Source organism: Flavobacterium frigidum (genome assembly GCF_048286795.2).
Window position 1 is genome coordinate 230,686 of the sequence record NZ_JBLVPT020000002.1, and the last position, 57,671, is coordinate 288,356.

A 57,671-nucleotide genomic window follows, 5' to 3' on the forward strand; every position below is an offset into this window, starting at 1 on the left:
GGTAAGCCAGAATATACTACGACTTATCATAAAAGGCTTTCCAGTGATAGTGAATTGAGTACAAAAGAAGTCTTTACCTATTCGCCACAAGGCAGGTTGTTGTCTCAAACCCATCAAATTGGCACAGCAGTCCCTGAGTTGATAGTTAGCAATGTATACGACGAATTGGGGCAACTCAAAGCAAAAGAAGTAGGAGCAAAAACCCAAAGAATAGACTATAGTTATAACATCCGTGGATGGTTGACAGAGATCAACAAGGTTGCGGCCTTGCAGCAAGGAACTGATCCGAAAGATTTATTTGCTCTTAAGATCAATTACAATACCCTATCCAGCGGAATTGCCGGGGTAAGTGCACTTTATAACGGAAACATAGCCGAAACCCATTGGACTACAAGTACTGATCACGTATTGAGAACTTACGGATATAAATACGACGCTATTAACCGTTTGAGCGAAGCTTTGTATAATAAAGGGAGTGTGTTGAATGCTTATGACGAAAAGCTTACCTATGATGCCAATGGCAATATAAAAACACTTTTACGTTATGGAAGTTTAAATGATGCTAAAGCAGTTTTAATTGATGACCTTACCTATGCATATAAGTCTACTTCAAGTAATCAATTGATGAAAGTTACAGACGTACAAGTGAACAATGGTAGTTTTATAAATGAGTTTAAAGACAGTGCTTCAAATACTGTAGATGATTATGACTATGATGCCAATGGTAATATGATCAAGGACAACAATAAAAACATAACAGCAATAACCTACAACCACCTGAACTTACCAACCAAAATTACATTTAGCACTACTGGTTCTCCAAATATTAATTACATTTACAATTCAATTGGAAAAAAATTACAAAAAACAATACGCACTTATAATTCAAAAAATCAAACCACAACAACTGTAGATACTTATTATCTAGATGGCTTTCAATATAAGACTACAAGTTCAACTTCACCACTTATAAGAACTATTCCTTTGACAGTTTTAGAGTTTTTTCCAACCGCTGAAGGCTATGTAGAACCCGTTGGAAGTTCTTACAAATATGTGTACCAGTACAAGGATCACCTTGGTAATGTTCGCCTGAGCTATGACAAAACCTTAGCCATACAAGAGGAAAATAATTATTATCCTTTTGGATTAAAGCACGCAGGCTATGCTAATACAATATCTTCTACTAATAGTGCGTTAAAGTATAAGTACAACGGCAAAGAATATCAGGATGAGTTGGGGCTGAACTTTTACGACTATGGGGCGAGGAATTACGACCCAGCTTTGGGGCGTTGGATGAATATGGATCCACTAGCAGAAAAAATGCGTAGATTTTCTCCTTACAATTATTGTTTTAATAATCCGTTGAGATTTACTGACCCTGATGGAATGGAAGGAAAAAGCGTTATACCTCCAGATGAGTATGTTTTTAGACAAAACGGAACATTTAAAGAGAAAATAGTAAAACCAGGAGAAGATTATATTACAATTGAAGGAAGTAGTATGAAGATTAAATTTGCAGACCCTGTGAATGATCCAAAGGCAATAGATGATAAAACGATAACAAATTTAAAAGTTATTCCCAACTATGTTATAAATAATGAATTAAAAAAATCAGGAGTTTATGATGAGAAAAATCAGGATAACAAATATACTTATATAAAGAATGAAAGTAATGCGTCTTCAATGGAAGGAACAGGTAAAATGGATTATGTAACACATGATTTGGATTTAATGACAAATATGGATAAAAGGAAAAATTTAATTTCACCAATGAGTCCTTCAACTTTATTTGTAACCATGACAGAATATGGAAATGTTGCACATAATAATTATAATTTCGGCAATTTTTTATGGGGAGCAGGAGCAAATGCTTTAGGAATCCCTGAAACTATAGGTAGGGCCGGTGCTCATTATAATAATTTTTTCAATGACCAGAATCACAAGCATACATTCGATTCAAAAGATGATCAATTTTCAATCCATTTAGGATATCAATGGAAAAAATAAAGCAAAATGAGAATTAAATCAAAAATATTTTTTTTGTTATTATTAGGTCTGATAATTGGCTGTAGAGATATGTCATTATCGCAAGAAACACAATTTGAAAAAGCTAAAGAATTTTCTAAAAAATTCAATAACTTGCCATATGATAAATTTATAAATTGGGATATTTCTCAACGACAGGACTCGCTGTTTATTTTGGATTATTATAAAGAAAATAAATATATCGGAGGATTTTTAATCAAAGAGGAAAATGGTCATTTGATAAAGAGGAAGTCTAGTGAATCGAATGCTGATGTTTTTGTCAAATTTGAAGATTATCCTGAAATCAAGTTTTCTGAAATAGGAATAACTAAAAATGAAGTTTTAGAAATCGTTAATCTTTTAAAAAAAATAAAAGCTTCAAGGGTTTCATATGTCAATTCTTTTGACGGTGTGTTAATTGAAAAACAAAATTTTAGTATAATATATCTTCTTTCGAATAAATTGTCAAATAAACTTCCGAAATCTTATAAGTATATTGGTATGAATTGGTACTATTTATCTTCCTACTAACCCTGATGGCTCGGATATGTCGGCAACGATAGCGCATTCTATGATAAAAAACAAGTGATAATCTAAAAATTAACAGGCAAATTTATATGTGTTTATGTTTGGAGTTTGTCTGTTAATTACAGAAAAAACGCGACCAATAATTTTACATTTTTCTTTGTTTAAAACTAGCATCGCATTTTTACCTTCTCCTTTTTTTCGTTCATAATACCTCCGCTACCCGAAGTGTTTTTATTTAAAAATAAATTTCTTGTGTGTGCTGCTCGAACGTCTCTGACTTCGAGCTATTTTAGACCGTGTTGTAAGCTGTAAACGAGATAAAAGTACGCTATTTTTTTGTTCAAAAATATTTTAAGATTACAAATTACCTCCCAAAGAATATTATTTAAAGGATCTTAGAAGCAACTAAAAGCAAGCGGTTATAGATGTTAAAAATGAAGGTTATCTTCAAGTAGATGAAACTAAAATAAAAGCAAGTTTTGGCATTGCAACTGCCTTATAGTGCTTTACAGAATGGGCATACTAACATAATTTACAGAGAAAGTTAAGAGTTAAATTTAATATTTTTTAAATTTTATAATATTTAAAATACATCACTCAAAAGTTTCAAATCCTCTAATAAAAGGTTCGAATTTTGTACCATAAGGTTCACCTGTTGGGACTGTAGTTACAGTCTGGTTAAAAGATATATTTTATAAGTAGAAATAAGGCCGGTGTGTTTAGTATTTAACTAAATTTATACAGTTTTGAAGATTTAATTTTGTTAATCCTATTGACTTCTTCTACAAACATTTTGGCTTTATCTAACATATCTCTCCTGTCATAAATGTGTACACTTGAAGAACTGCTTTTTTTCGCTGGATGTGTAACATAGCTTATGACATTCTCCGAGAGTCTTAGTAATGATAGATTACTAACAAAAGAACTTCGTAAGTTATGAGTGCTGAACAAATGGCTATTTTCAATTTCAACTGATTTTAGTACTTTTCTGATGTTATTATTGAGATTGGTTAATGCAATATTGGAAAAATCAGGAAAAGTATCGTCGTTTTTTTGAATAATTTTTAATGCTGTTGAGAATAAAGGGGTATAGCATTCCGTTCCGGTTTTAGCTTGTATAGTATGTATGTAGTTAAATTTTTTTTTGTTCTCATTACATATTTGAAACGTTCGACCTTTCGCTTCTTGCATTGACTGTAGACGCATGCCAGTTTGGCTAGCTATGAGTATATAGTTTTTTGCTAATTCTAAATATTTTGAAGTAGGTACATATTCTATTATTTTAAGAATATCATTTTCTTTGAGAAATGCTTCCGTTTTTTCAGACTTGTTTTTTTCTGCTACATTAATTAGATTGGTGTCTGTCAAATCCAATGGAATTTTAATGCCCTGTTTTTTAGCAATTTTGCAAAGTTTAATAAAATATGTTTGGTATGCTTTTAGGGTGTTTGTTGCAAATGCTTTTTTTGGATTTTGGTGGTAGCTTTCTATTTTAATTTTACCAATCCTAATATCATTTATTACTTCCCAAATTTCTCGATAAAGTTCTTCACTGAGTTTTTCAAATGTTAATTTAATTTTTTTTGCTTCTTGATATCGTTTTATTATTGGAATTAGATTTCGATAAGAGTTGATCGTAGTGTCTTTAACTTCATCTTTACGACTACTGCCTATAAGATTTTCCAGATGGGTAATATGACTATTTATAAAATTTATGACTGCAAAAGTTTCCTCTGGTTTTCTTTTATCTCTACCGCTAATAGAAAGTAAATAGTTTTTAACTTCTTCAGCTGTTGGTTCTTGATTTTTAAAATGTGTTGCAGCTGTTTCTATATTCGATTCAAAATCGGTTATTTTATTTCTAAATAATTTATTATACTTTTCATTTGCTTTAACTGTGGCTGCATCATAAACAAAATTAAATACACCTCTTTTTTCGTGTACAATTCCGAAGTATTTTGGTAAAACTGATACTTCTAAAGAGTACTGAAATTTTTTGTATTTGACTATACCATCTACTTTATTAGCAAATGCTCCGCTGATTTCTGCCAATACCAATTCTGCGCTAGTGCGTACATCCAAAGATTTACTTTTAGCTTTGAGTTTATATCTGTAGGTCAGTGCTTTCATAATAGCAAAGTTACAAATTTAAATTCAATGGGTCTCTAATTAGGTCTCTAATTTTATGATAAAAGATGAAATATACTGATAAATAATGATTGATTTATTTTTTTATTTTTAACCTTACGCCTTGTTTTTCAGTGGTTAAGGCTGTTTTTAGTGAGTTTGCAGAGTATGAGATATATTTTCTACAGAAAGGTAATTCACTTTGTAAGATATGAGTTATAAATTGAAAGCTATGCATGCGTTACGAAACATAACTTTTTTGCAAAAGTAATTCATTTACATCAAGTTTCAAGTTTTTGTAGTTTAAGTAATGTCAAAACTAAAAAAGGAGTCTGTTTTTTTGGAGCGAAAGAGTTGGTTTTGGCTATTTTTCCTACTGTCATTCCAAATGAAATTCACTTAACTTCGATATAAATAGTAACTGTCTTAAGTGTTTTTTTTATTTTTAAAGAAAGAACATAAAGGTTGTTCCCTTAATCGGGGCACAGGAGAAGTAGGTTTTTGTGTTTTTAAACTTTGAACCTTTGCGTCTTTAAATCTTAAAATATATCTTTGAAAAATGCAACTATCCGTCATTATCCTCAATTACAACGTCCGATATTTTCTGGAACAATGTGTTTTAAGTGTTCAAAACGCATTAGAAACTATTGACGGCGAAATCATTGTAATTGATAATAATTCTCCCGATGACAGTTGCGCAATGATGGAAAAGCGTTTTCCAAACGTTAAACTCATCCGAAACCAGGATAATGTTGGTTTTCCAAAAGGAAATAATATCGGAGTTGGGCAGGCAAAAGGAGAATATATTTGCATCCTCAACCCTGATACCGTCGTTGCCGAAGATACGTTCATTAAAATTTTAAATTTTGTCACTTCAGAGGCAGTCGAGAAGAATGGTTTAGGAATCGTGGGATGCAAACTCATTGATGGAACTGGAAATTTTCTTCCAGAAAGTAAGCGTGGCGTTCCAACTCCTTGGGTTGCATTTACAAAAGTTGTAGGTCTTTATAAAGTACCACTTAAATCTAGATTAGTTGGAAAATATTATGCCCAACATATAAGCGATAATCAAACAGGAAAAGTCGATATTTTGGTAGGTGCATTTATGTTTATGAAAAGAGATTTGTACCTTGACGTAGGCGGTTTTGATGAAGCTTGTTTCATGTATTCAGATGATATTGATTTGTCGTATCGTATTTTGAAACTAGGGAAATCCAATTATTATTTTCATGAAACGACTGTAATTCATTATAAAGGAGAAAGTACCATTAAGGATGAAACATACATGCAACATTTTCAAGAGGCGATGAATTTCTTTTATAAAAAGCATTTTAGCGTGCCATTTGTATTTTCGATTTTTATGAAAATAGGAATTGTCATTTTCTCATTAATAAAAATGATTCAAGGAAAATCAAGAATTAAAATCGCTCCAAAATCATATCTATTGTATTCCGGTAACGAAAAATTAGTTGAAAAACTCCATTTAGTTTTGCAAAAAAAAATCCTGTTTCATGATTTGAAAACAGAAAAAATGGTAAATTCGTCATCTATTAATGATAAACTAGGAACTGAAATCATTTTGGACAATGAATTCATTTCTTTTAAGAACTGTATTGCATTTCTGGAGTCTTCAATAAATAAAGGCTTTACATTTAAAATCATTCCCAGTAAAGCTAATTTCTTAATAGGAAGTAACAATAGTAATGAGAGAGGTGACGTTATAAAAATAGAGTAAAAAATTACATTTAATGTAATTTATATTTGAAATATTTAGTAATTTCGCAAACTGAAAATCAAAATCACCTTTTAGGTTAATAATATGGCAAGATTTGAATTAAAACTTCCAAAAATGGGAGAAAGCGTTGCAGAAGCAACCATTACAAATTGGTTAAAAGAAGTTGGAGACAAAATTGAAGCCGACGAAGCTGTACTTGAAATTGCTACTGATAAAGTAGACAGTGAAGTGCCAAGTGAGGTTTCGGGAATCTTGGTAGAACAATTGTTCGGTAAAGACGACCTAGTTCAAGTGGGTCAGACTATAGCGATTATTGAAACCGAAGGTGGAGAGCTTGTATCAATTGTTAAAGAAGCAGTGGCTCCTGAGGTTATTGCTGAAGTGACAAAAACAGTGGATGCCGCAAAAGAAGCGGTTGCTGCTCCAGTTGATTTTTCTGATTCTGAAAAATTCTTATCGCCTTTGGTAAAAAATATTGCCAAAGAAGAAGGTGTTTCTGTAGCTGAATTAGCATCGATTTCTGGAACAGGAAAAGAAGGTAGAGTTACTAAAAATGATATTCTAGAGTATGTAAAAAATAGACCAAATCAACCAGTAGTTTCGGCTCCAGTTGTACCTGTTCAAAAACCAGTTGCAGCTCCAGTAGCTCAAAAAGCAGCTCCGGTATCTGTAAGTGGTGGCGATGAAATCATAGAAATGGACAGAATGCGCAAGTTAATTGCGGGTTATATGGTCGCTTCGGTACAAACATCAGCTCACGTGCAATCGTTCATCGAAGTAGATGTAACGAATATTGTAAAATGGAGAGAGAAAAATAAAAATACGTTTGAAAAGAGAGAAGGGGAGAAATTAACCTACACACCTATTTTCATGGAAGCGGTCGCCAAAGCGCTGAAAGATTTTCCTGGAATGAATATTTCTGTTGATGGTGATTACATCATCAAAAAGAAAAACATCAACCTAGGAATGGCGGCTTCGTTACCCAACGGAAATTTGATTGTTCCTGTTATTAAAAATGCAGATCAATTGAATTTAGTAGGAATGGCAAAAGCAGTTAACGACTTAGGAGGTCGCGCAAAAGCAGGCAAACTAAAACCAGACGACACGCAAGGAGGAACCTACACTGTTACCAATGTAGGTACTTTTGGAAGTGTTTTTGGTACGCCAATTATCAATCAGCCACAAGTGGGAATTTTAGCCCTTGGAGCCATCCGTAAAATGCCAGCAGTGATTGAAACTCCCGAAGGAGACTTTATTGGAATTCGCCAGAAAATGTTTTTATCTCACAGCTATGACCACAGGGTAGTTGATGGAGCATTAGGAGGTAGTTTTGTAAAAAGAGTCGCTGAATACTTAGAGGCATTTGATGTAAACAGAGATGTTTAGACCTATATAATTGCAATTTAGACCCGACCGATTTTTAAAAATCAGTCGGGTTTTTATTTTATTGTACGATTTGTAACTCAAAATTAGACAAGAATTCTTGAAGAAATTACTTGAGGATAATGCGTTAAATTCGGGTTTAACCTATATATTTGTAACCACACAAAAATTAAAAATGGAACTCAAACTCAATAAACCAATTTGCTTTTTCGATCTTGAAACCACAGGAATCGACATTGGAAAAGATAGAATTGTAGAAATATCAATTTTGAAAGTTTTTCCGAATGGAAATAAAGAAAGTAAAACTTGGTTGGTCAATCCAACAATCCCAATTCCGCCACAAACAACTGCTGTACATGGTATCACAGATGATAAAGTGGCAAATGAACCTACATTCAAAGAATTGGCTGCGCAAGTGTATAATATGATCAAAGACAGTGATTTGGCTGGATTTAACTCTGATCGTTTTGATATACCGTTATTAGCAGAGGAAATGTTGCGTGCTGGAGTAGATTTTGACATGAAAAATAGGGTTTCTGTAGATGTGCAAACAGTTTTTCATAAAATGGAAGAGCGAACTTTAAGTGCGGCTCACAAGTTTTATTGCGGGAAAATACTCGAAAATGCACATTCAGCAGAAGCGGATACCATAGCGACTTACGAAATATTAAAAGCGCAATTAGACCGTTATCCAGAACTAGAAAACGATATGAAATCACTATCAGAATTTACTACAAGAAAGAAAATTGCTGATTTTGCAGGAATGATCGCTTTTGATAAGGATGATGAAGAGATTTTTACTTTTGGAAAACACAAAGGAGTAAAAGTGGATAAAATTTTGGAAACAGAACCGGGTTATTTCAGTTGGATTCAAAATGCAGATTTCCCGTTGTACACAAAGAAAGTTTTGACGGCCATTAAACTCAGAAAACTAAATAATAAATTGAGCTAATTTTTGAATCTTTCAATCATAAATTTTTTAATCAATAAGAAATGAAAATCATCTGTATCGGTAGAAATTACACCAATCACATAGAGGAGCTAAAGAACGAAAGACCCACAGAACCCGTTGTTTTTATGAAGCCGGATTCGGCCGTTTTATTGAAACAGCATCCATTTGTTATTCCAGAATTTTCGGAAGATGTACATCATGAAATTGAAATTATTGTCAAAATTAGCAAAGTAGGTAAATACATAGAGCCTAAATTTGCACATAAATATTATGATGAAATTAGTGTAGGAATAGATTTTACAGCCCGTGATTTACAAGAAAAATTAAAAGCAAAAGGCTTGCCATGGGAAAAAGCAAAAGCATTTGATGGCTCTGCGGTAGTAGGTGAATTTTTGCCAAAAAGTAAGTTTGGTTCACTAGAAAATATTACTTTTGAATTAACGAATAATAACAAAACGGTTCAAAAGGGGAATTCCAGTCACATGCTCTGGAAAATTGACGAACTCATTTTCTATGTTTCTCAATTTTTTACCTTAAAAATTGGAGATATTATTTTTACAGGAACTCCAGAAGGAGTAGCTGCTGTAAACCCAGATGACGTTTTAGAAGGATTTTTAGAAGGACAACAACTATTTAGAATACAAGTAAAATAATGGCTATAAACTACAACCTTTCAAAAGTGTACGCACTTTCAGATAACGATGCAGAATTCGTAAACGAAATTTTGACCTTATTTGTCACCGAAGTTCCAGATGATTTAATGCAAATTAAAGAAGGAATAAAAAAGAAAGACCACAAGCATGCTTATGCTTATGCGCACAAGATCAAACCAACGCTCGATCTAATGGGTTTGAACGTCGCTTTTGAAGAGATTCTTCAAATAGAAGCTTGGACCAAAGCCGAGGGTAAAAAGAAAGACATCAAAGAAACTTTCAAAAGCGTAAAAAACCAAGTAAATGATGCTGTCAAAGAAATCAAGAAAGATTTCGATTTGTAATATTTGGGCGTGACCCACTGAAAAAGTGGGTCGGGCTTTCCGTTTCAATCTTTTTATTACCATCGTTATCACTCTATGGTAATAAAAAGGATTTTCACTTCTATCCCTCACGCAAAATTAAGAGTGTGCTACTTCGTACATTGTTATATTAAAGTCCCACAAAAAAAATTGAACTACAAAATGAAAGCAACCATAGTTACTATCGGTGACGAAATTTTAATAGGTCAGATTGTCGACACAAACTCAGGATTTATTGCCAAATCGCTAGATAAAATTGGTGTAGAAATCAATGAAATGATTTCGATAAGAGACGATAAAACACATATTTTAGAAACGTTTGAAAAGCTCCAAAACACGGTTGATTTAGTTATTATTACCGGAGGTTTAGGGCCCACAAAAGATGATATTACTAAAAAAACATTTTGTGATTATTTTGATGATGTCCTCATTGTTGATGAAAAAGTGGAGCGCCATGTAATTGATTTGATTCAGAAGGTAATGAACCGTACCGCATCTCAAATAAATAAAGATCAAGCATTGGTTCCATCAAAATGTACGGTGCTTCATAATCAAGTGGGTACTGCACCAGGAATGTGGATGAAAAAGGAAAATACGGTGTTTATTTCACTACCCGGAGTTCCCTACGAAATGAAGTATTTAGTCGAGCATGAAATCATACCAAAAGTGGTTCGAGAATATGAGCGTCCTTACATTATTCATCAGACAATTTTGACGTACGGCCAAGGCGAAAGTGTTGTGGCAGAACGTATAGAAGACTGGGAAAATAATCTTCCGGAGTGTATCAAATTAGCGTATTTGCCAGCGCCAGGTAGAGTTCGTTTGCGTCTTTCGGCGCGTGGCACAGATAAAGAAAAATTAGAAACTACTCTTGAAAAAAGCGTAAACTCATTAAGTGCTATCATTCACGATATCATCGTAGGTTTTGACGAAGATGAAAACATTGAGGTTGTGGTGGGTAAAATGCTTACCAAGCAAAACAAAACAATTGCAACTGCTGAAAGTTGTACAGGAGGAAAAATAGCACAGCTATTAACTTCAGCAGCTGGAGCGTCAGCTTATTTTAAAGGAAGTGTTGTTTCGTATGCTACATCAGCTAAAATAGATGTTTTGGGAGTTTCTGAAGGTCTTATTAACGAGCATTCCGTAGTGAGTCGAGAGGTAGTTTCGGCGATGGCATTGAATGTAAAATCGATGATGAAAACAGATTATGCAATTGCTACTTCGGGTAATGCAGGACCTTCAAAAGGAGATGCAAATGCGGATCTTGGAACTGTTTTTATTGCATTGGCCACTCCAAAAGAAATAATCGTAGAAGAATTTAATTTTGGTCAACCCCGTGAAAAAGTGATAGATAGAGCGGTATTTAAAAGTTTAGAACTATTACAGAAAGAAATTTTGAAAAATGTGCAATAAATATGTTGCTTAATAGGTTTATTTTTCTTTTCTTTGCACCCTGATTTTGAATAACGATAAAAGATAAGTATAATGTCAAGAGTTTGTGACCTTACAGGTAAAAGAGCGATGGTAGGAAATAACGTTTCTCACGCTATGAACAAAACTAAGAGAAAATTTTCTGTAAACTTAGTTAAGAAGCGTTTTTATCTTCCAGAAGAAGATAGATGGATTACTCTAAGAGTAGCTGCATCTACGATAAAAACAATTAATAAAAATGGAATCGCTGCAGTTTTGAAAAAAGCGCAGTCAGAAGGATTTATTAAATAATCCATTCCAAAATAAAAAAATAGCAAGATGGCAAAGAAAGGTAATAGAATCCAAGTAATTTTAGAATGTACTGAGCACAAGACTTCAGGTGTTGCAGGAACTTCAAGATACATTACAACTAAGAACAAAAAAAATACACCAGATAGATTAGAGATTAAGAAATTTAATCCAGTTTTGAAACGTGTAACTGTTCACAAAGAAATTAAGTAATAATTAGAGATTTTGATAAAATTTTCAAAACAATGCTTTTGTAGATTTTATTTAAATTTAAATAACATTTGAATCATGGCAAAGAAAACCGTAGCATCGTTACAAACATCTTCTAAGAGATTATCAAAAGCCATCAAAATGGTGAAATCTCCAAAAACAGGTGCATATACATTCGTAGAATCTATTATGGCTCCTGAAGCTGTTGATGAATTCTTGAAAAAGAATTAATTAACAATCACATTATACAGAAAAGCTACTTTCATTCGGAAGTAGCTTTTTTATTTTCTATATTTACCGTTAGAAAATTGTATTGGTTCTATGGACTTAAATACTTCATTCTTAATACTATCTTACAATGAGTTTTTTTAAAAAAATATTTTCATCAGAGAAAAAAGACCCTAGTTTTAGCGAACAAGCAAAGGAAACTTTAGATAAAGGTCTAGAAAAATCAAAAACAAATTTCTTTTCGAAGCTTACAAAAGCCGTTGCAGGAAAGTCGAAAGTTGATGAGGAAGTCTTAGATAATTTGGAGGAGATTCTTGTTGCTTCAGATGTGGGTGTGAATACTACCTTAAAAATAATTACCAGAATTGAGAATCGTGTTGCTGCTGATAAATATGTTGGTACTGACGAACTGAATCAAATTCTTAGGGATGAGATCGCAGCTTTACTATCAGAAACTAACACAGGTGAATCTACTCAATTTGTTATACCTACACAAACTAAACCCTATGTTCTAATGGTAGTGGGAGTAAATGGTGTTGGCAAAACAACTACTATTGGTAAATTAGCCTATCAGTTTAAAAAAGCCGGTTATAATGTTGTACTTGGTGCAGCTGATACGTTTCGTGCCGCAGCAATTGATCAATTGCAAATTTGGGCGGATCGAGTAGGGGTTCCTATTGTGCGTCAAGAAATGGGGAGTGATCCAGCATCGGTAGCATTTGATACGTTGCAATCTGCAGTTGCGCAAAATGCTGATGTAGTTATTATTGATACCGCAGGTCGTTTGCATAATAAAATTAACCTGATGAATGAGTTGACCAAAGTGAAACGAGTAATGCAAAAAGTAGTTGCTGATGCACCACATGATGTAATGCTAGTTTTAGATGGTTCTACTGGTCAGAATGCTTTTGAACAAGCAAAACAGTTTACTGCAGCTACCGAAGTTAGTTGTTTAGCGGTTACCAAACTTGATGGTACTGCCAAAGGTGGCGTTGTGATTGGGATCTCTGATCAATTTCAAATCCCTGTTAAATACATTGGTGTTGGTGAGGGAATTGAGGATCTTCAGGTGTTTAATAAGTATGAATTTGTAGACAGTTTTTTTAAATAATAGTTAGAATGAATTTTTCTTCTTTAAAAAATACGCCACCAATGTACCTTTATTTGGTGAGTATAATTTCTTTTGTATTGGCAAATGTGATTCGGGATAAAAGTCTTGGCTTCTATTATTTTTTGTTACTAGTAGGTTTTATTTTCTTTATTCTGGGTTTTATTAGACGCATGAAAGCAAAATAAATTACTGATACAAAGCACTAATTTTTTGCCATAAAACGCTGTCAAAATCAGATAATGCAAAAGTTGGATTATCAGTATTAGCCACATCTCCCATTCGGATTACGACCATTTTTTTGCTAGGAATGATGTATATTTTTTGATCATTTTTCCCTAATGCCATAAACAGATCTGCTGGTGCAGTTGGGATTAAGCTTCCGTTGAATTGCAGCTGGCTTTGTGGTAAATGATAACTGGATTTGCCATTCAACCACCATAAATAGCCATAACTAAGATTTATATTTTGTGATGTAGTAGTTGCTTGGGTAAAGTAATTTTCATTCAAAACCACATTGGTTTCCCATTTCCCTTTGTTTAAAATTAATAATCCAAAACGAGCCATAGAGCGAGAATTACTTCCATAAACGGAATTGTTTCCCAGTTGAAACCAAGTACCTTCCATCCCTATCTTGTCTTTTAGGCGGGTATTGAAATAGGTATTCCAAGTTTGACCGCTAGCTTGTGCCACAACATCTTGTAATTTTACATATACATTGTGATACGCCCAGCGTGTTCCTGCATCGACTTTGTAGGTGAGGTTAGCCGGTGTGACATCATCTGTGCTGTCATCTAATCCCGATGTCATGTTGAGTAAGTGCCTGTTGGTAATCAAGTTTTCTTTGGCTATAGGTAAGCTAGTCCAACCCGTTCCTATATATTGTGAAACTTTTGCATTGATGTCGATGAGATTTTCTTGTTGTGCAATGCCAGTTACGGTTGACGTTAATGTTTTTCCGGCACTTGCCCAGTACCAAAAAGCATTGGCATCATGGCCATTAAAATAATTTTCTAAAACGATTCTTCCATTAACAAGAATGATGAAAGATTTGGTGTTTTTGAGTTGTAAATAATCTAATAACGGTTGCACAGCGGATTGTTTCCATCCTAAACTTGCAATTGAATTGGTTTCCCAAGTAGTTCTATTAATTGGTGGAAAGTATGGTGTTTCGGTTGAAATTGGACTCGGAGTTGTTTCAACAGAATCAGAATTGCAGCTTATAAAAAATAGTAGAATGAGTACGATATAAATTAATTTTGACATCTTTCTTATTATTAGTTACTAATTCCTTTAAGACCAAAAATATAGAAAATAGTTTAATGTGTTTCTACTATTTTTGTTTTCTTTGAATTTAATAAGAGTAACTTTGTATTTATAAAAAACGCGTTATAAAAGAAATTCCCTAGCCCTGATTGTAGTGAAAATCCTTTTTTGACGCCTTTTTTGGCGGATAAAAAGATTGTAGCGAAAAGCAGGAAATGGCTTCTAAAAATAATAATTATATGAAAAACACATGTAGCATTTTACTAATAGCTTTTCTTTTTGTGGCGTGTCAGCAAAAGATAAAACCTGAAGATGTTTCAAAAATTAATGGCTATTGGGAAGTAGAAAAAGTTGTATTTGATTCTATTGATGATAAAGACTACAGCATGAATGAAGTATATGATTATTTTGAAATAAAAAATAATAAGGGAATTCGGAAGAAAGTTAGACCGCAATTGGACGGTACTTTTTTAGTGAATGATGCGTTTGAAAACGTAACTGTTCGTTTTGCAGATGATAAGGTTTTCTTAGATTATACAACACCTTTTATGAAGTGGAGTGAGGAAGTGATTTCGCTTTCAGCGGAAGAGTTTGTGCTGTTAAATAAGGATAAAATGGAGTATCACTACAAGAAAGCAACGGCAATAAATGTACTAGGCAATGGCAAAACGACTAAATAATCAAAGCACGATCGGGGATGTTTTGAAGCAAATAATTCAAGTCAATAAACTGCAACCCGGAATGGATCAGATTGATGTAAAAGATGCGTGGAAAAATCTTATGGGCAATGGCGTAAACAGTTATACAAATAATGTGGTTTTGAAAGGAAGTACGTTGTATGTTGAGTTAACTTCGTCTGTATTGCGAGAAGAATTAAGCCACGGGAAGTCTAAAATAGTGGCGATGATTAATGAAGAATTAAGACGTGATGTAGTGAAAGATGTCGTTTTGAGATAATGATTTTAGATTGTTGATTAACGATTTTAGATTTCAGATTTTTGGTATAAAAAAATCCCATTTCAATTTTGAAATGGGATTTTCTTTTTAGTGTTCAGAGTACTATGTCACTGAACACTAAAAACTGAGTTCTGAATACTAGAACTGCTCTCTTCCAGCAAAATGGAAAGCACCTTCGATAGCTGCATTTTCATCGCTATCAGAACCGTGAACTGCATTTTCTCCAATAGAAGTTGCGTATGCTTTACGGATAGTTCCTTCAGCAGCTTCAGCAGGATTTGTAGCACCAATTAAAGTTCTGAAATCTTCAACTGCATTGTCTTTTTCTAAAATAGCAGCAACAATTGGTCCTCTTGACATGAATTCAACTAATTCACCATAGAAAGGTCTTGCAGCATGTACTTCGTAAAAAGCTTGAGCATCAGCAACAGTTAATTGTGTTAATTTTAAAGAAACGATTTTGAAACCTGCAGTTGTAATCATTGCAAGTATGTTTCCGATGTGTCCGTTTGCAACAGCATCAGGCTTAATCATTGTAAATGTTCTATTAGTAGCCATCTTTTATTTTTTTAATTTTGTGCAAAAATAAGATTTTTTTATTGATTATTATTACAATTTCAACATTCAAATTGTCATTTTCTTATTAAAGTACAATAGTGTTAAATGTGTGCTCTAATGGCTTTAGTTGCTTTACTAAAGTTGGAATCAGGTTTTCTCCATATTCCAAATAAAATTCAGAAAAATTAGTCTGGCGTTCTTGCAAACTATGATTGGGGAACAACTCGTTTTGTAGGTTAGTAATGCGTTCTAAAGCGTCATTTAATTTTCTTTTTTGAGCTTTTAGCAAACGTTTTTCTAGATTTTCTAAACCTTTGAATTGTTTAGTCTCTTGTGATTTTAAAGCGCCTAAGAAAGAATTATCGGTTTTATGGGCAATGGCGTACAACGATTCAAATTGCACACGCAGTTGCTCTTTTAATAGATCTAAATCGAGCGGAAAGTTTGAAAGTTCTTTTGTTTTTGTATTGATTAAACTACTTTGTTTTGAAAATAGATCGTTCCAAGTTAACAATAATTTGTCTGCTTTTTTAGCTTGTTTTTCAGTTGCTAATACAACTGAATTTCGCAGTAAAAGCATAGGAAAGGTTACCTGAGCAGATTCAAAAAAGGATTTTAGTTCTAACCAATACGCTATTTCTCCGCCTCCGCCAATATAACACAAGTTGGGGAGTATGACTTCCTGATATAGTGGACGCAGAATCACATTAGGGCTAAATTTCTCTGGATGATTTTCTAAAAGTGTTAGAATTTCCGATTCAGAAAATTCGATTTTAGTATGGTTTACTTTGTATTTTCCATCTTCAAAAAGAATGCGTTCGCGCAAGTTGTCCTCTATATAGAATAAGTTGATTTCACGTGGATTGACCTGAATTGTATACTCATTTAGTTTTTCGGCAGTTTCTAAAACTAGTTTGTGTGATGATTGATGAAGTAATTCTTCTTTTACGTAAGGGATGAAGATGCGTTTTAAATCGGTATTATCTGCATCAAGAATAACCAAACCATAGTCGCTGAAAAGTGCATTAGCTAAAAACCGAGTCGCATCGGCGAGGTTGCTATGTGATACATAAGCATTTTCAAATAATTTTTTTAATGTTTCAGAATTTGTACTAGAACCTAATTCTAGTTTATAAACGTCGAGAAAATCAGCTAAACCATCGGTAGACAATCTTCCAACGGGACCAGTACTTTCTTTGTTCCATCTGAATTTTTTACCTTTAAAATTGAAGTAATTAATTTCTTCAAAATCATGATCTTCGGTTGCCATCCAATAAATGGGAACGAAATTATATGTGGGATATTTCGCTTTTAATTCGGTTGTTAAATTAATGGTTGAAATGATTTTGTAAAGAAAATAAAGTGGTCCACTAAAGAGATTTAATTGATGACCCGTTGTTACAGTGAATGTATTTGAATTATTCAAAGCTTCAATATTTTGTTGGGTCAAAACGGAAGTTTCAACGTTTAAATATTGTTTTTGTAAAACAGCAACTAAAGTTTCTCGTTTAATATTGTCAAAGTTATTTTTCTTTTCGAGGATATAATCTTCAAAGTTTTCAAGTTTTGGAAATCGGTTATATAAAGGAGTTAAAGTTGCTTTTTGATTTAAATAATCATTCATCAAAGTAGAGAAATATCCAGAATCCTGATAGCTGATACAGTCGGTTGGCATAGTAAAGTTTTATATGATGCTAAAATACCATTATTAATTGGAATTATTTATTTGTTACTTTCGAAAAATAGTTTCATTTTTATAATTAATATAGTAACAGTTTTATGAAAGATTATTCTAGTACCAACAGTAAAAATTCAGTTAAACATGTTCTTTTTGGCAGTTTAATAGGGACAACGATTGAGTTTTTTGATTTTTATATTTACGCCAACGCAGCAGTTTTGGTATTTCCGCAGTTGTTTTTTCCAAGCTCAGATGGAGCAATGGCTACTTTGCAATCCTTAGCCACCTTCTCCATTGCATTTTTATCGCGACCTCTTGGCTCAGCCTTTTTTGGACACTATGGAGATAAAATAGGGCGAAAATTTACTTTGGTTGCAGCGTTATTGACTATGGGAATTTCGACCGTAACTATTGGCTTTTTACCCAGTTATGCAAGTATTGGTATTGCAGCTCCTTTGTTGTTAATGTTGTGCCGTTTTGGTCAAGGTATTGGTTTAGGAGGCGAATGGGGAGGCGCGGTACTGTTAGCAATTGAAAATGCACCGCCAAATAAAAGAGCTTGGTACGGTATGTTTCCACAATTAGGAGCTCCAATTGGTTTGTTGCTATCAGGAGGAACTTTTTTAGTTTTAACGGACCTAATGAGTAATGAAGATTTTATGAATTACGGTTGGAGAATACCTTTTATTGCGAGTTCACTTTTAGTAGTAGTTGGGTTTTATATCCGATTGAAAATTACAGAAACCCCGTCTTTTGAAAATGCTAAAAGAGAACAGCAAGAAGTTAAGATTCCTTTTTTCACATTATTGAAATCCCATAAAAATCAATTAATTTTTGGAACATTTGCTGCTGTTACCGCTTTTTTGGTTTTTTATCTTATGACTGTGTTTACATTAAGCTGGGCAACTAGTGATTTGGGATATTCTAAAAGAGACTTTTTATTGATGCAGTTGTTTGCTGTACTCTTTTTTGCCTTTTGTATTCCGATTTCGGCATTGATAGCAGACAAAATAGGGCGCCGAAAAACGTTGGTTTATGTTACTATTGCAATCGGTTTCTTCGGATTTTTCTTTTCTTATTTTCTAAATTCAGGCAGTGAAAGTATGGTTGCTTTCTTTTTATGCACAGGTATGGCTTTGATGGGATTTACATATGGACCGCTGGGTACATTCTTATCGGAATTATTTCCTACTTCAGTGCGGTATTCAGGTGCGTCATTAACGTTTAATTTAGCAGGAATTCTAGGTGCGGCTTTTGCTCCAATGATTGCAATTTGGTTAGCAAGTACTTATGGTTTGATGTATGTTGGATTTTATTTAACTGTAGCAGCTTGTATTTCGTTGTTTGCGTTAGTAGTGATTAGCAAAGAGGAGCATGCGTTTTAAATAAACAATTATTGAAAGAGAAATATCGGCTGAAATTATTCAGAAGACCTTTTTGAGCCACAATAAAACATTCAATTAGAATTTTGCTAGCTTAAAAAAACCTATGTAATCGTATTCAAAATTCTCCAGCTTTAGATAAGCGAAAAAAAATAATATAAACCTAGACTTCCTCTGTGTTTATTATTTTCTATAAATTTCCTTACTGTAATTATAAATTCGGGAAAACAACATAATTATCCCTTATTTTTGCACAAAACTTTTCCTCTTGAAAACCAAATTATTCGCAATCACGCCCCCTTTCACCCAACTCAATACACCGTATCCAGCAACCGCTTATATCAAAGGGTTTCTGAATACCAAAAATATCGAGTCTGTTCAGGCGGATTTGGGTATCGAAGTGATTTTGGAATTGTTATCGAAAGAAGGATTGCAAAATTTGTTTACGGTTGCAAGTTTTAAGTTTGAAGTTTCAAATAATACTATTTCGGATAACTCGAAACGTATTTATGCATTGCAAGACGAGTACTTAAAAACAATCAATCCCGTAATTACTTTTCTACAAGGGAAAAACCCAACATTGGCGCTTCAAATATGTCAGGAAGATTTTTTACCAGAGGCTTCTCGATTTGCACAATTGGAAGAACTCGATTGGGCTTTTGGTACTATGGGAACGCAGGACAAAGCAAAGCATTTGGCGACTTTGTATCTCGAAGATATATCCGATTTTATTGTGGAATGTGTTGATGCTAATTTTGGTTTCAGCCGTTATGCCGAACGTTTGGGAAGATCTGCCAATTCTTTTGACGAATTATATGAAGCGCTCCAACAAGAGTCAACATACATTGATACCATTCTTCTTTCGATTCTAAAAGAAAAAATAGAAGACATTCAACCTACACTATTCTTAATTTCAGTTCCGTTTCCAGGAAACTTATATTCGGCTTTTCGTTCGGCACAATGGGTAAAAAAGTATCATCCAAATATCAAGATTTCGATGGGTGGCGGTTTTCCAAATACGGAATTACGTTCACTCTCGGATGCGCGTGTTTTTGAATTCTTTGATTTTATTACTTTGGATGATGGAGAAATGCCAATTGAAGAACTTATAAATGCGGTCACTTCGAGCGCAGTTGAGAAGCAATATAAACGAACCTTTCTTTTGGAAAACGGAAAAGTTGTATACAAAAATAATTCTACCAAACCGGATTACAAACAATCGCAAGTGGGAACGCCTGATTATTCGGATTTGTTATTGGATAAATACATTTCGGTTATCGAAATTGTGAACCCTATGCACCGCATGTGGAGCGATGGTCGCTGGAATAAACTTACCATGGCCCACGGTTGCTATTGGGGAAAATGTACGTTTTGTGATATTTCTTTGGATTACATTAAAATCTATGAACCTGTTGCCGCCAATTTATTGTGCGATCGAATGGAGGAAATGATTGCTCAAACAGGCGAGAACGGATTTCATTTTGTTGATGAAGCGGCTCCTCCGGCTTTGATGCGTGCTCTAGCTTTAGAAATCCTGCGTAGGAAATTAGCAGTGACGTGGTGGACAAACATTCGGTTCGAAAAAAGTTTCACTAGAGATTTGTGCTTACTTCTAAAAGCTTCTGGTTGTATCGCCGTTTCGGGTGGACTCGAAGTCGCTTCGGATCGCTTATTGAAACTAATTGATAAAGGCGTAACGGTCGAGCAAGTAGCTAAAGTTACCCGCAATTTCACCGAAGCTGGTGTTATGGTACATGCGTATTTAATGTACGGATATCCTACCCAAACCATTCAGGAAACGGTGGACAGTCTGGAAATGGTGCGCCAATTATTTGAAGTTGGTGTATTGCAATCCGGATTTTGGCATCAATTTGCCATGACTGCGCACAGTCCTGTAGGTTTGTATCCTGAGAAGTTTGGTGTGGTAAAGGAAACTGAAGCGATTGGAACTTTCGCCAATAACGATATTAATTATACTGATTCAACAGGAATTGATCATGATAAATTCAGTTTTGGACTCAAGAAATCTTTATTCAATTTCATGCACGGCATCTGTTTTGATTACCAATTGCAAGATTGGTTTGACTTTAAAATCCCAAAGACGAAAATTGCACCCGATTTTATTTTTGATGCTTTACAAGAAGAAGAGGATTTCAATAGTAAACCGACTGCAAAAATTATTTGGTTGGGCGGTAAGCCTTCGATAGAAATTTTTACGAAATCTAAAAAAGGAAATTCGTGGGAATTAATGACACTTACTTTTCATGATAAAAAAGAAAGTTTCAGCATTCAAACCAGTAAAGAGGAGGGAGCATGGTTGGTGGAAATGCTTTTAAAAATTGCAGTGTCAAATACTAAAACGCATACTTACCAAGAAGTCAAAGCTGATTTCGAAACCCATTTGGAAGATTTTGAATTGTTTTGGTTCTCCAAACCGATTAAAACACTGCGAGAATTCGGATTATTAGTGTTGTAAATTTATTTACTTACCAATACTGTTTTAGCATAAAACTTAATTTTTGGTTTACGAAAACGTTTTCTTTTACTTATTTTTACGATTCAAACAAAGAAACAAATGAGTATGGGTTATAAAGTTAACGTAAACGACACCTTTCATTTTGATATGGAAACGGAAAGTGTTTCGCATCTAGATATAGTAAGTATCGCAACAGATAAGTTCCATATTTTGAATGAGAACATTCCGTATCAAGCGGAAATTATCACTTCTGATTTTCTTCAAAAAAGCTATACTGTCAAGGTAAACAACAACACCTATACTGTTGCGATTTCAAACCCATTGGATATTCTGATTAAAGAAATGGGATTCGAAACGGGAATTACTAAACAAGTCAATTTCATTAAAGCACCTATGCCGGGATTGATTCTTGAAATCAGTGTTGTGGTGGGGCAAGAAGTAAAAGAAAACGACAATTTAATTATTCTGGGAGCGATGAAAATGGAAAATAGTTTCCTATCTCCACGCGATGGTATTATCAAATCGATTTCGGTTGCTACAGGAGATGCTGTTGATAAAGGTCAGTTGTTAATTGAATTCGAATAAAACACCACTACTTCGCTAATAAAAAATAAAACATACATCATTTAATACAAATGAATGTAAGAGAATTAAAATTAGCAAAACTGCGGTTAAAAAATAAAAAATGAAAAAAATATTAGTTGCCAATAGAGGGGAAATTGCCAACAGGGTGATGAAAACAGCTCAAAAAATGGGTATTAAAACTGTTGCGGTATATTCTATAGTAGATCGAGATGCACCACATGTAAAATTTGCTGATGAAGCTGTTTGCATTGGTGAAGCCCCTTCGAGTCAATCCTATTTACTAGGAAGTAAAATCATCGAGGTTGCGAAATCTTTAAATGTTGATGCGATTCATCCCGGTTATGGTTTCCTGAGTGAAAATGCTGATTTTGCTGAAGAATGCGAAAAAAATGATATCATTTTTATTGGACCAAAGTCGAAAGCAATTAAGATTATGGGAAGTAAACTGGCGGCCAAAGATGCCGTTAAGCGCTTCAATATTCCAATGGTCCCAGGATACGATCAGGCAATAACGGATGTCGAAAAAGCAAAAGTTATTGCTAAGGAAGTTGGTTTCCCAATACTTATTAAAGCTTCTGCCGGTGGTGGAGGAAAAGGAATGCGTGTAGTAGAAAGCGAAGCTGATTTCGAATCTCAAATGGATCGCGCCATCAGTGAAGCAATTGCTGCTTTTGGAGATGGCTCTGTTTTTATCGAAAAATATGTGGGTTCGCCAAGACATATCGAAATTCAAGTTATGGCAGACAGTTATGGGAATGTGCTGTATTTATTCGAAAGAGAATGCAGCATCCAGCGTCGTCACCAAAAAGTAATTGAAGAAGCGCCTTCTTCGGTTTTAACACCAGAACTGCGAAAAAAAATGGGTGAAGCAGCCGTTTTGGTAGCTAAATCTTGTGATTATTTAGGAGCTGGAACTGTAGAGTTTTTATTGGACGAAAATAATAATTTCTACTTCTTGGAGATGAATACGCGTTTGCAAGTGGAACATCCCGTTACGGAATGGATAACTGGAACCGATTTGGTCGAACTACAAATCAGAGTAGCACGAGGTGAAGAACTAGCTATCAAGCAAGAAGATTTAAAAATAAAAGGACATGCGATGGAATTGCGTGTGTATGCCGAAGATCCTATGAATGATTTCTTGCCAAGTGTGGGTCATTTAGATGTCTATCAATTGCCGGTTGGCGAAGGAATTCGTGTGGATAACGGTTTTGAACAAGGCATGGATATTCCTATTTATTACGATCCGATGTTGGCCAAATTAATCACTTATGGAGAAACTCGTGAAGAAGCCATTCAAATTATGATTAAGGCCATTGAAGAGTATCAAGTAGAAGGCGTTCAGACAACATTGCCTTTTGGGAAATTTGTTTTTGAACATGAGGCGTTTCGTTCCGGGAAATTTGACACGCATTTCGTTAAGAATTATTACAATGCCGATGTGTTGAAAAAACAAATGGCTAAAGAAGCCGAAATTGCAGCTCTTGTGGCAATGAGACAATATTTTGAAGATCAAAAAATCGTACGGGTACCGAATTAAAATATTTTTTTACCATTAAGAAAAAGTAAGTACTGTTTTTTCCAAATGAGACTTAATCTCTAAATGGGTTTAAAATATAATTAGCGAATTGGCGGTCAAAAAAAATAAATATGAAAGACAAAGTAAACACATTAAACGATAAAATTGCCGAAGCTCATTTGGGTGGCGGTAAAAAACGTATCGAAAAACAACATTCGAATAAAAAACTAACCGCAAGAGAGCGCGTCAATTATTTGATGGACGAAGGTTCCTTTGAAGAAATAGGGATGTTGGTGACACACCGCACGACTGATTTTGGAATGGAAAAAGAACAGTATTATGGCGATGGAGTCATCACAGGATACGGGACCATTAACGGAAGATTGGTTTATATTTTTGCTCAGGATTTTACAGTTTTTGGAGGTTCTTTATCCGAAACTCATGCTGAGAAAATCTGCAAAGTCATGGATATGGCCGTTAAAATGGGAGCGCCTATGATTGGACTAAATGATTCTGGTGGAGCGCGTATTCAGGAAGGAGTTCGTTCTTTGGGTGGTTATGCCGATATTTTTTATAGAAACGTACAAGCGTCAGGAGTTATTCCACAAATTTCTGCAATTATGGGACCCTGCGCCGGCGGAGCTGTGTATTCTCCTGCAATGACTGATTTTACGATGATGGTTGAAGATACCAGTTACATGTTCGTAACGGGTTCGAATGTTGTGAAAACCGTAACCAATGAAACCGTAACTTCTGAGGAATTGGGTGGTGCAAGTACGCATGCTACTAAATCTGGTGTAGCGCACATTACTTCTACCAATGATGTAGAATGTCTGGAGGACTTGAAACGGTTACTAAGTTATTTACCACAAAGCAATAAAGAGAAAGCACACAACTTACCCTACGACCTGAATGATGAAGTGCGTACTAAATTAGCGACCATTATTCCAGATAATCCCAACAAGCCGTATGATATGCACGAGGTTATTGGTGGAATTATTGACGAGGATTCTTTTTTTGAAGTTCATAAAAATTATGCCGAAAATATCTTGGTAGGTTTTGCTCGGTTGGGAGGAAAAAGTATTGGGATTATTGCCAATCAACCCATGATCTTAGCGGGTTGTCTCGATGTGAATAGTTCAAAAAAAGCGGCTCGATTTACCCGTTTTTGTGATTGTTTTAATATTCCGTTATTGGTTTTGGTGGATGTACCTGGATTTTTACCGGGAACGGATCAAGAATGGAACGGGATTATCGTTCACGGTGCGAAATTGCTTTATGCCTTAAGCGAAGCAACTGTGCCGAGAGTAACTGTAATCACCCGTAAAGCCTATGGTGGCGCCTATGATGTGATGAACTCGAAACACATTGGTGCCGATATGAATTTTGCTTGGCCAACTGCCGAAATTGCCGTGATGGGAGCCAAAGGTGCCTCGGAAATTATCTTTAAAAAAGAAATTAACGAAGCCAATGATCATGAAGCAAAGCTTTTGGAGAAAGAAGCAGAATATGCGGAGTTGTTTGCGAATCCGTATACTGCCGCGCAACGTGGTTTTGTAGATGAGGTAATTTTGCCGCAAAATACCCGACGCAAATTGATAAAAGCGTTTAGCATGCTCGAAAATAAAGTAAGCATAACACCTGATAGAAAACACGGTAATATTCCCTTGTAGTTTGCAATGGCCGCAGTAAAAACCATCATTTAAGATGGTTTTTTTGTTTTAATGAAGTTTTTATTTACAATCAAATTCTACATAAAAATATTTTGTTTCCTATTTTTTTTTGATACGATTAGTTGGTAATATTAAAAGTAAACGTTTTAGCAATTCAATTTGTGTTTTTAAATTTCCGTTCAAAAAAACACTAGCAAAGTGAATAATTAAGGCGTTATTTAACCGGATTTGAAACATTTCTAAAAGTATTGTGTTGATAGGTAAACTGTTATTAAAATTAATGTTATCAAAATTTTTGGTTATCTTTTTTTTTCTAGCAAAAAAACTTAACTTGCGCCATCAAAAAAAAGTGATATATCTTACAAAACTATGGGTAAGATTTTTAATTTCCTTTTTATTGTTTGACATTCCATGAAAAGATTACTTAATTTAAATACGTACTCTAAATTACTATTGTTGATAATTTCAACGAGTATTTTCTTTTTGATCATTTATATTTCTCTTTACTTGTATACTATTAAAGAAGAAGAACATTTCTATAAAACTACTTACGATCAATACGATAAAGAGGTGAAGTCTCTTTTTAGACTTAACTCAAAAACTTCATTGGCCACTGTTATTGATGTTACCTATTGGGACGAGTTGGTCAATTATACTAAAACAAAAGAAGTAAAATGGTATAATAAATACATTGAAAGTGAATTTGATTCCTATGAAGTAGATTATATTGGAGTGTATGGTTTGGATAAAAAAATAATCAACAAGACCGTCTCTACTAAGCTCAAAAGCATTGATTTCATTCCAAAAGAGATGATGGCAGTATTGCATAAATCAAAACTAAAACGGTTTTATGTAAAAATTCCTGAAGGAATTGTTGAGGTTTTTGGTGCAACAATTCATGCATCAAATGATCCTAAAAAGAACAAAACGGAACCTGCTGGTTATTTTTTTATGGCAAGACTTTTAGAAGAGTCTTTTTTTAATGCTGTAGGTAATATTAGTAGTTCAAAAGTAAGTTTGGCTTCTAGTGAATATGTAATTGCACATGAAGATAATTTTGTAGTTGTAGGGATTGATTTGAAGGATTGGAAAAATGAAGTGGTGGCAAAAGTACTTTTTAAAAGACGGTTCAATTTAAATTACACTAATACAAAAGAGATTCTTTTTATTGTTATTCTGGTTTCTTTGCTAAGTATTTTTGTGTACGCGTACCACACAAAGCGATGGGTTTACAATCCACTAAAATTAATCAAGAATATTCTTGAAACAGGAAATAGTAATGCTATCGAAAGTTTAAAAAAGTCCGATGGGGAGTTTGGATATATTGGAAACTTATTTGAAGAAAATAACAATCAACGGAAGCAATTAGAAATAGCTAAGAAAAAAGCTGAAGAAAGTGATCGATTAAAATCATCTTTTTTGGCTAATTTGTCTCATGAAATTAGAACACCCATGAATGCTATTATGGGATTTAGTGATTTGCTTCAGGATCCAAATTTGGATAATAAAGAGCGAATTGAATATTTAAAAATTATAAAAAATAGTGGAAACAGTTTGGTATCTATTATTGAAGACCTTATAGAAATGTCTAAAATTGATGCCAAGCAAATTATGCCTAATTATAAAGGATTAGACATAGAAAATTGTATTGTCGAATTGTATAATGCTATAAAAGTTACGATTCCTAAGGATAAAGACATTCAGTTTTATATTCTTGAAAACCCAAATAAAATTCTTGAAAATATTAATACTGATGAAACAAAACTAAAACAGATTATCGTTAACCTAATTACAAATGCGTTGAAATTTACCGATAGAGGTTTTGTTGCTTTTGGCTATTCTGTTAATAAAGAAAAAGGATGTTTAGAGTTTAAAGTAGAGGATTCGGGTATGGGTATAAGTGAAAATTATTTGAAAGTAATTTTTGAGAGGTTCAGAAGGATAGAAGGCGATGCAACTCACGATTTATCAGGATTAGGTCTCGGTTTGTCAATAACCAAAGCGTATGTCGAACTGTTAGGTGGAGAGATCAAAGTAGCGTCTACCCTTGGATTGGGATCTGTATTTACATTTACCATTCCATTAGATATAGATCAAACGGCTAAAGTAGTCCAACCCACAAAAGTAAAATCGGTTGCCAAGAATTTTGGAAAAGAAATTGTTTTAATTGCAGAGGATGACTGTATAAATTTCATGCTTTTGCAAAAAATTATACAATCCAAAAACCATACAGTTATTAGGGCCAAAAATGGGCAAGAAGCAGTGGATATATGTGTAAATAATCCAAACATATCTGTAGTGTTTATGGATATAAGAATGCCAGTATTAAATGGTTTTGAAGCCTACGAAAAGATTAAAGTATATAGGCCAGAACTTCCCGTCATCGCACAAACTGCCTATTCCTCATTTGAAGATAAAGAAAAAATCATGAAAATGGGTTTTGTAGATTGCATTACAAAACCATTGGATAAGGAAAAAGTATATGAGGTATTGGATGCTATTTTTGTTGAAATTTATAAATAAAACGCAGTAAATTTAACTTACACAAACAATTTGCATTGCACTGTTTTATTTAATTGTGCAATTTCATCCAATTTTTCAAAATCAGATTTGCTTCATTTCTCTTTATGTTTTTTCATTAATCGCCCAAAGTTCGATGATTTTCGGCAGTGCCTTAGTTTTATTTCTAGCATATTTTAAAATTTAATTACAAACACATGATTTTTAAATCAATAGATCCGTATTCACAACTTTTAATAGAAGAACATGAAGTTCTAACAGAGTCCCAATTGAATAAAAAATTGCAGTTGACTGAGCGAGCTTTCAAAAACTGGAAGCAAACTACATTTGAATAAAGAGCATTACTGATGAAAAAATTAGCTGACATTCTTAGAAAAAACAAAGAAGTGCTCGGTTTTTTGATTACAAAAGAAATGGGAAAAGCACTATTTGAAAGTATTTCTGAAGTTGAAAAATCAGCTGCAAACTGCGATTTCTATGCTGAGAATGCGGAAATAATATGAAAGACGAGTATTATGACACATCTTTCAAAAGCATGTCAGTTTATGATCCAATGGGGGCTGTTTTTGCAATAATACCTTGGAATTATCCATTTTGGCAAGTATTACGATATGCGGCTCTGGTAATTATGTCGGGCAATGTGACTCTTTTAAGGCATGCACCCAACGTTATTGGTTGTGCAAAAGCTATCGAAAATGCGTTTTTGGAAGCCGGTTTTCCTGAAGGAGTTTTTCAACAAATTACAATAGATATTCCTCTGGTATAAAATGTCATTGCGTCAAATATAGTTCAGGGCATTACTTTAACGGGAAGTGAAATGGCAGGATCCGCAGTGGCTTCATTGGCAGGGAAGCATATTAAAAAAACAGTTCTAGAATTAGGGGGTTCTGATGCGTTTATAATTTTAAATAGTGCAAATCTTGAAAAGGCTGTAACAGTTGCCACTCAATCGCGAATGCTCAACGCTGGCCAAGCATGTATTTGTGCCAAGCGTTTTATAGTCGTCGATGAAGTAGCAGATGAATTTATAACGCTGTTTACCAATAAAATTAATTTGCTCAAGCAAGGAGATCCAATGATGGAAGGGATTAATTTGGGGCCTCTTGCTCGATTGGATTTAGCAGAAAAATTAGAAAATCAATTACAAAAATCAGTACAACAGGGCGCGAAGATAATAGTAGGAGGAGCACGAGAAAATTGCAATTTTCAACCCACATTAATCGAGTGTTTCGATTCAGATTCCATAGCTTTTCAGGAAGAAACTTTTGGACCGCTAGCAACTGTCATTAGGGTCAAAGACGAGAATCAAGCAATCGCTATTGCCAATAATCACCGATATGGTTTGGCCGCCTCAATATGGACAACGGATCGTGAGCATGCTTACCACTTGTCAAGAAAAATAGAAGCAGGAAGTGTTTTTGTGAATTCCTTAGTTCGCTCTGATTCTAGAGTTCCTTTTGGTGGAATAAAAAAATCAGGATATGGCAGAGAACTAGGTGCAATAGGGATTAAGGAATTTATGAATGCCAAATCATTAATTATTGAATAATAGATTTTCGCAGTTATTTAATAGAAGAATCGGGAATAGCAATTGTGTTTTACGCAAATTCGTTCTCGATTTAAATAGACTTTAATTCTATTTTATAGCCTATCGAGCTACAAATTGATACTTTATATACTTATTCATAGGTATAGATCGCAGCTTTTAAATCCTTTGGTTTATTAGAAAGAATAACAATAAACGGAGCTCCATTTTGGGCAGCATTTTGTTTTAATCGCTTTTTACCATTTTCAGTAAACGATAGCGGAGATTCTCCTTTTGTTACCAAATAAAAGGAAGTAATTATTCCAGACTCTTTCAGTCCTAAAGTTTGGTGTTTTTGTAATACAACAACTTTATTATAATCGGATTTTCCATTCAATTGAATTTTTTCAGAGACAATAAAAGGAGTGGTTTTTGATTTTTCACTCAATTTTGCCACAGCATATTTACTGATGGATTGTTCTTCTAAACTTTGGGAAAAAGTATAATACACTAAATTATTTTCTATTTTAGTTAAGTTGTTGTCAGCTGTTATGCTATCGTGTTTGATCATTTGATGCGTTTAAGTAATTAATGAAGCGGTGAATAAAATAAAGATTGTTAGTACTGAAATTTTCATATCTGTAGCTATTTCTGTTTGAAAATGTTCTTATTTGTAATTAGAATCTTTACAATTACTATTTATAAATAAGGAGATTAAATCTTTTCTGATGGCGATATAAATTTTTATGTCTAATTCTTTGGATAAAAATAAATCGACTAAAAGAATACTTCTGCTGTTTATTAAATAAAAATTTTAAACGCTTAAAATAGATTTTTGGTCCAAATTGAATCCCATAATTAAATTACAAAAAAAGGAATTAATAGACCAAAATAATAACTTGATATTGCGGCATATACTTTTTATTTTTTTCTTCAAATTTTTGATGTATATGCTTGCTGAATTTTTTGTAAATCATATATTAACTTGATAAAAATTTTGAGTTTTAATTATTTATTTGCGAAAAAATTAAAAACTATTTAAAATTATATTTACAATAAATCTCTATTTTTAATGGGGTATCTTTTTTATTTTTATTAAAATATGTACTTAAATCCCATATTTTAAATATTAATTCTTATAAATTAATAAAATTCATGGGGTGTGTCTAAATTTTTTAATTATTGAATTTTCAAAATTATCTCTTTAAAATATAGAATAGCTATTATTTTTTGATGATTTTTTGGTATTGATAATTCTTTGTGTATCAAGTTAAAAAACTAGAAAATAGTAATTCAACTGAGATAAAAGTTAATAAATTCGCTCTATAAATCTAAAAAAATTAAATTTTCAAAAGCGTATTTAAATGCCTTATTTGAGCCATTTCAATTTGATTTTTAAAATATGCTACAGTAACAAACAAAGCAAACTACTAACTAAAACTACCCAACATGAAAAACCAACTATCCTTTATTGCATTAGTGCTAACAACATCTTTTACTTTTGCTCAAAGCGCTCCAGCATCGGCATCAACAACATTTGCAGGATCTGCTGATGCGTATTATAAATATGATTTTTCCGGTATAGACAACAGTCTAACTAGTTTTACGAATTCTCACAATTCATTTGAATTAGGAATGGCGTCTATTGAAGCTTCACATAAAATGGATAAAGCCTCTGTTTTTGTTGATTTAGGATTTGGAAACAGAGCTGCCCAATTTACATATAATGATGACGCATCAACTTTTATGATTAAACAATTAAATTTCACTTACGAGTTTTCAGATGCATTGAAAGTGATTTTAGGAAGCTTTAGCACTCATCTCGGATATGAGCTGGTTGATGCAGTAGATAATAAAAATTACAGTATGTCGTATGCCTTTACTTATGGTCCATTTTTTAATACAGGAGTAAAAGCGCAATATACTTCTGGTAAATTCAGCTTTATGGCTGGAGTAACCAACCCAACAGATTTTAAGACAACACTTGAAGCAGGTTCCACCCAAAAAACGTTTATTGGTCAGTTAGGGTATTTGGGAGATACGGGAAGTGCGTATTTTAATGTTACTTCAGGAAGTAGTAATCCTGTTTCTGACGAAAACAAAACTCAATTTGATTTTGTAGGGTCAAAAAAAGTAAGTGATTCTTTTTCACTAGGATTCAACGGTACCTATGCAATGACTAAAAATGATTTTGATAGCACACTAGATGGCGAATGGTTTGCTTTGGTTGGGTATGCAAACTTTACATTAAAAGAAACGTTGAGTTTAGCCTACAGACTGGAGTATTTCGATGCTAAAGATGCTACGGCTGGTTTTGGACTACTAGCTGGGACAAGTGTGGTTGGCAATACTTTATCATTAAATTATAAAGTAGGGAACTTGACTATTATTCCGGAATTCCGCTTAGATACTGCTTCTGAGGATATTTTTGCAAACAGTGCTGCAGCTTCAAAAGGTTCAACAGCGTATGCTCTACTGGCAACAACCTATAGTTTTTAATCTCCCCACTATTTTTTTTGACTGCCAAAATACTTTATAAATTTTGGCAGTTTTTTTGTGCTTTGACTTTCAGTAATACATTAGTTTGAGTTGTCATTCAAAATTGTAGTTGTATAAAATAAAAATTGTTTTTTGAAAGAATCAAAAAACAATTTTTATTGGTATTAGCAATCTATATATCTGCTTATTGTTTTTTATAAATAGAATAAATAGTGTTTATTGTTTTTTCATCTAAAATTGCATTGACTTCTGTTTGAATATAATGCAGTTTAAAAGCGGTTATTGCTGCTGGCAGGTTTTTGGTATCATATCCTATAATACGCAATCCTTGTTCAACATTAAAATCAGTTGGAGCAGTTTCTAAAAACTCATCGTACCAGATACCAAAACCATTTTCGGCTAATATTTTCCAGGGAAACAATTGACTTGGATCTTTCTTTCGTGTAGGTGCAATATCAGCATGACCGATAATGTTTTGAGCGGGGATATTATAATCTTTCTTTAGCTTTGTCAAAAGTGCTAATAAGCTATTGATCTGTAATTCAGAGAAAACTTCTGTTCCATTATTGTCTAATTCTATACCAATAGATGTAGAGTTAATATCTGTGTTTTTCCCCCAAGTTCCAGCACCTGCATGCCAGGCTCGTAAATAGTCGTTCAACATTTGAACTACTTTGCCATCATCAGAAATTAAGTAATGTGAACTTACCTGAGATTCTATTTTAGTAAACGTTTTTAATGTTTGCTGCAAAGAGTCCTGAGCGGTATGGTGAATAATAATAAAATTGGGCTTTCTTAAATTAAAATTCACAGTTCCTATCCACTCGGTATTGATTCCGTTTTGTAAAGGAGTAGGGCCCATCTTAAAAAGAGTGTCCTTGTACGTATGCAGTTGTTTAGTGTATAAAGTGTCGATATTTATCTCTAAGTGCGGTATAATTGGTAAAGGCTGAGAATTTTTGTTCGAAATTGTTTGCTTTAATGATTTGAGCTTTGAATCGTAAATTTTCTCACTTTTTTTGTAAGGATTCGTAGCGCAAGACAAAGCTATAACAGTTATTAAAAGGAAAGAGACTATTTTTTTCATACGAGCTTATACTTTTGCAACAGAGTGGAATCGATTAATTAGATTTTTTTTTGGCTTTCGATTTTTTAGGATTTTTGGCTTCTTCTTGAAGAACGGTATATTTTTCCTTTTGGTCTTTATTTAACATTTCGATTATTTTCCTGTCTGTTGTTTCAGAGAGAACGGTGATGTTTTTTATTTTCTCTTCTTGACTAACTTCCGCTTTTATAAGCATACCTTGAGATTTGATACTTTCGGTCAGGATGTTAGAAATTGCTATTACTTGAAGTTCGTCAAGAATAAGGTCTGGTTTTAGTCTTTCCATGATCTTTCCGACTGTTACTTCAACAGGAACTTCATTCGGTTTTTGAGGCGTTCTGGTTTGATCCATTGTGTTGTTCATTCTACCATTACCACCGTAACCATTTCCATAGCCGTTTCCATACCCACCATTTCCAAATTGTGCAAAAGATGTATTAGCAAAAAAAACAATAAAGCCTATTAGTAGGTAAGAATTAAAGGATTGCATCTTCATGTTGTGGTAAGAATTAAAATCAATTAGAAAAATTATACTGGTTCTCCGTACAAATCAAATTCTGTTGCTTCAATAATTTTGATCATTACAAATTCACCCGTTTTCACGTAATGTTTTGAAGCATCAATCAAGACTTCATTGTCAACATCGGGACTATCAAATTCTGTACGTCCTACAAAATGAGCGCCTTCTTTTCTGTCAATAATACATTTAAATGTTTGTCCTACTTTTTCTTGGTTTAAATCCCAAGATATCTGTGATTGTAGTTCCATAATTTCGTTTGCACGGTCTTGTTTTACGGTGTCAGGCACATCATCTTCCAATAAGTAGGCATGTGTATTTTCTTCGTGAGAATAGGCAAAACAACCCATTCGGTCAAATTTCATTTCTTGAACAAAATCTTTCAAGATATTGAAATCTTCCTGAGTTTCTCCAGGATATCCTACTATTAAAGTAGTTCGAATAGCCATGCCAGGAACAGCTGCACGGAATTCTTTTAACAATTTTGTTGTTTTTGCTTGAGTAGTTCCTCGTCGCATGGATTTTAAAATAGAATCTGAAATGTGTTGCAACGGAATATCTAAATAATTACATATTTTAGGCTCGCGCTTCATAATTTCTAACACATCCATTGGGAAACCAGTAGGGAAGGCGTAATGCAAACGAATCCATTCAATTCCTTCAACTTTTACAAGTGCTTCTAGTAATTCTCCTAGGGCTCTTTTCTTGTAAATATCTAATCCGTAATAGGTTAAATCTTGGGCAATTAAAATTAATTCTTTCACTCCATTTTTAGCCAAGCCTTCCGATTCTTTTACCAATTTTTCAATGGTTTGCGAAACGTTTTTTCCTCGCATCAATGGAATGGCACAAAAACTGCATGGTCTATCACAGCCTTCAGAAATCTTTAAGTAAGCATAATTTTTAGGCGTAGTCGTTAAGCGTTCTCCTAATAATTCGTGCTTGTAATCAGCGCCCAAAGCTTTCAATAGTTGTGGTAATTCTGTTGTACCAAAAAACTGATCTACATTTGGTATTTCTTTTTCTAAATCAGGACGGTATCGTTCAGATAAGCATCCGGTAACAAATACTTTGTCTACCAATCCTCTTTCTTTCTTATCAGCATATTCCAGAATCATATTTACGGATTCCGCTTTAGCGTTATCAATAAAGCCACACGTATTTATTACAATAATATTTCCCTCTTCAGCCTCAGGTGCTTCGTGTGTAACGTCTTTTCCGCTGGCGCGAAGTTGACCCATTAGCACTTCACTGTCATATACATTTTTTGAACACCCAAGAGTGATCACGTTGATTTTATTCTTTTTTAAAGACTTCGTTCTCATAGCGGTAGAATCCCGATAATTTGGGAATTTTGCAAAATTACAATTTTTTATTCAATCTGAACTTTTTTCAAAGTGTTTTCAGATTATTAGGAGCTATTTCCTGCTGTGCGCTGCAAACAAAATTCACTTAACTCCTATAAAAATAAGAGCTAGGTGAAGCAATTTCTCGAAAAAAAAGGGAGGGTTTCTCCCGACGCTTCGGGACCACAAGGACTAAAAAAATCCGTCTTGTTTGAATAACGAGACGGATCACTATTTTAATTCATAATGCGTTTACAATTCAAATAATAACGTTACTGAAACCGTGTTGTTTATCGCATCAATGCTGGCGCCATCCGTAAATCCTTGACTAAAAAATCCTTGTTGCGAATTTCTTTTGGCATACGAATACGCTAAATCTACTTTGGTTGAACCAAAATTATACCCTAAACCTGCCGAATATCCAGTTAAGTCTCCTATTGTTGTTTTGTTTTTATAAGGACTTTGCTCAAAACGGTATCCACCTCTTAAGCTTAATGCGTCTATTTTATATTCGGCACCAATTCGTAGTTCTCCTGTAGTATCCAAAATAGAATTCATATTGCTGTTTAGAGCACTAAAATAGGTATCGTTTTCGGGTTTAAATTTAGTATTTCGGTAACCTTTCATTGCATAATCTATACTTATTAGCCCTGATTTTCCAAAAACATAGGCAAAACTTCCAGTCAGTTTGCTTGGTGTTTGCAATTTGTACGGTTCATAAACATTTATAAACTGTGGATCTACCACATCAGGCTCGAGTTCTTCGCTAGTATTGGCACTTACTGCAACAAGTCTCTGTGATAATTCATCTGTCAGGGTATACCAAGTTGAGGATTCGTAGGCTAATCCTACGCGCACTTCATTTGTTAACTTTGCAATAGCGCCCAATTGAAACGAAAAACCAGTTCCATAAGTATTCAAATCATTATCAAACTGTATTCTTGAAACTGTAAAATCATTAGTAAGGGGTGCATTATTTTCTTCAGAAAAACGCGAGGATCGTATGTAATCCGTAAAATGGGAATTTAAGTTGATTCCTAAGTACAATTTATCTTTATAAGATGTAGCTGCGTTGAATGATAATTTTCCATTATATCCGGTGCTAGTTACACTATTTTTTTGATAATAATCAGCTCCAGCAGGCACATTAGATATAAAAGCAGAGTTAGGATCATTTTCATCAACGGGATTGATAATAAATCCTTGATAACCCAAAAAGGCTTGTTGTGCATCAAAACCACTCAATCTTGGAAATTGTGAGTTGGGCAAATTGCGACCTAAAAATGAATATAAATCAGCAATTGATTCTCCAGTTACTCTATTTACAAATTGTTGTGGTACTGGCGCTCCATTATTTCCAGTATTTGCATAATTCAAAAAATATTGATCTATAGAATTGTTTGAATTGGTTCCAGCAGAAAATTGGTTGTTATCAAAATTATTTGCGTTTTCGTAGTTGATTCCAAGTGAAACTTTTTTCCAATTACTGTTACCGTTATTATTGTTAAAAACAAAAACTGCTCCTGCTTGATTTAAATCAGATGAGTTAGAGGCGTCTTTAGTTGCGGTACCAAAGTAGTTCGCATTGTTTTTTACGTTATAATTACTCAACGTCAATCCCATTTGGTTATTAGAAAACACCGCAGAACCTGCTGGATTAACATTTAAAGAGGAAAGGTCGCCGCCCAGTGCACCAAAAGAACCACTCATAGCTCTATATCGAGCTGTACCAGTTAAATTGTCCTGTGCGTAACGCATAGCATCAGAGATGTCTTGTGATCTGGCATTGTTTATGGATAGCCCTAAAGCGAGTAGGAATATATATTTTTTCATATTTAATTGGTTTGTTTTAATTTAACATCAAAATTGAAAGTTAAGGCGGGTTGTTTATCCTCTTCCACCTCTTCCGCCACCGCCAGATGATCTTCCGCCACCACCATAATTACCAGAGCTGCTTGATCTGCTATTGGAACTAGGACTATAGGATCTAGAATTATTATCATTCCTTGTGCTCGGGGTGTAAGATCTCTCAGACCTATTGCTCTCGTTTCGTGTGGTGTTATAACTTCCTCTTCTAGTAGGATTGGTATTAGAATTATTTTGTGATTGACCTTGATTTCTAGAGAAATTTGGACTCGTTCTGTTCATTCGAGTAGCTGAATCTCTACCAAAATTAGTATTGGAGCCTCTATAATTAGAATCTACAGTTCGTCCAGCGGAGTAATTTCTTTGACCTCTAGAATAATTTGAAGTAGTACGATCTACAGCGTTATTGTTTGCATAAGCAGAGCCTCTTCTGCCGGAGTTATAAGCATAGTTTCTGTTGTAGTTATTGTTTGAATATCCCCAATTGTTCCAGCCCCAATTGTTGCCATACCAGTTATTCCATCCAAAACCGCCATTCCAACCCCAGTTGTTCCAGCCCCAATTATTTCCGTACCAATTGTTCCATCCAAAACCGCCATTCCAACCCCAATTGTTTCCGTACCAATTGTTGAAGCCATAGCCATAACCACCATTCCATCCCCAATTGTTACCGTACCAATTGTTCATGCCCCAATTATTGTCATAAACATTGATACTTACGCTTTGTGGGTTGCTTCCCCAGCCAGGATAATTATTGTTGTCTTGTAAAGAGTCGTTTTCGACGTTGTAATTGCCATAGTTGTCAACGTCTGTAAAAATTTCTACTGATTGATTGTTATTCTGTAAAGATCCAAAATAGTCTTTATATTGGTTCTTAGGAGCGCTTTGTGTTTCTTCTTGAACAGCGCTTCTGGGAGTGCTACCATATATTCCATCAGAATCATAGTAAGAGCTGTTTTGGTAAGAACCACAAGATGTCAACAGAATGCTCAAAACACCAACAAAGTAATAGCTTATTGGGTTTCGTAAGGGAAGAGTACTAGTTTTCATATATATGGAGTTTTTATTGTTGCACATTACAAAAATACTTAGTTTTGCTGAACTATTTATTTAAAAATATTAATGCAAAATTTGTGCCAAAACATTCAATATGAGTAAGAACTTAACTACACGAGCAGAAGATTATTCAAAATGGTATAACGAATTGGTTGTGAAAGCTGATTTAGCCGAAAATTCAGGAGTGAGAGGTTGTATGGTTATCAAACCTTACGGATATGCTATTTGGGAAAAAATGCAAGGGGAATTGGATCGAATGTTTAAAGAGACGGGGCATCAAAATGCTTACTTTCCGTTATTTGTTCCTAAAAGTATGTTTGAAGCTGAGGAAAAAAATGCGGAAGGATTTGCAAAAGAATGTGCCATTGTAACACACTATAGATTAAAAAATGATCCAGATAATCCCGGCAAGCTTATGGTGGATCCTAATGCAAAATTGGAAGAAGAATTAATTGTTCGTCCTACTAGTGAGGCTATTATTTGGTCTACATATAAGGGTTGGGTGCAATCGTACAGGGATTTACCTTTGTTAATTAATCAATGGGCAAATGTAGTGCGTTGGGAAATGAGAACGAGATTGTTTTTAAGAACCGCAGAATTTTTATGGCAAGAAGGGCATACTGCACATGCCACAAAAGCAGAGGCTGTGGAAGAGTCGGAAAAAATGATGAATGTGTACGCTGATTTCGCTGAAAATTTCATGGCAATTCCAGTAATAAAAGGGATAAAAACAGAATCCGAACGCTTTGCTGGGGCTGAAGAAACGTATTGTATCGAAGCTTTAATGCAAGATGGTAAAGCGCTACAGGCTGGTACGTCACACTTTTTAGGTCAGAATTTTGCAAAAGCTTTTGATGTGAAATTCGCCAATGCCGAAGGGAAGCAGGAATATGTATGGGGGACTTCTTGGGGGGTTTCGACTCGTTTGATGGGAGCATTGGTTATGACACATTCCGATGATCAGGGATTGGTACTTCCTCCGAGCTTAGCGCCAATACAAGTAGTGGTCGTTCCTATATACAAGACTGATGAGCAGTTGGAATCTATTTCTACTGAGGTAAATAGTTTGATTGCTACTTTACGGAAATTAAATATCTCTGTAAAATTTGATAACAGAACTACTCAAAAACCAGGTTTCAAATTTGCAGAATGGGAGCTGAAAGGAGTCCCTGTGAGGATTGCTGTAGGACCAAAAGATTTAGAAAATGGAACTTTTGAGGTTGCAAGAAGAGATACATTGACCAAAGAAGTAGTAGCTAAAGATAGTATTACATCATATGTGAGTGATTTATTAGAGCAGATTCAAAAGGAATTGTTTGAAAAAGCATTGGATTACAGAAATACGCATATTACGGAGGTAAATAGTTTTGATGAGTTTAAACAAGTTTTAGAAACTAAAGGTGGTTTTGTATCAGCCCATTGGGATGGAACTGCAACTACAGAAGAAAAGATCAAAGACCTAACGAAAGCGACCATTAGATGCATACCTTTAGATAGAGCTGAAGAGGCTGGAAGTTGCGTGTTTACTGGAGAAAAATCATTTGGGCGAGTGTTGTTTGCAAAGGCGTATTAAAAAAAAATATTTTTTTTTGCATGTCCTATTGTACGTTTCAAAAATAGTTGTATTTTTGCATCCGCATTAGAGAAGCAGGGCCCGTTCGTCTATCGGTTAGGACGCATGGTTTTCATCCATGTAAGAGCGGTTCGATTCCGCTACGGGCTACTATTTTTATTGCGTGTTACAGTTTTCCTGAACTTAGAAGGAAATATGGCCCGTTCGTCTATCGGTTAGGACGCATGGTTTTCATCCATGTAAGAGCGGTTCGATTCCGCTACGGGCTACAATTTCAGTATACTATATTGATAAAAACTTAGGGGATAATGGTCCGTTCGTCTAGGGGTTAGGACGCCAAGATTTCGTCTTGGTAACAGGGGTTCGATTCCCTTACGGACTACAAAATTAGTAAAAGATAAAAAAATTATAAAATGGCAAATCATAAATCAGCTTTAAAGAGAATTAGAAGCAACGAAAAGAGAAGAGTATTAAATAGATACCAACACAAAACTACTCGTAACGCTATCAAAGCATTGAGAATAGCTACTGACAAAACAGATGCTACGTCAAAATTATCAAGCGTAATTTCGATGATTGATAAATTAGCAAAAAAGAATATCATTCACGATAATAAAGCTTCTAATTTAAAGTCTAAATTAACTAAGCACGTTGCTAAATTGTAATTAGTACAATTATAAGATATTTAAAAAGCTCTCAATTTTTGAGAGCTTTTTTTTTGGTTTGGATTGTTTGGATTTTAATTTATTTTGTCTTTTAAATATTCAAGCATAGCTTGGGTTATCGGTTTGGATAAAAAATCAATCACCATTGGGTATTGTTTTGATTTTTCTAAATCTTCAGGGTCTATTGTAGACGATAGTACTACGACTTTTATATTTTTGAATTCTGCAAATTCTGGAGTGCTGAAATAATCTAAAAATTCCCATCCACCCATAACAGGCATGTTTAAATCTAAAAAAATTAATTGAGGTAGTGCTTTCGATTGGTTTTCTACTTCTTTTAAAGTCTTGAAGTATTGTAATGCTTCTTCGCCATTTTGCACTGTTATTATTTCATGAGAAAATGATGATTTGATTATTACTTTTTTACATAACATTAGTGTTATCGCGTCGTCATCTATGCATAAAATTATATCTAACATTAGTGTTTGTTTTTAAATGTTAATGTAAAGGTAGTTCCTATATTCACTTCACTATCGATTTCTATTGTACCTCCCATAGTTTCAACTTGCGATTTTACTAAATAAAGACCAAGTCCTTTGCTGTCTGGATAATTATGGAAACGCTGATAAAGTCCAAAAATTTTAGTCCTGTTTCTTTCTAAGTCTATACCGATTCCGTTGTCTTTAAAAATCATCACAACAGCATCTTCTTTTTTTTCAGTTGTAATTGTTATTCTAAGCTTTCTGTTTTCGGATTTGTATTTTATTGAATTGGACAAAAGATTGAGAAGAATGCTTTCTAGATAAGCTTTGTTAGTATCTAGAACTAAAACCTTCTCAAAATTGAGTTTAATTATTGGCTTGTGTAATTCGATTTGAGAAGTAAGTTGGCTGAAAACATTTTCAAAAATTTGGTTTATGAAAACCTTTTCTCTCTTAATTGAGGGATTATCCTTTATAATAATGACTTTTACCAAGTCATTGATAGTGTCATTTAATAAATGAGTAGACTTAGTAAAACCATTTAATATTTCTTTTAATTCTGGATTCTCAATTGTGATATCTTCTAGTAGGTTTAAAAGTCCAATAAGATTTGATAATGGTGCTCTGAGGTTATGGGATGTTATATAAGAAAATTGTTTTAAGTCTTTGTTGTTTTGAGTCAATTCTCTAATGAGTTGCTCTTTTTCTTTTTCTTGCCTTTTTTCTTCGGTAATATCTCTTTGTATTGAAATCCAATGAGAAAGTTCAGTATCAGAATTGTAAATGGGTATCATAGAAAAGCGTACCCAATACTCTTCTTTATTTTTTGTGAAGCTCGCCGTTTCTATCAAACATTCTTTTTTATTGTGTATAAAAGTTAGAAGCTTGTCACGTTCGCTCTTATCAGAATTAGGACTGTTAAATGGATTTGCTGGTTTTCCTTTAATTTCATCAAAACTGAATCCGGACATTATTGAAAAAGCAGGATTTACATATAAAATGTTTGGGAATGTTCCGTCTAATGCATTGGCTTCAGTAATGATTATAGAGTCTTTGGATTGCGTAAAAACAGTTTCTAGTAACTTAAGTCTTTGTTCTTCTTCTTTTTGTTTGGTAATGTCTTGTATTGCTCCAATCATTCTGATGGCTTTACCATTTTCATCTTTTAATAAAAAACCACGATCTAAAACGTATTTATAAGAATCATTCGCACATTTGAAACGGTATTGATCCTGCCAATTTTCAGTTTTTTGTTCTATAAAAGAGTAGAGTCTGATAGACATTTTAATACTGTCCTCGGGATGAATTTTGTCAAACCACCATTTTGAACTTTTTCCAACTTCTTCGTCAGAGTACCCAAAAACATTTTCTATTCCTCTGTTCCAAGAAAAGCTGTCTTCTTGCATTTTCCAATCCCAAATTGTATCGCTAGTGGCTTTTGCAACAATGTCGTATTTTTCATTTGACTCTTTGATTTCATCGTTCGTTTTTTTTAGCTTTTTTACGATAGAGATGTTTCGAGAATCGTTTTTGGATAAAATAGTTTTGAACATTATTCCAGTCAATATAATGAACAAAATATCTTTAATAAAAGTATAGAATTGATAATTAGGATCGGTGTTGTAATGGTATAAAAATTTATAACTAACAATGACTAAAAACACTGCAATTAGTATGTAGATGCTGATTACTTGATTGGTTTTGCTTTTCATTACTCAAATATAATTAATAATTACTTAGTTTGTAAGGAACAGGTATAACTTATTTTTTAGTTTTTCCTAAAGGTCTATTGTTGTGGTTAATGGGTTAAGAATATGTAAACAATTGTTTAAATATTTTTTATATCAAAATAAAGTGTACCTTTGCACCCATTAAAAATCACAGATGGAATCTATTAGAAACATTGCAATTATTGCCCACGTCGATCACGGTAAAACAACTTTGGTTGATAAAATTATGTATCACTGTCAGTTATTTCGTGATAACGAAAATACAGGTGACTTAATCCTTGATAACAACGACTTAGAGCGTGAAAGAGGTATTACCATTACTTCAAAGAATGTTTCTGTAGTTTACAAAGGAACAAAAATCAACATTATCGATACTCCTGGTCACGCTGATTTTGGTGGAGAGGTAGAGCGTGTGTTAAACATGGCCGATGGGGTTTGTCTACTTGTAGATGCCTTTGAAGGACCAATGCCACAAACCCGTTTTGTATTACAAAAAGCGATTGACCTAGGATTAAAGCCTTGTGTTGTAATTAACAAAGTTGATAAAGAAAACTGTACTCCAGAAGAAGTTCATGAGAAAGTTTTTGACTTAATGTTTGAATTAGGCGCCGAAGAATGGCAATTGGATTTCCCAACTGTTTATGGTTCTGCTAAAAATAACTGGATGTCGGATCATTGGGAGAACGTAACTGATAATGTGGAAGCATTGTTGGATATGGTTATCGAGAATGTACCAGCTCCTAAAGTTTCTGAAGGAACTCCACAAATGTTGATTACTTCATTAGACTTCTCTGCATTTACGGGTCGTATAGCTATTGGTCGTCTAGAACGAGGAGTGCTTAATGAAGGTATGCCAATCTCATTAGTAAAAAGAGACGGTACTATCACAAAATCACGTATTAAAGAATTACATACTTTTGAAGGACTTGGTCGTAAAAAAGTACAAGAAGTTATCGCAGGAGATATTTGCGCGATTATTGGAGTTGAAGGATTTGAAATTGGAGATACTATCGCTGATTTTGAAAACCCAGAAGCTTTAAAAACAATTGATATCGACGAGCCAACCATGAGCATGTTGTTTACAATAAATGATTCCCCTTTCTTCGGGAAAGAGGGTAAATTTGTAACTTCTCGTCATATTAGAGACCGTTTGACAAAAGAATTAGAGAAAAACCTAGCAATGAAATTGGGTGAAACTGATTCAGCTGATAAGTTTATGGTTTTTGGTCGAGGAGTACTTCACTTATCAGTTCTTATTGAAACAATGAGAAGAGAAGGGTATGAATTACAAATTGGTCAACCACAGGTTATTATCAAAGAAATTGATGGTAAAAAATGTGAGCCAATTGAAGAATTGACAATCGATTTACCAGAAACACTTTCTGGAAGAGCGGTAGAGTTTGTTACTATGCGTAAAGGTGAAATGTTGAGCATGGAAACTAAAGGAGAACGTATGATTGTAAAATTCAACATTCCATCTCGTGGAATTATTGGATTGCGTAACCAATTGTTGACTGCAACTGCTGGTGAGGCTATCATGGCGCACCGTTTTATAGGATATGAGCCTTTCAAAGGAGAAATTTCTGGACGTAATAAAGGTTCGTTGATTTCTATGGAAAAAGGAAAAGCTATTCCTTATTCTATTGATAAATTACAAGATCGTGGAAAGTTCTTTGTTGAACCAAATGCTGAAATTTACGAAGGTCAGGTTATTGGAGAAAATTCTCGTGGTGATGATATGTGTGTAAACGTAACGAAAGAGAAAAAACAATCTAACGTTCGTTCGTCTGGAAATGATGAGAAAGCAAGAATCATTCCTCCAATTATTTTCTCGCTTGAAGAAGCTTTAGAATACATTCAGAAAGATGAATATGTTGAGGTTACACCTAAATCGATTCGTTTAAGAAAAATATATTTGACAGAAACAGATAGAAAAAGATTTAAATTCTAATTCATTTGAGTTTTAATTAAAACCATCAGCGTAAGTTGATGGTTTTTTTTTGAACCTAATCCTGCTGTACACTATATCTTTTATACCACCCCAATAAAGGAGTGTTATAAAAGGATGCCGTTCCCATCAGTGGTATAAGAGAATCTACTTTTAAGAAGATAAATAGTGAGAAGAAACTTGAATTGTCTTTGAAATTCTTATTCTTTTTTATTTTGCCACTCGGTTTGTTTTGAATTTTTATGGAGTATGCTTTTATTTTCATGCAATCCCATCGCAAATCCAAGCATTATTGAAGTAACTATTACAATTATTTTCTTTTTTATTCCAGTAATTATTCTCATGCAAGTAGTTAGGCTACTTGTGTTTTTAAGTTTACGCATTTTTATTTCGTTTAATTAAACACCTTTTTATTTTTTTAAATCACAAAAAAGATTTAAAAATAAATTTCAAACTAAGTTTGGAATTATAAGGTGTAATTAATGGAATCAAATAACGCTTTTAAATATAGTTTTTGATACAGAACAGGTTGTAATGTTTGAAACAATGCACTCTGTATTTTAAATTTTGTAAAACATAAAACATCAGCTAGATTAAGATATTTGGAATTAATATCTAGACTAATTTTAAAGCTTGATTTTACATCATGAATTGTGTCACAAATAAATTTTGTTCCTTTTAGATTTTCTGCTTCAGTACTTTTTTTGAGATTAAAGTCTTGATAGTAGGAAGTAGAGCTGATTTCAGAATTAGGGAAACACTCACTCGTCATTGATCCTAAAATCAATAGTAGCATTGCGAGATATTTGATATAATTCTTCATGTTTATTTTTTTATAACACCTTTTAAAGTAATAGATCGTATTTATATAAGTAGTTCTATTACTTTAAATAGTGAATAACTTGTAGTTAAAGCGTTTTAAGCATTCGTTCAATTACAATAAGCTAGGATAGATTCTACTGAAATAGCTTTATCATTTTTCAATCCTTTAGATGACTTACTTTATAATATTGTTTGTTATCAGTTTCAACCAGCCAAATTCCATTATCTGAAAAAATAGTATCAAAATATAATGTTTTATCAGCTGTTAATTTCTTAATATAATTCAAGTAATTTTGAGATAAATCTAATGCGATGATACTGTTTGTAGAAAATGTCATTTTTTTAAATTGCTTATCTTCAAAAGTATTGATTATAAACATTTTATCGCTATAATAGTGGGATGTATCCTCATTGAAAATGACTTTATTTGATTTTAGAATATTTCCCGATTTTTTATTTACAACAGCATAATGTAAATATTCACGCTTATCATTATATGTAGCAGAAAAGATTAAATTTCCATTAAATTCTTGTATCCCCACTTCTAATAAGACAAGTATGGCTTTGTTAAAATCTTCACTATCGTCAATACGATTTATAGATTCCCATATTTTTGTGCCGTTTTTATCGAATTTGAAAACATAATATCCATTTGGACTCTTCAGTCCTACATATTTTGTTGGCATATTGTCACTAAATAATCCATAAACATAAACGTCTCCATTTTTACGGTCTTCGTAATAATTGTTAACTGATAAATCGTCTAAAAATTCTAACGATGAAGGTATATAATTTCCAGATGAGGCATTACTTTGCTCGTATCTGCCTGCTTTGTTATTATAATACACAGAGGGTATATAATTTCCAGGTGAGGCAATACTTATCTCGTATCTGCCTGCTTTGTTATTAGAATACACAAAAAAGGAATTGTCTAAATGAGTATTAAAAGCGATTGTTTTTAATTTTTCGCCATTAAGTCCATAAGTTGTTTTGTAAAAAGTAGCTGTTTTATAATCAGTAGCTAAAGACTTCGTAATCATATCAAAAGATTCATTATCATTCACTCTACAATTAAATGATAAGTCATATTTAGATTTTACAAATTGACTTCCAATGAGTAAAGACAAGTCTGGTTTTTCTAATTTAACTCTATTTTTTAGTTTGGTACGAAGATCAAAAGTTTCCAAATACAGATCATCTTTTACAAAATTAATATCTGATTTTTCTTTTTGATTTGTAAAGCTTAGTTCATAAAAATCATTAAAAGAACTAGGAAAGTGTTTTTTCAAAAAATATGATCTGTAATCATTGTAATAATTAAGGTTATTATAAGTATCAAACATTCCAAAAGAGAAATCACCGTCTTTAATAAAACTACTCTTTTCAAAAATCTCCGACGAAACTCCATTTAAGAAATATTTAAACTTCAATTTGAAGTTACTATTACCGTCAAGTGCTTTAAAGGAATTTTCAGTTGAAGAAAATGTACAATTTACTAGATTTTCGTTTTCTACGATCTTCGTTTTAACTCCATTTTGATCGTAACTATTTATATTGTTTATAAAAGAAGTTAAAATCATAGCGCTTTTTATAGGTTTACCGTCCATTATTGCAATTTTATCTTTTTGTGGTAAATATTTATAATTTACGGGGACATTATCAGTAGTGAATTTTCCTTCTACAACAGTGGTTTGTGCATTGAGTAAAGTAATTAAAAATAATGTTAGGCCAACAAAGATTTTTTTCATGATGAAATAATTAATGTTTAAAATTATTGGTCAAACTTACGTATAATTATCACTAGTGTCCACTATAAATTAAAAAAAGTCCCGATAGCGGATTTGCAATCCATTCTATTTGGGTTATTATATAAGTTTGACTGTGCAAAACAGAAAACTTCTTGTAAACCGCCGCTCCGCAAAGTCTCCGTGCTTTGCGTTTTTTTTAAAGTTCTTAAAAACCGTAAACGTGTCAAACTCTCCCGACTTTTAATGCAAATGTCTTTATAATGATTGGCTTTTCAAAAAATAAAAAAGCTACAAAGTAACCGTTAGGCTATTTTGTAGTTTTTTTGTTTTTGTATGATTTGTTATTTGTTATGAAAACAAAACTTACTCGCATAGCCATTATGGAAGTGGCGTACTTACTAGGTAGGGTTCGCCCAGCAATATATAACGTATGGCGTGCCCACTCCTGTGGTGAGCAAAGAAGTGGTGCTTCTAGAAAAAAAAACTAATTTTATTGGTTTTAATCCACAACTTTTTTATTTGGTCAAATGTAATCTTCGATGCCTTGTTCAAAATCAAGAATACACTATTATTTTTATATAAAACATAAAAGTATCCGCTCTTTAGTTTGCCTTTTCCTAATAGGTGAAATTTATTTCGTTAGGGGTCTTATGTGGTATGCTTCGCTCGGTTCGCCTTTTATTTGTCGGTGTTTGTTTGCAACAAACCTGTTGTTAATGCCGATTTCATAATGCAAACGAATTTTTATTTTGTTACGTTGAAAAAATTATCTTTTCAACGCAAAATGACCTTTCATTTCTCGTCCATCCTCTAATTTTACGGTGTACCAATAATCGTCTGAAGGAAGCGGTTGACCTGTAAAAGTACCATCCCATCCTTGATCTGTTGGAATGATTTGTTTTAAAAGTTTTCCAAATCTATTGAAAATATAAATTACGGAGTTGCCATTAAAATTAGCACTTAATCCTTTAACATTCCAGTAATCATTATAACCATCACCATTTGGAGTAAAAAACTTTGGAACGCCCACAACAGCAATTGTTTTACTAACCGTTCCGCAACCATTTTTATCATTAACGTAAACTATATGAATATCAGCTGTAACATTGTCAAAGAAATTGGAGTCTTGAAAAGGTCCAAAAGGCGAATCAAGACTATATTCATAAATTCCTTTTCCTGATACATTAACGGTTACTGTGTTTGTATCTGCTAAATCAACTACATCAATGCTGGTAATACTGGCAATATCAGAAGCTGTAACTTTTATAGTTCGAATTCTAGAACATCCTAAAACCGTCGTTACTTCCACAGTATAGGTTCCTTCTTGATTTACATCTAAGGTGTAGTTGTTCTCATTTGGAAGAAGAACATTGTCTTTAAACCACTCATAGGTATAGTCAGTACTTGGGGATCCGTCTTGAATTCCAGCATTTAGTGTTACAAAAAAAGTAGGAAGATTAGAACATACCAATTCGTTTTCGGATCCATCAGCATTTAAGTTTATTGGGGGTAAACTATTTACTATGAAAGGTAAAGTAATTGAAGCTTTACAAGCTGGGTTAGCAGGATTCTCTACAACAGCTCTAATGTTTTGGGTGTTGCTAATGTAGGGATTTGGTAACGGACTAGATAGTGAAGCTCCATTTGCATCAAAATATTTTACAATCATCCCTGTTTGATTTCCTAAAATCGTATTCTGAAAAGTACTAGTATCAAACGCAAACTTGCCATCTTGTAAGAAAGGATCTAATTCATCATCACATACGGTTGTTAAATTTACAGGTACTTGGAAAGCTTCCGGAAGATCGTCAACTGTGAATGTTATCAAAGTCTCGTCAAAACATTTTAATGTTGAATTATTAGTCACAACTGCTTTTATCGTTTGTGTGCCTGTAGTGTAGGTTGACGGAAATGGACTTGATAACGAATTGTTATTTTGATCAAAATAAGTAACAGTAATACTAGTTTGTCCTTGAACTAAATCAGATTCTAAAGTAGCTGTATTAAAAGTATATTTTCCATCTTGGTCATCATCACATTGTCTAGGAATAGTCACAGCGTTTGCAAACGGAAGTTTTTCAACAGTGAGCGATACGTACGGCCCCAAGCCATAACAAGCATTATCTGTATCACTATCTACTCGGCCCCAAATTTCTTGGGTGTTTGCATAACCAATATTTCTGTAATTAGATATATTGTTGATTGCATTTGTTTCTGCTAGTGCATCGGCTTGGTTGCGATAAAATGTTATTGTATAATTTCCCGCTGGTAATAAATTCTTTATATCCTTTTCTGCACTGCTAAAGTCAAAAGTACTTACGCCATCTCTTTTATCATTGCTTGCATTATTATTGCCGTTGATGTCTAAAAAATCGTCACATTGCGTGAACTTTCTATTGAATGTACTAGGGACTTGTGTTGCTAAAACTTTTAGAGTCAATTCAGCTACACTAAAACAACCATTAGAATTAAGTACTCGGGCATATACTTTCATCATACCGGGTGTTGTATTCGTAAAAGCTTTGGGCGTACTAATTAACTCTGAAGCGTTTGCCATTGTAGCGCCGGAAAATGAGGTGTAGTAAGAAAAGGTTTCATTTGCAAAATTGCTTGAAATCTCATCGTTTTTTACCGTTAGATTAAATGTGGTTACCGCATCTAAATCATCGTCACATTGAATGATGGTTATATTATTTACAGTTGGTAACGTATAAACGATTAAAGTAGTATCATTTGAAAGTAAACCACAACTGTTTCCTATTTTGTCTAATTTTACGCGGTACTTATATCCATTCATTGTGTTTGTTACGCTGTTAATAGTCAACTTATTTGTGGTTGATCCTGCATACATTGTATTGTTTGTAATGTCAGTCCATGTTGTTCCATTGATCGAAACTTGCCACTGATAGGTGTTTCCGCCATTATCAGCTAGAGTAATTACCGCATTTTGTTGTTTACAAGTTGGCGAAACTGTTGGTTGTGTAGTTATAGCTATAGGCGCAGCGGTATTATAATTGCTATTTGGTGTTGTATATCCCGTACCGCTAGTTACTTGACCATTAGTATTTACTGTAACTGGGCTATTGCCCAATATTCCGTCATTGTTTGGGTCTAAGAATCCGGCTTCGATAACATCGCTGCATAAATCACCATCAATATCTAAATCACGATAATTTTTTATTCCATCAGAATCAAGGTCATTTCTCGTTTCTATTGCATCAAAAATTCCATCGTTATCACTATCTAAATCTAAATAATCCGGAATTCCATCGCTATCAGTATCCACTGGTGTTAGCCCTGGATCGTACGCGTTGTCGATACCGTTTTTATTTGTATCGCTATTTGTTGCAGCTACTGCAGTGTTTGGTTGCGCTTCAATATTATCAGCAATTCCATCATTATCGCTATCGCTGTCTAACTGATCTGCAATCCCATCATTGTCGCTGTCTTTAGGAACGCACACTGCATTGATAGCTAATGTTGATTTATTAGCGTTAGCATCGGATAAGTTTTTGTGTGTAAAAGTAATAGATTTCGATAAATTGGTTAGAAACTGAAATGTTGCTGTTCCTGCAGCCAATGGAGTAATACTATTTAATCTAAATCTGATTTCAAATGACGAAAATTGCTTTACTCCACTTTCATAAATGCCGTCATAATTAGTGTCAATCAATAGTTGGTCACTTGGATTTAATAACGTGATGGTTTTATTAATATCTGAATTCACTATGTACTCAGCATCTGCATTCAATAAATCAGTTGGAGCTGCTGTATTTATATATTTCATTTCCAAACTGATTGGATTGGAGAAAGTCATTTTATAACTAACAAAGTTTCCTTTTCCTGCGGGTACATTAGAAATAAAACTTCCGTCACTGCTGCCTATAAATGGCGTTGTACTAGCAGTTGTTGACGTGGTAATTGTTCCAGAAAATGAATTGGAGTAAAGACCAACTGCTACCGTTCCACTAGAAGAATTGGAGATGTCTATAACTTGATTTCCATAAGATTCTGTACAATTAGTAATACCGTCTTTGTCATTATCAAGATCAACATTGTCATTTACGGTGTCAAGATCTGTATCTGTTTCGCAGGTACTAACAGGGATTAAATCAGACAATACAGGTGGAGAATTACATCCTGAAATACTGCCTCGTACCTGATAGTAACCTGGTTGAGTTGGGGAATAAGAATTGCTGTTTGTATTAGGTATGGCAACGTTATTGAAATACCATTCAAAACTATCATATGATGAAAGTGAACTTACTTTTAGAATAACATTGGGGATGCAATTTGAATTGGAAACTGCAATATTATTACTTACAATTTCTGGTTTTGTATCAAATCCTGAGTAGTAGCCTCCATAAGTAGCTGCTCCATTTGTTCCAAAGTACGAAACATATACCTGTCTAGTAGATTTTATGGTAACATTTCCAGACAAACCATTTACTGTGTAGCGCACAAAATTAGGATTTCCAACTATGGCTACAGCGGGGCCTGAAATAGGATTATTATTCAGAGTTACAGTTGCGCCAGTCTCCGTTACTATATTTAATCCACCATCATAAAATGTATTCCCAATTTTTTCAATAGATGGAATATTATCAACAATATTTGGTGTTGAACAATTTATTGGTGGTACAAAAAATAAATTTTGATTGGCAGGCGGATTATTACTTGTGTTGCTTCCTCCAATACTTTGGTAGGCAAATACGCTTTCAGAAGTAGTTACGTATAAGTTTCCATTAGTAAATTTGCCTCCGTCAATATCAGCATATTCACCTTTATTTAGTGTTTTAAAAAGAGTAACCCCGTCTAAAAATATTTTGGTATTGTCTTCATTTGCGATCAATAGCACACGTTCTATTTCATCTGTGCCAAGACCTTTGACAAAAATATATTCTTTGCCAGTTTTTTCTGCTGAGACGATTTGGTCAAAACCAATATCTCTACCCGTTGGTTGCCCTTGACCATTAACAAATGTGCTATTACTCCCGCCAAACGAACCTGAATTCACAACAACCGGTTTGTCTGTTACTACTAGAGCACCAATCATTTTTGAACTGTTTGATGGTGTAGTGTTTGGGGAGTTATCCATTGCCAGCACGTAACTTTCATTTTTATTTAGAGTAACTACAATATCGCCAGAAATGACAGTTCCATTAGACAATATTGTTCCATTAGGAATACTAGAGATAGTTACTTTGGTTCCGTTTTCAGTGGATAAAATGGAGGCGAAATTGAGTAAGCTGCTGTCTAAAAGTGGGTTTAACATCGCGCCCAATCTAAAAGTTTTACCTAATGCACTATTTCCTTTAGACACTAATCCTCCCGCATGTGCAAAGGAATTATTACCCTGATTAAATCCACCATTAACTCTTACGCTGACGTAAATTAAATCCTCAGCTTCTACGATATATCCCCTGTTACTTAATATGCCAATATTCGTTTTTGGAGTTACCAGTTGTGTATCTTGGCCCTGACCAATGGTATAAATGTAGGGTGTTGTCTTATTGACCACACCGGTTATAGTACCGCCTCCAATTGCCATAATTTTAAAATTAACATTGGTAGTACTTGGCGTAGAAATGAATAAGTACTGGTCGCCAGCTATATTTGTGGCGCAAGCTACCGGTGGTATGTAATGTGTTTTACTGAATTGTGCGAAACAGCCAATTGATAAAAAAGTAAATAAAATGAGTATTGTTTTTTTCATGGGCTAAAAATAGGAAAATTAGTTTTATCTTTTCAAAGAAAAATGACCTTTTACAATTTTTCCATCTTCAAAAGTTAATTTAAACCAATAATCATCAGCAGGTAATGAAATTCCATCAAAGGTTCCATTCCATCCTATATCTGAGGTGTTTAATTGCTTTAGTAATTTACCATAACGATTGAAAATAAATAAGTTTGTTTGGGCAAATTTATCAATATTTTTTATCTTCCAGAAATCATTATAACCATCTCCATTTGGCGTAAAAAACCTTGGATAATCTAAAACGTACGTTGTATTTGGTACTGACAAACCACATCCATTTTTATCACGGGCGTAGATTGTATATTCACCGGCAACAATGTTACTAAAGGTATGATATTCTTGAAAAAAAATACCATCGATAGAAAATTCATAATTTCCAATTCCCGTATATGTAATGACTATTGAATTTTTTTCTCCAGAAAAATCAGTTACTATTGTTCCTGTAATACTTGCAATTTCTGAAACTATAGCCGTATATTTTTTTGTTTTTGAACAACCATTAGCATTGGTGACGGTAACAGAATATTCACCAGGAGTGGTAATAGCGATGGTATTGGTACTTGCTCCTGTGTTCCATAAATAACTTGTAAAACTGGAGTCTACAGCTATCGTTATCGAATTGCCTTCACATAAACCTACAGTTTCATCTTGAAAATTAGGAGGGTCAAAAGAATTCACAACAAGTTCTATAGGTGTGATTGCATAACAATCTGGACCATTTATTATGCGAGCATAAATCGTTTGTTGGTTTCGAATCGTATTATTAAAAATATTGAGAACTTGATTTTGTTGTGTAATAGCATCTTGTGGGTTTAAAAAATACGCTACGATCAGTCCCGAAGGTAATCCTTTAAGAACTTGAGGAGTTGCGTGGGCCTCTAGATCAAATTGTGATAATCCATCTAACGTTCCATCAGTATCGCAGGTAGTAATTGGATTTTGAGGTGCAATAGCAGTACTCGCGATGAGGAGTTTTACTTCGGCATAATTTACGCAATCGAAAGCATTACTCACTCGTGCAAAAACGGACTGATTGACCACCTTATTGCTGTATGCTGTAGGATTAACAATTGGGTTAATTTTTGCCACAGCATCTGCTAATGTTTCGTAGTATACGACTGCGCTTAGATTGGCTGCATTATTTTTTACAATGGCATCTACTTTAGTTAAATTAAAAATTGATATACCGTCACTATCTAAATCGCATTGTGATAGTGCTGTATCGTTTAAGACTATTGCTGCTGCAAACTCGATTTTTATTTCTGCTGTTGTGATACAGCTCGGAGTTAATTGGACTTCTACTTTATAAGTACCTGGACTTGTTGCCGTAAAACTGGAAGAATTATTTATAAATGCAACATTATCTTTGTACCATTTGTAGGTATAACCAAGGCTAGCTGGAAGTTTAGCATCGATGGTATATCCTTCGCCTGAACAAATGGGATTATTATTAGCTAATAATCGGTCTGGTCCTAAATCAATTTTTGGTAAAAAACTGCCTGCTTTGAGGAAAACCGCAGAATCATAAAATCGGTTTCTTTCATCAGCGATTACTAATTTTATATGGTATGTTTTACCTGGCTCCACTTTTGTTTGTGCAGTCAAGATTTTAGTCTGCCCAGCATAATTTGCGGGACTAGTCGCTGTAGTGTAGCCGCCCCAAAATATTTCGTTTTCAGGTCCGCAACTCTTTATTGGTTCTAACGAATTCGGAACAGGATTAATTGTTGGATGTATGTTTTTTGAAGAAACAGGTATGTTTGTGCCCGGAAGCACTGCTAAATTTACATAAGTAGTAGTGTTTACTTCTTTGATTAAAAAAGCGAACCCATCAGAGTAATTACAAGGAAAATCATCTTGATATTCATTAGATGCAAACAGATAATCAAAACTTATAAAGTCTGTTAAAGCTTTGAAGTCAAATTCTAAAACGGTTGCATTTATGGTGTTTGACATATCTAATGCTTTTTCTAAATCAGCATCACCTAACCAAGCAGAACTTCCTCCTCCAAGATTCCTTACAAAAGGTCCTTGCGAATTCTGACTACTCCAAGTACTTAAAACAATTCCTTCAGTAAAAGCAAAACTGCCCCCTTGATTACTAAAATATCCGTAGCTGTTTTGACTACCTGAGAAAGGATCTCCTTTTACTGTAAAATTTGAAACAGTTGCACAAGAACTGTTTACTAAGACATTTTCAATAAGTTGTTGCGCTGTATAGGAGTCATTAACCACAATAGATTGAGCTGTTGCGTCAAATAATGTGCAGTTGATTAAAATAGATAATAATATGAATTTTACACATTTCATCATGTGTAAAGATACTACAAATCTCTATTTTTTAATAATCGATAGGAAAGGAAAACAAAAGTTACTGTCCAAAATAAAACAATACAAATAGATAATAAAGTTACATTGTATTCTTTTATGTTATCCAGACCAATTTGGGTCCCTAGGTTTTTTACGACGGATAATCGCGTAAAAGGTTCTACTATTAAATTCGACATGGATTGCATAGGTAGAAACTGTGTAATTGTTGCAGCAGTTTCGCTATTGGGGAATACTTTAAAAGTTAAAACTCCATTAATAATTCCTTCGATAATATTCCAAACTAAAAGAAATCCCAGCGCAAAAGCAGAGCGCTTTACCAAAATACCTAAAAACAAACAAAAAGAGAAAAAACCAACTAGTTTTACAAAGTATGCCAGAAGATACTCTAAACCAGAAAAAACGATGCTAAACTCGGTATACGAGGAGTAACTAAGTCCTAAAATAAGTGACATTAAAAAAACAAAAGCAGTAGATACTGAGGCAAACAAAAGGACAGTTAAGAATTTAGATTGTATAAATTCTTTTTTACTCATTCCGTCAATTAAGTTTTGTTTCAGTGTGCCATAACTATACTCATTTGCCATCATAGACACAATTACGATGGCTAAAAAAAGTTTCAAAATGGCTGCAATATAGGTGTTAAAATGCCATATGAATGGAAAATTAAAAATTCCCATTTCGGCTAAGTGAAATTTAAAAATCCCGAGATCAAATTTTATAGATGCTATTAATGCTATAAAAGTTAAGAGAATAAAGTACGCCAACGTTAAAACTCGACTGGCTTTATTTTTCCAAATTTTTTGTAATTCTATGGAGAGTAATCTTTTCATGATTTAGTTTTTGAAATTTGAATTGGAATTAGTCAGTTCTAAAAATTGTTCTTCTAAGCTGTTTTTGCGCTTAACCAAATGATTGAGAATAATGTTTTTTTCAAAAAGAAAACGATTTAATTCTTTAGCTTCCAAGTCATTTTTTAAATAAACTAAAATCTTTCCATCTTCATTAACAACATTCTTTACTGCCGAATGGGTTTTTACAGCCGCCATTAAACTCTCAGCATCATCTGCTTGTAATTCAAAAAAGCCCTCATTAGCTGACATGCCATCGACTAAACCAGTATATAAAATTTCTCCTTTTCTTAAAACTACCACATGGGTACATACTTTTTCGACTTCGTCTAATAAATGCGAAGCCAATAAAATAGTAGTTCCCTGGGATGCAATTCGTTTAATAATATCTCTAATTTGATGAATTCCTTGCGGATCTAAACCGTTTGTGGGTTCGTCAAGAATCAAAATCTCTGGGTCATTAAGTAATGCAGAGGCTATTGCCAAGCGCTGTTTCATTCCTAAGGAAAAAGTACTGAATCTACTATTTTGTCGCTCAACAAGACCAACTAACTCTAGTTTCTCAATAACTTTTGAAGATTGAATTCCTTTGATTTTACAGACTAATTCTAAATTTTCTGTAGCAGTCATGTACGGATAAAAGTTAGGTCTTTCAATAATGGCACCTACTTTTTTTAGCGCTTCATGGGTTTCTATAGTTCCATTGAACCAATTGTATTCACCAGAAGTTTTGTTGACTACATTTAAAACTATTCCTAATGTTGTTGATTTTCCGCTGCCGTTTGGGCCCAGAATTCCGTAAACATTGCCTTTGTGTATGTCGAAAGAAACGTTTTTTAGAGCTTGAATGGAGCCATAACGTTTGTGGAGATTTTTGATAGAGAGTATTGTTTCCAATGGGTTCATCTTTTTGGTTTAACATAGGACGAACAAGTTTGGAAATTGTTACGGGGAAAGCTATAATTAGTTCATTTCACCAATTAATTTGCACAGCAACTCTAATTTGTTTGCAGTTATAGGTTTCTTAATATAATCTTTAATGACATCGTATTTTTTTGCCATTTCAATATCTGCAGGGTCTATGGAAGAAGTCATAATAAAAATTGAAATTTCTTTTTGTATCGGCAAATGAATAAATTCATCCAAAAATTGCCACCCATCCATTACGGGCATATTTAAGTCAAGTAAAATAGCATCTGGAAGAATTGAAGTATTATTACGATTTTCTTTTAATGTATCTATAGCCAATTGGGCATTATAAAATGAATGAATTTCTTCGCAAAACTTACTTTTAGAGATAAGAATACTCATTAATTTCACGGTCAATTTATCATCATCAATAATGTACGTTAATTTATTTTTCATCTAAATAAATTTTAAAATTAGAACCATGACCCACTTCGCTCTCCATTGCTATTTTACCATTCATAGCTTCGAGTTGGTTTTTTGTAATGAATAATCCAATTCCTTTAGCATCTGCATTACCATGAAAGGTTTTGTACATTCCAAAAATTTTGTGTCCATTTTTTTTTAAATCTAATCCTAATCCATTGTCTCGAAAGTTAATCACAGAGTACCCATCTATTTTTTCATAACAAATATTTAAAGTTGCATTGCGTTTTGGGGATTTATATTTAATAGCATTTGTAAATAAATTAAGAAAAATACTATCTAAGTAAGCAGGAATGGCCTTAACGATAACACCCTCTGGAATTGTATTTGTAATTGTTATTTTACTCTCTTTTATGGCTAGACTCAATGCCATTCTTGTTTTTTCAATTTCACTTTTTAAATGAATTTTAGTTTTTTCAACATTTGTTTTTTGTTGAATGGTTATAATTTCATTCAAATATTCTATCGATTCCGATAATTTTTCTGTTCCTTCTCTAAATAATTCAAAGTAAGAAAGCTTTTCGTCAATATCATCAGTATTTTCAATAACATCTACCACCATCGATAAATTACTGGCGTGGGAGCGTATGTTATGAGAAACAATATGAGTGAAGTTAAATAATTTTTTATTTTGATTGCTGGTTACTTCTAGCAATCGTTTCATCTCAAGCTCCTTTTCAATTCGTCGTGTCACGTTGCGACCTACGCCTATAAAATTCATAAAATTATTGTTACTGTCAAATACAGTTGTAATGTTTAATTCAAACCAATACTTCTCTTTATTTTTATTATAATTTAGTATTGTGATTTTAA

46 protein-coding genes, 3 tRNA genes and 1 pseudogene (2 of these 50 only partly in view) are annotated in these 57,671 nt (G+C 33.7%); 29 read left to right on the forward strand and 21 right to left on the reverse strand.

What is annotated here, in order from left to right; all coding sequences use genetic code 11:
• A protein-coding gene (locus ACNQGB_RS04555; RefSeq protein WP_417943711.1) for a DUF6443 domain-containing protein crosses the window boundary here: on the forward strand, positions 1–2,007 show its 3' portion. The gene continues 1,887 nt to the left of window position 1, outside the view; only the last 2,007 of its 3,894 coding nucleotides appear in the window; the start codon falls outside the window, past its left edge; the stop codon is at positions 2,005–2,007.
• A 6-nt stretch (positions 2,008–2,013) separates the two neighbouring features.
• The gene (locus ACNQGB_RS04560) at positions 2,014–2,556 is read left to right on the forward strand and encodes a hypothetical protein (protein ID WP_417943712.1); all 543 of its coding nucleotides are present in this window, start codon (positions 2,014–2,016) and stop codon (positions 2,554–2,556) included.
• 723 nt (positions 2,557–3,279) lie between these two features.
• On the opposite strand, the gene ACNQGB_RS04565 is transcribed toward ACNQGB_RS04560, so the two are convergent.
• Entirely contained in the window at positions 3,280–4,683 is a 1,404-nt protein-coding gene (locus tag ACNQGB_RS04565) for a hypothetical protein (RefSeq protein ID WP_472777077.1), read from the reverse strand.
• A gap of 556 nt (positions 4,684–5,239) precedes the next feature.
• Here ACNQGB_RS04565 and ACNQGB_RS04570 point away from each other — a divergent pair.
• From ACNQGB_RS04570 to ftsY, 10 genes are all read left to right on the forward strand, one after another.
• The gene (locus ACNQGB_RS04570; protein ID WP_417943717.1) at positions 5,240–6,415 is read left to right on the forward strand and encodes a glycosyltransferase family 2 protein; all 1,176 of its coding nucleotides are present in this window, start codon (positions 5,240–5,242) and stop codon (positions 6,413–6,415) included.
• Positions 6,416–6,499: 84 nt separating this feature from the next.
• On the forward strand, positions 6,500–7,801 hold the full coding sequence (locus ACNQGB_RS04575; RefSeq protein WP_417943718.1) for a dihydrolipoamide acetyltransferase family protein: 1,302 nt from the start codon (positions 6,500–6,502) through the stop codon (positions 7,799–7,801).
• Between the two features lie 172 nt (positions 7,802–7,973).
• Positions 7,974–8,750, forward strand: coding sequence for an exonuclease domain-containing protein (locus ACNQGB_RS04580; RefSeq protein WP_417943829.1), 777 nt, complete (start codon positions 7,974–7,976; stop codon positions 8,748–8,750).
• Positions 8,751–8,791: 41 nt separating this feature from the next.
• Complete coding sequence (locus ACNQGB_RS04585; protein WP_417943719.1) at positions 8,792–9,403, forward strand: fumarylacetoacetate hydrolase family protein; 612 nt, start codon at positions 8,792–8,794, stop codon at positions 9,401–9,403.
• Positions 9,403–9,747 carry an Hpt domain-containing protein gene (locus ACNQGB_RS04590; RefSeq protein WP_309758546.1) on the forward strand — a complete coding sequence of 115 codons (345 nt, stop codon included), beginning with the start codon at positions 9,403–9,405 and terminating at the stop codon, positions 9,745–9,747. The genes ACNQGB_RS04585 and ACNQGB_RS04590 overlap by 1 nt, the downstream gene beginning before the upstream one ends.
• 180 nt (positions 9,748–9,927) lie before the next feature.
• Positions 9,928–11,181 carry a CinA family nicotinamide mononucleotide deamidase-related protein gene (locus ACNQGB_RS04595; protein ID WP_417943720.1) on the forward strand — a complete coding sequence of 418 codons (1,254 nt, stop codon included), beginning with the start codon at positions 9,928–9,930 and terminating at the stop codon, positions 11,179–11,181.
• 72 nt (positions 11,182–11,253) lie between these two features.
• A complete protein-coding gene (rpmB, locus tag ACNQGB_RS04600) occupies positions 11,254–11,490 on the forward strand; it encodes a 50S ribosomal protein L28 (protein WP_024980263.1) in 237 nt (78 codons plus the stop codon).
• A gap of 27 nt (positions 11,491–11,517) precedes the next feature.
• Entirely contained in the window at positions 11,518–11,700 is a 183-nt protein-coding gene (rpmG, locus tag ACNQGB_RS04605) for a 50S ribosomal protein L33 (RefSeq protein ID WP_016988713.1), read from the forward strand.
• Between the two features lie 75 nt (positions 11,701–11,775).
• Positions 11,776–11,928: a DUF4295 domain-containing protein gene (locus ACNQGB_RS04610; RefSeq protein ID WP_072941281.1), complete on the forward strand. Its 153-nt coding sequence runs from the start codon at positions 11,776–11,778 to the stop codon at positions 11,926–11,928.
• 127 nt (positions 11,929–12,055) lie between these two features.
• The gene (gene ftsY / locus ACNQGB_RS04615) at positions 12,056–13,036 is read left to right on the forward strand and encodes a signal recognition particle-docking protein FtsY (RefSeq protein ID WP_417943721.1); all 981 of its coding nucleotides are present in this window, start codon (positions 12,056–12,058) and stop codon (positions 13,034–13,036) included.
• A gap of 186 nt (positions 13,037–13,222) precedes the next feature.
• Here the strand turns inward: ftsY and ACNQGB_RS04620 are convergent, their stop codons facing one another.
• A complete protein-coding gene (locus tag ACNQGB_RS04620; RefSeq protein ID WP_417943722.1) occupies positions 13,223–14,299 on the reverse strand; it encodes a serine hydrolase domain-containing protein in 1,077 nt (358 codons plus the stop codon).
• A 239-nt stretch (positions 14,300–14,538) separates the two neighbouring features.
• Here ACNQGB_RS04620 and ACNQGB_RS04625 point away from each other — a divergent pair, with 239 nt between their 5' ends.
• On the forward strand, positions 14,539–14,979 hold the full coding sequence (locus tag ACNQGB_RS04625; protein ID WP_417943723.1) for a lipocalin family protein: 441 nt from the start codon (positions 14,539–14,541) through the stop codon (positions 14,977–14,979).
• Positions 14,960–15,256: a DciA family protein gene (locus ACNQGB_RS04630; RefSeq protein WP_073355171.1), complete on the forward strand. Its 297-nt coding sequence runs from the start codon at positions 14,960–14,962 to the stop codon at positions 15,254–15,256. Before ACNQGB_RS04625 ends, ACNQGB_RS04630 begins: the two co-directional genes overlap by 20 nt.
• A 138-nt stretch (positions 15,257–15,394) precedes the next feature.
• Here ACNQGB_RS04630 and ACNQGB_RS04635 read toward each other — a convergent pair whose 3' ends face one another.
• Positions 15,395–15,814 (reverse strand): nucleoside-diphosphate kinase, encoded by a 420-nt coding sequence (locus tag ACNQGB_RS04635; RefSeq protein WP_039109514.1) that lies wholly within the window; start codon positions 15,812–15,814, stop codon positions 15,395–15,397.
• An 85-nt stretch (positions 15,815–15,899) separates the two neighbouring features.
• Positions 15,900–17,489, reverse strand: coding sequence for a bacillithiol biosynthesis cysteine-adding enzyme BshC (bshC, locus tag ACNQGB_RS04640; RefSeq protein WP_417943724.1), 1,590 nt, complete (start codon positions 17,487–17,489; stop codon positions 15,900–15,902).
• Positions 17,490–17,593: 104 nt separating this feature from the next.
• Here bshC and ACNQGB_RS04645 point away from each other — a divergent pair, with 104 nt between their 5' ends.
• From ACNQGB_RS04645 to ACNQGB_RS04680, 8 genes and pseudogenes are all read left to right on the forward strand, one after another.
• Complete coding sequence (locus ACNQGB_RS04645) at positions 17,594–18,877, forward strand: MFS transporter (protein WP_417943725.1); 1,284 nt, start codon at positions 17,594–17,596, stop codon at positions 18,875–18,877.
• A gap of 265 nt (positions 18,878–19,142) precedes the next feature.
• Positions 19,143–21,350 carry a B12-binding domain-containing radical SAM protein gene (locus ACNQGB_RS04650; protein ID WP_417943726.1) on the forward strand — a complete coding sequence of 736 codons (2,208 nt, stop codon included), beginning with the start codon at positions 19,143–19,145 and terminating at the stop codon, positions 21,348–21,350.
• A gap of 99 nt (positions 21,351–21,449) precedes the next feature.
• Positions 21,450–21,935 carry an acyl-CoA carboxylase biotin carboxyl carrier protein subunit gene (locus ACNQGB_RS04655; protein ID WP_417943728.1) on the forward strand — a complete coding sequence of 162 codons (486 nt, stop codon included), beginning with the start codon at positions 21,450–21,452 and terminating at the stop codon, positions 21,933–21,935.
• Between the two features lie 100 nt (positions 21,936–22,035).
• Positions 22,036–23,475: an acetyl-CoA carboxylase biotin carboxylase subunit gene (accC, locus tag ACNQGB_RS04660; RefSeq protein ID WP_417943729.1), complete on the forward strand. Its 1,440-nt coding sequence runs from the start codon at positions 22,036–22,038 to the stop codon at positions 23,473–23,475.
• Positions 23,476–23,585: 110 nt separating this feature from the next.
• Positions 23,586–25,127: an acyl-CoA carboxylase subunit beta gene (locus ACNQGB_RS04665; protein WP_417943730.1), complete on the forward strand. Its 1,542-nt coding sequence runs from the start codon at positions 23,586–23,588 to the stop codon at positions 25,125–25,127.
• Between the two features lie 411 nt (positions 25,128–25,538).
• Positions 25,539–27,650: an ATP-binding protein gene (locus tag ACNQGB_RS04670; RefSeq protein ID WP_417943731.1), complete on the forward strand. Its 2,112-nt coding sequence runs from the start codon at positions 25,539–25,541 to the stop codon at positions 27,648–27,650.
• Positions 27,651–27,994: 344 nt separating this feature from the next.
• Positions 27,995–28,150 (forward strand): aldehyde dehydrogenase family protein, encoded by a 156-nt coding sequence (locus ACNQGB_RS04675; protein WP_417943732.1) that lies wholly within the window; start codon positions 27,995–27,997, stop codon positions 28,148–28,150.
• Positions 28,151–28,200: 50 nt separating this feature from the next.
• Positions 28,201–29,196: pseudogene (locus ACNQGB_RS04680) on the forward strand (aldehyde dehydrogenase family protein).
• 130 nt (positions 29,197–29,326) lie between these two features.
• Here the strand turns inward: ACNQGB_RS04680 and ACNQGB_RS04685 are convergent.
• A complete protein-coding gene (locus ACNQGB_RS04685) occupies positions 29,327–29,743 on the reverse strand; it encodes a hypothetical protein (RefSeq protein ID WP_417943733.1) in 417 nt (138 codons plus the stop codon).
• An 878-nt stretch (positions 29,744–30,621) separates the two neighbouring features.
• Between ACNQGB_RS04685 and ACNQGB_RS04690 the strand changes: the two genes are divergently transcribed.
• On the forward strand, positions 30,622–31,671 hold the full coding sequence (locus ACNQGB_RS04690; protein WP_417943734.1) for an outer membrane beta-barrel protein: 1,050 nt from the start codon (positions 30,622–30,624) through the stop codon (positions 31,669–31,671).
• A 184-nt stretch (positions 31,672–31,855) separates the two neighbouring features.
• Here ACNQGB_RS04690 and ACNQGB_RS04695 read toward each other — a convergent pair whose 3' ends face one another.
• The 5 genes from ACNQGB_RS04695 to ACNQGB_RS04715 all read right to left on the reverse strand — a co-directional run bounded on the left by ACNQGB_RS04695 (position 31,856) and on the right by ACNQGB_RS04715 (position 37,555).
• Positions 31,856–32,758, reverse strand: a complete 903-nt coding sequence (locus ACNQGB_RS04695) for an N-acetylmuramoyl-L-alanine amidase (protein WP_309756884.1) — start codon at positions 32,756–32,758, stop codon at positions 31,856–31,858.
• A 34-nt stretch (positions 32,759–32,792) separates the two neighbouring features.
• Positions 32,793–33,272, reverse strand: coding sequence for a hypothetical protein (locus tag ACNQGB_RS04700; protein ID WP_417943735.1), 480 nt, complete (start codon positions 33,270–33,272; stop codon positions 32,793–32,795).
• A 32-nt stretch (positions 33,273–33,304) separates the two neighbouring features.
• Entirely contained in the window at positions 33,305–34,618 is a 1,314-nt protein-coding gene (gene rimO, locus ACNQGB_RS04705; RefSeq protein ID WP_417943736.1) for a 30S ribosomal protein S12 methylthiotransferase RimO, read from the reverse strand.
• A gap of 273 nt (positions 34,619–34,891) precedes the next feature.
• Complete coding sequence (locus ACNQGB_RS04710; RefSeq protein ID WP_417943737.1) at positions 34,892–36,472, reverse strand: OmpP1/FadL family transporter; 1,581 nt, start codon at positions 36,470–36,472, stop codon at positions 34,892–34,894.
• A 54-nt stretch (positions 36,473–36,526) separates the two neighbouring features.
• On the reverse strand, positions 36,527–37,555 hold the full coding sequence (locus ACNQGB_RS04715) for a hypothetical protein (protein WP_417943738.1): 1,029 nt from the start codon (positions 37,553–37,555) through the stop codon (positions 36,527–36,529).
• A 100-nt stretch (positions 37,556–37,655) separates the two neighbouring features.
• Between ACNQGB_RS04715 and proS the strand changes: the two genes are divergently transcribed.
• From proS to rpsT, 5 genes are all read left to right on the forward strand, one after another.
• Positions 37,656–39,134, forward strand: coding sequence for a proline--tRNA ligase (gene proS, locus ACNQGB_RS04720; RefSeq protein ID WP_417943739.1), 1,479 nt, complete (start codon positions 37,656–37,658; stop codon positions 39,132–39,134).
• 78 nt (positions 39,135–39,212) lie between these two features.
• Positions 39,213–39,284: transfer RNA gene (locus tag ACNQGB_RS04725), tRNA-Glu, on the forward strand.
• Between the two features lie 47 nt (positions 39,285–39,331).
• A tRNA-Glu gene (locus ACNQGB_RS04730) sits at positions 39,332–39,403 on the forward strand.
• 41 nt (positions 39,404–39,444) lie between these two features.
• Positions 39,445–39,516, forward strand: a tRNA-Glu gene (locus ACNQGB_RS04735).
• A gap of 31 nt (positions 39,517–39,547) precedes the next feature.
• Entirely contained in the window at positions 39,548–39,799 is a 252-nt protein-coding gene (rpsT, locus tag ACNQGB_RS04740; protein ID WP_035673520.1) for a 30S ribosomal protein S20, read from the forward strand.
• 74 nt (positions 39,800–39,873) lie between these two features.
• On the opposite strand, the gene ACNQGB_RS04745 is transcribed toward rpsT, so the two are convergent.
• Together ACNQGB_RS04745 and ACNQGB_RS04750 are read right to left on the reverse strand one after the other, a co-directional pair.
• Positions 39,874–40,278 carry a response regulator gene (locus tag ACNQGB_RS04745; protein ID WP_417943740.1) on the reverse strand — a complete coding sequence of 135 codons (405 nt, stop codon included), beginning with the start codon at positions 40,276–40,278 and terminating at the stop codon, positions 39,874–39,876.
• Positions 40,278–41,993: a PAS domain-containing sensor histidine kinase gene (locus tag ACNQGB_RS04750; RefSeq protein ID WP_417943741.1), complete on the reverse strand. Its 1,716-nt coding sequence runs from the start codon at positions 41,991–41,993 to the stop codon at positions 40,278–40,280. The genes ACNQGB_RS04745 and ACNQGB_RS04750 overlap by 1 nt, the downstream gene beginning before the upstream one ends.
• A gap of 172 nt (positions 41,994–42,165) precedes the next feature.
• Between ACNQGB_RS04750 and typA the strand changes: the two genes are divergently transcribed.
• The gene (typA, locus tag ACNQGB_RS04755; protein ID WP_417943742.1) at positions 42,166–43,962 is read left to right on the forward strand and encodes a translational GTPase TypA; all 1,797 of its coding nucleotides are present in this window, start codon (positions 42,166–42,168) and stop codon (positions 43,960–43,962) included.
• Positions 43,963–44,159: 197 nt separating this feature from the next.
• Here the strand turns inward: typA and ACNQGB_RS04760 are convergent, their stop codons facing one another.
• The 9 genes from ACNQGB_RS04760 to ACNQGB_RS04800 form a co-directional block, all read right to left on the reverse strand.
• Complete coding sequence (locus tag ACNQGB_RS04760; protein ID WP_417943743.1) at positions 44,160–44,342, reverse strand: hypothetical protein; 183 nt, start codon at positions 44,340–44,342, stop codon at positions 44,160–44,162.
• Positions 44,343–44,425: 83 nt separating this feature from the next.
• Positions 44,426–44,782: a hypothetical protein gene (locus ACNQGB_RS04765; protein ID WP_417943744.1), complete on the reverse strand. Its 357-nt coding sequence runs from the start codon at positions 44,780–44,782 to the stop codon at positions 44,426–44,428.
• A gap of 157 nt (positions 44,783–44,939) precedes the next feature.
• Positions 44,940–46,529 (reverse strand): hypothetical protein, encoded by a 1,590-nt coding sequence (locus ACNQGB_RS04770; RefSeq protein WP_417943745.1) that lies wholly within the window; start codon positions 46,527–46,529, stop codon positions 44,940–44,942.
• A gap of 766 nt (positions 46,530–47,295) precedes the next feature.
• Entirely contained in the window at positions 47,296–52,245 is a 4,950-nt protein-coding gene (locus ACNQGB_RS04775) for a T9SS type B sorting domain-containing protein (RefSeq protein WP_417943746.1), read from the reverse strand.
• Positions 52,246–52,269: 24 nt separating this feature from the next.
• Positions 52,270–54,600, reverse strand: coding sequence for a choice-of-anchor L domain-containing protein (locus ACNQGB_RS04780; protein WP_417943747.1), 2,331 nt, complete (start codon positions 54,598–54,600; stop codon positions 52,270–52,272).
• Positions 54,601–54,611: 11 nt separating this feature from the next.
• On the reverse strand, positions 54,612–55,448 hold the full coding sequence (locus ACNQGB_RS04785; protein WP_417943748.1) for an ABC transporter permease: 837 nt from the start codon (positions 55,446–55,448) through the stop codon (positions 54,612–54,614).
• 3 nt (positions 55,449–55,451) lie between these two features.
• Positions 55,452–56,363: an ABC transporter ATP-binding protein gene (locus ACNQGB_RS04790; protein WP_417943830.1), complete on the reverse strand. Its 912-nt coding sequence runs from the start codon at positions 56,361–56,363 to the stop codon at positions 55,452–55,454.
• A gap of 66 nt (positions 56,364–56,429) precedes the next feature.
• Positions 56,430–56,831 carry a response regulator gene (locus tag ACNQGB_RS04795; RefSeq protein WP_417943749.1) on the reverse strand — a complete coding sequence of 134 codons (402 nt, stop codon included), beginning with the start codon at positions 56,829–56,831 and terminating at the stop codon, positions 56,430–56,432.
• On the reverse strand, positions 56,821–57,671 hold the 3' portion of the coding sequence (locus ACNQGB_RS04800; RefSeq protein WP_417943750.1) for a PAS domain-containing sensor histidine kinase. 979 nt of this gene lie beyond the right edge of the window; only the last 851 of its 1,830 coding nucleotides appear in the window; its start codon lies beyond the right edge, outside the window; it ends in the stop codon at positions 56,821–56,823. Before ACNQGB_RS04800 ends, ACNQGB_RS04795 begins: the two co-directional genes overlap by 11 nt.

Excerpts from the sequence above, each read along its gene's own strand:
- ACNQGB_RS04560 (WP_417943712.1), top strand. The coding sequence starts at position 2,014 with ATGAGAATTAAATCAAAAATATTTTTTTTGTTATTATTAGGTCTGATA.
- ACNQGB_RS04565 (WP_472777077.1), bottom strand. The coding sequence starts at position 4,683 with ATGAAAGCACTGACCTACAGATATAAACTCAAAGCTAAAAGTAAATCT.
- ACNQGB_RS04570 (WP_417943717.1), top strand. The coding sequence starts at position 5,240 with ATGCAACTATCCGTCATTATCCTCAATTACAACGTCCGATATTTTCTG.
- ACNQGB_RS04575 (WP_417943718.1), top strand. The coding sequence starts at position 6,500 with ATGGCAAGATTTGAATTAAAACTTCCAAAAATGGGAGAAAGCGTTGCA.
- ACNQGB_RS04580 (WP_417943829.1), top strand. The coding sequence starts at position 7,974 with ATGGAACTCAAACTCAATAAACCAATTTGCTTTTTCGATCTTGAAACC.
- ACNQGB_RS04585 (WP_417943719.1), top strand. The coding sequence starts at position 8,792 with ATGAAAATCATCTGTATCGGTAGAAATTACACCAATCACATAGAGGAG.
- ACNQGB_RS04590 (WP_309758546.1), top strand. The coding sequence starts at position 9,403 with ATGGCTATAAACTACAACCTTTCAAAAGTGTACGCACTTTCAGATAAC.
- ACNQGB_RS04595 (WP_417943720.1), top strand. The coding sequence starts at position 9,928 with ATGAAAGCAACCATAGTTACTATCGGTGACGAAATTTTAATAGGTCAG.
- rpmB (WP_024980263.1), top strand. The coding sequence starts at position 11,254 with ATGTCAAGAGTTTGTGACCTTACAGGTAAAAGAGCGATGGTAGGAAAT.
- rpmG (WP_016988713.1), top strand. The coding sequence starts at position 11,518 with ATGGCAAAGAAAGGTAATAGAATCCAAGTAATTTTAGAATGTACTGAG.
- ACNQGB_RS04610 (WP_072941281.1), top strand. The coding sequence starts at position 11,776 with ATGGCAAAGAAAACCGTAGCATCGTTACAAACATCTTCTAAGAGATTA.
- ftsY (WP_417943721.1), top strand. The coding sequence starts at position 12,056 with ATGAGTTTTTTTAAAAAAATATTTTCATCAGAGAAAAAAGACCCTAGT.
- ACNQGB_RS04620 (WP_417943722.1), bottom strand. The coding sequence starts at position 14,299 with ATGTCAAAATTAATTTATATCGTACTCATTCTACTATTTTTTATAAGC.
- ACNQGB_RS04625 (WP_417943723.1), top strand. The coding sequence starts at position 14,539 with ATGAAAAACACATGTAGCATTTTACTAATAGCTTTTCTTTTTGTGGCG.
- ACNQGB_RS04630 (WP_073355171.1), top strand. The coding sequence starts at position 14,960 with ATGGCAAAACGACTAAATAATCAAAGCACGATCGGGGATGTTTTGAAG.
- ACNQGB_RS04635 (WP_039109514.1), bottom strand. The coding sequence starts at position 15,814 with ATGGCTACTAATAGAACATTTACAATGATTAAGCCTGATGCTGTTGCA.
- bshC (WP_417943724.1), bottom strand. The coding sequence starts at position 17,489 with ATGCCAACCGACTGTATCAGCTATCAGGATTCTGGATATTTCTCTACT.
- ACNQGB_RS04645 (WP_417943725.1), top strand. The coding sequence starts at position 17,594 with ATGAAAGATTATTCTAGTACCAACAGTAAAAATTCAGTTAAACATGTT.
- ACNQGB_RS04655 (WP_417943728.1), top strand. The coding sequence starts at position 21,450 with ATGAGTATGGGTTATAAAGTTAACGTAAACGACACCTTTCATTTTGAT.
- accC (WP_417943729.1), top strand. The coding sequence starts at position 22,036 with ATGAAAAAAATATTAGTTGCCAATAGAGGGGAAATTGCCAACAGGGTG.
- ACNQGB_RS04665 (WP_417943730.1), top strand. The coding sequence starts at position 23,586 with ATGAAAGACAAAGTAAACACATTAAACGATAAAATTGCCGAAGCTCAT.
- ACNQGB_RS04670 (WP_417943731.1), top strand. The coding sequence starts at position 25,539 with ATGAAAAGATTACTTAATTTAAATACGTACTCTAAATTACTATTGTTG.
- ACNQGB_RS04675 (WP_417943732.1), top strand. The coding sequence starts at position 27,995 with ATGAAAAAATTAGCTGACATTCTTAGAAAAAACAAAGAAGTGCTCGGT.
- ACNQGB_RS04685 (WP_417943733.1), bottom strand. The coding sequence starts at position 29,743 with ATGATCAAACACGATAGCATAACAGCTGACAACAACTTAACTAAAATA.
- ACNQGB_RS04690 (WP_417943734.1), top strand. The coding sequence starts at position 30,622 with ATGAAAAACCAACTATCCTTTATTGCATTAGTGCTAACAACATCTTTT.
- ACNQGB_RS04695 (WP_309756884.1), bottom strand. The coding sequence starts at position 32,758 with ATGAAAAAAATAGTCTCTTTCCTTTTAATAACTGTTATAGCTTTGTCT.
- ACNQGB_RS04700 (WP_417943735.1), bottom strand. The coding sequence starts at position 33,272 with ATGAAGATGCAATCCTTTAATTCTTACCTACTAATAGGCTTTATTGTT.
- rimO (WP_417943736.1), bottom strand. The coding sequence starts at position 34,618 with ATGAGAACGAAGTCTTTAAAAAAGAATAAAATCAACGTGATCACTCTT.
- ACNQGB_RS04710 (WP_417943737.1), bottom strand. The coding sequence starts at position 36,472 with ATGAAAAAATATATATTCCTACTCGCTTTAGGGCTATCCATAAACAAT.
- ACNQGB_RS04715 (WP_417943738.1), bottom strand. The coding sequence starts at position 37,555 with ATGAAAACTAGTACTCTTCCCTTACGAAACCCAATAAGCTATTACTTT.
- proS (WP_417943739.1), top strand. The coding sequence starts at position 37,656 with ATGAGTAAGAACTTAACTACACGAGCAGAAGATTATTCAAAATGGTAT.
- rpsT (WP_035673520.1), top strand. The coding sequence starts at position 39,548 with ATGGCAAATCATAAATCAGCTTTAAAGAGAATTAGAAGCAACGAAAAG.
- ACNQGB_RS04745 (WP_417943740.1), bottom strand. The coding sequence starts at position 40,278 with ATGTTAGATATAATTTTATGCATAGATGACGACGCGATAACACTAATG.
- ACNQGB_RS04750 (WP_417943741.1), bottom strand. The coding sequence starts at position 41,993 with ATGAAAAGCAAAACCAATCAAGTAATCAGCATCTACATACTAATTGCA.
- typA (WP_417943742.1), top strand. The coding sequence starts at position 42,166 with ATGGAATCTATTAGAAACATTGCAATTATTGCCCACGTCGATCACGGT.
- ACNQGB_RS04760 (WP_417943743.1), bottom strand. The coding sequence starts at position 44,342 with ATGCGTAAACTTAAAAACACAAGTAGCCTAACTACTTGCATGAGAATA.
- ACNQGB_RS04765 (WP_417943744.1), bottom strand. The coding sequence starts at position 44,782 with ATGAAGAATTATATCAAATATCTCGCAATGCTACTATTGATTTTAGGA.
- ACNQGB_RS04770 (WP_417943745.1), bottom strand. The coding sequence starts at position 46,529 with ATGAAAAAAATCTTTGTTGGCCTAACATTATTTTTAATTACTTTACTC.
- ACNQGB_RS04775 (WP_417943746.1), bottom strand. The coding sequence starts at position 52,245 with ATGAAAAAAACAATACTCATTTTATTTACTTTTTTATCAATTGGCTGT.
- ACNQGB_RS04780 (WP_417943747.1), bottom strand. The coding sequence starts at position 54,600 with ATGATGAAATGTGTAAAATTCATATTATTATCTATTTTAATCAACTGC.
- ACNQGB_RS04785 (WP_417943748.1), bottom strand. The coding sequence starts at position 55,448 with ATGAAAAGATTACTCTCCATAGAATTACAAAAAATTTGGAAAAATAAA.
- ACNQGB_RS04795 (WP_417943749.1), bottom strand. The coding sequence starts at position 56,831 with ATGAAAAATAAATTAACGTACATTATTGATGATGATAAATTGACCGTG.